Raw genomic sequence first — 57,671 nt, 5'->3', positions numbered from 1 at the left:
GCCCGCTTCAAGAGTGTTGGCCTTCTTCAGACCCTCGTAGCCACCGCGCTTCAGGTACGAAGCGAGAGTCCACGACTGGTCTTCACCCCAACCGTTCGTCACGATCGGTGTGAGGGGCCCAGGAGCTGCAAATGCTGTCATGCCTGTTCGCCTCCCTGCTCACCTTCGGTGCCAGCAACAGCAACCGGCTCGGTCCAGCCATTTTCCGCGGCGAGCTTGCGCCCCAGCAGGGATGGCTCACCGGCGGACGGGCCTTCGTTTTCATGGCCATCAAGGAAGCCTGCGAGTGTGTGCTCAACTTCCTTGAACGTCGGGACAACCGCAGCGCCACGCGTCGGGTGGACGGGACGACCGGCTTCGAGGTCATCGACCAGAGCAAGCGCCGATTCGGGCGTCTGATTGTCGAAGAACTCCCAGTTGACCATGACGACTGGCGCATAATCGCAGGCCGCGTTGCATTCGATGCGCTCAAGGGTGATGCGACCAGATTCGTTGGTTTCGTCGCTTCCCACACCAACGTGCTCGGAAACGGCATCCCAAATCGCGTCGCCACCCATAACTGCGCAGAGCGCGTTCGTGCACACACCAACCAAGTAGTCACCGTTAGGGTGACGCTTGTACTGCGTGTAGAACGTTGCAACGGCGCTGACCTCTGGACGCGACAAGCCCAGAATGTCGGCGATCAGGGCGATACCGTCGGGGCTGACGTAGCCGTCTTCGGACTGCACCAGGTGCAGCATCGGAAGAAGAGCCGAACGTGCGTGCCCAGTCGGGTAACGGCCAATAATTTCTGCGGATTCAGCCCTCAGGCGGGCTTCAACTTCCTGCGTGTAGCTCATCGGTCAACGCCTCCCAGCACCGGGTCGATGGCAGCAAGTGCAACGACGACGTCGGCCAGCTGGCCGCCTTCGGTCATCATTGCCATGGCTTGAAGGTTTGCGAACGAGGGGTCACGGAAGTGGGCGCGGAACGGGCGGGTGCCACCGTCAGAAACGAGGTGAACACCGATGATGCCCTTTGCGTGCTCGACCTGCTGGTACACCTGACCAGCGGGAACCGTGAAGCCTTCGGTCACAAGCTTGAAGTGGTGGATCAAGGATTCCATCGAGGAGCCCATAATCTCGGAGATGTGCTGCAACGAGTTGCCTTGTCCGTCGGTTGCCACCGACAGCTGTGCGGGCCATGCAATTGCCGGATCCGCGACCATCACGGGAGCACCTTCGCACTTCTCAAGACGATCGAGGACCTGGTAGATGATGCGCAGCGACTCGTAGCACTCGTCGAAACGAACCATGACACGGTTGTAGACGTCGGACTTGTCTCGGGTCGGAATGTCGAACTCGAACTGTTCGTAACCGCAGTAGGGCTGCGACTTACGAAGGTCGAGCGGCAAGCCCGCAGCGCGGACACCCGGGCCGGTCGTGCCAAGCGCCATCAGAGCGGACAGCGGCATGACAGCCACGTCGCACAGGCGCTTCTTGAAGATCGGGTTCTGCTTCGTCAGATCCTCGAGCTCGCCAATATCGCGACGAGCCTTCGGAAGAAGCTCACGGATGTAATCAACGGTGCCTTCGCCGATGTCCTGTGCGACACCACCGGGGCGGATGTACGCATTGTTCATACGCAGGCCGGTGATGCGTTCGAAGATGCGGAGGATCTCTTCACGACCGCGGAATGCGATCGTCATGATCGTCGTTGCACCCATTTCGTTACCGGTCGAACCGATAGCGACGAGGTGCGAGGCGATGCGGCAGAGCTCCATCATCAAGACGCGAATCAGGTTCGCGCGCTCCGGAATGTCATCCGTGATGCCCAGGAGCTTTTCAACGCCGAGGCAGTAGACGGCTTCCTGGAAGATTGGGGCAACGTAGTCCATACGGGTACAGAGCGTCACGCCCTGCGTCCACGTACGGTATTCCATCGTCTTCTCAATGCCGGTATGAAGGTAGCCGGTGTCAACGCGGGTTTCGCGAACGGTTTCGCCGTCGAGTTCGAGAATCAGACGCAGAACGCCATGGGTTGCCGGATGAACCGGGCCAAGGTTAACGACGATGCGCTCGGAGGAAATCTTTTCGATTTCGTTCAGAACGTCCTTCCAGTCACCACCCTGGGTCATGACCTCGGGAACTTCATCCATATTCAGCGGAGCTGAAGAAGCCGCCGCGTGGAAGTTTGGTGTGCTCATCAGTTGTATGACCTCCGCGTGTCTGCAGGCGGAACTGTTGCGCCCTTGTATTCAACGGGGACGCCACCAAGCGGGTAATCCTTGCGCTGGGGGTGTCCTACCCAGTCGTCAGGCAGTGCGGTACGAGTCAGCGACGGGTGACCGTCGAAGATGATGCCGATGAGGTCCCACGTTTCACGTTCTTGCCAGTCGTTTGCCGGGTAGACGGAAACGATGGAGGGAATGTGCGGGTCACCATCGGGGCACGTGACCTCAAGACGAATGTTGCGGTTGTAGGTGATCGACATCAGTGGGTAGATCGCGTGGAGTTCGCGACCTTCGTCTGACGGGTAGTGAACACCGTTCGTACCAAGGCAGAGCTCGAAACGAAGATCTGCATCATCACGCAGGTACTTTGCAACACGAGCAATATGATCGCGGACAATGAAGATCGTCAGTTCACCGCGGTCGACAACAACCTTTTCGATGACCTCTTCAACCTTCAGACCGTCGGCTTCGATCAGTTCTTCAAGAATGTCGACTGCGTTGTCGAACCAGCCACCGTAGGGGCGCGGCGTTTCGCCGGGAAGGAAAGATTCCTTCACCAGGCCGGAAAAGCCGGTCGTATCGGGGAACATGCCTTCGCGACGCGTCATCAGTTCGGGTGCACCGAACGCACGCTGCGGGGCTTTGGCTACGACTTGGGAGTCGTCCGGGGTGACGATTTCGTCACTCATGCGAGGAGTCCCTTCATCTGGTGGGTGGGCGTTGCAGCGAGAGCTGCCTGTTCAGCCTTGCGGGCAATTTCCTGACGGTGAACGCCGAGTGGTTCCTTACCAATCTGCTCACGCAGGGTCAGAACCGCGTGAATCAGGGCCTCGGGACGGGGCGGGCAACCAGGCAGGTAGACGTCGACGGGAACGATGTGATCGCATCCCTGAACGACGGCGTAGTTGTTGAACATGCCGCCCGATGATGCGCATGCACCCATCGAAATAACCCATTTAGGTTCCGGCATAGAGTCGTAAACACGACGAATAACGGGAGCCATCTTGTGGCTGACACGACCTGAAACGATCATCATGTCCGAGTGACGCGGCGACGCACGGAAAACTTCCAGACCGAAGCGGGACATATCGAATCGAGGTGTGCCGGCTGCCATCATTTCAATAGCGCAACATGCCAGACCCATGGTGACTGGCCACTGGCTGTACTTGCGTGCAAGGCCGAGAACCTTCTCGATGCTTGTCAGCGCAACGCCAGCGGGCAGGCTTTCTTCAAGACCCATTTATCTGCTCCTGTCCCTCAGTAATCCAGGCCACCGCGTCGCCACTCGTACACGTATGGCACGGTGATGAGCGCGATGAACGTCAGCATTGCAATAAGCCCGAACAGGCCGAGCTGGCTGAAGCTCACTGCCCACGGGTACATGAAGACGACTTCGATGTCGAAAATGATGAACGTCATGGCGACCAGGTAGTAACGAACCGGGAAGCGACCTTCGTGAAGGTGACCCGAGGTCGGTTCAATGCCGCATTCGTAGTTGTCAGCTTTGGTCTTAGACTTCTTCGTCGGTCCGAGAATCGCCGATGCGCCAAGGCCACCAAGTGCCAGCACGAGTGCAGCCGCAGCCATAATCAGCAACGGAAAATAGGGATTCGTCATTGTTCCTCCCAGGGTTGAAAGAAGTGAAGGGCGTTCATACGGACGGCACCATCTTTGTCAACATTGTGATGAGGCGGTCATCAAAGTCGCCGCCCTTACGTTCATAGCCGTCAGAAAGTAGCTTGTGAACGAAAGTCATAAGTCGCGGAATTGGCAGGCCCTTGTTAGTGCAGAGCTGCATGATTCGCGGATTTTCAATAAGAGCCACGAAGACTCGGCCCAGCTGGTAGTAGCCACCGTATTCTTCGCGGAGAAGTTCGGGGTATTCGCTCATGGCGCGGTCGATGCCTACCGACGTAGTGCGCGAGAAGGCTTGGGCGATGCACGAGGCCGCGAAGCGACCCGCCTTCAGAGCCGGTGCGATACCTTCGCCATTAAACGGAGACACCAGGCCACCTGCGTCACCAACGAGTACGAGACCCGACACGTAGTGTGGCTTGCGGTTGAAGCTCATCGGGAGCGCAGCTGAGCGGAGCGGACCGATCTGATTTTCAGGGGTGAATCCCCATTCCTCGGGCACGTTCGCGATCCACTGTTCGAAGACTTTCTTGTAGGGAAGCTGCGTCGCATTGGCTGTGGAGGCAACAGAGCCCAAACCAACGTTGACGATTCCGTCGCCCATGGGAAAGACCCAGCCGTAACCGGGAAGCAGGGCCGATTGCCCGGGCACGCCCGACCAGAGTTCCAGCTGGGATTCCATGTAGTCTTCGTTGCCACGAGGCGACTTGAAGTAGGCGCGCGCTGCAACACCCATGGGGCGCTTGGTCGCTTTTTCGATGCCGAGAGAGGTAGCGAGCCTGGCAGAAACACCACCGCAGTCGACAACCATCTTGGCGCGCATTTCCAAGGCTTCGGCATCTTTACCGCGCCCCTTCTTTGCCTTCACACCGCACACGCGACCCATTGGACTGGTCAGTGCGCCGGTGACGGTAATTCCCTCCATCAGACGGGCGCCAGCATTCACAGCATGTTGGATCAGATCGTGGTCCAGCTGCATGCGTGCGCGCGTCATTCCATAGCCCGGAAGCGACTTCTGATCAGGCCAATCAAGGGAAATCGTGTGTCCTCCGCCGACGACGGTCAGCCCTCGGTTTCGGTTCCACGTGGAGATGTCCATGCCCATCGCGATCAATTCGTGGACGGCCGCGGGAGTCAGGCCGTCACCGCAAATCTTGTCGCGCGGAAACTCTGCTTTTTCAAGGACGAGGACGTCAATCCCTAGCTTTGCCAGGTGATATGCGGTGGAGGAACCCGCAGGTCCGGCACCGACGATAATGACGTCGGCATCCGTTACGCCAGTAAGGTCGTTGACCACTGGTAGCCCTCCCAAGAGTGAGCGCAACTGTACGGGCTGCGCAGATGTGCAAGTCGGAGCGGTGTGCACTGCACCGCGATCCGAATTGCAAGCGTAGCCCGTTGCGCCAACGAGTGCGCCCGTTCTTCAGGAAAGGCGGATTTTCGGGAAAAGTGAAATGCGAGCGTTAACAAAGATGCATTCAATTCGGAAAAAGAAGGCGTGCCTAATTCGGCACGCCTTCCTCCTCATTGATCTTTGGCCCCCTTAGGGCAATGGCTTCACAGCCCGGTGTAGTGCCGCGATTCCGCCAGTAAGGTTTCGGTACTGAACATCGACCCAGCCGTTCGCGACGATCATTCGAGCAACATCTTGCTGATCCGGCCAATCACGAATCGACTCGATCAGATAGTCATAGGCGACATCATTCGACGACATTGCTTTCGCCATCACCGGCATCACGGTGGACTGATAGAAGTTGTAGAGCCTACGGAAAACCGCGTTCGGCGGGGTTGAAAACTCGCAGACAACCAAGCGACCTCGTGGACGAACAACTCGCGCCATCTCACGTAGCGCGCGAGCTGGATCTGGGATATTACGCAGACCCCACGAAATCGTCACCGCATCAAAGGACGCGTCTTCGAACTGCAGGTCAAGCGCGTCACCCTGGACGAACTCAATGTCGGGGTGACGCTGGCGACCAACTTCGATCATGCCTTCGGACAGGTCGCAAGCCACAACCTCCGCCCCGCCTTTCGCCAAGGCTGCCGACGACGCACCCGTGCCCGCAGCGAGGTCAAGGATCCTCTCCCCCGGCGCCGGCTTAACCGCGTTGCGCAACGCGACCATCCACACGTGGTCCATACCGCCTGTCATCAGCGCATCCATAAGGTCATAGCGCTCGGCAACATGGTCGAACATCGATGCGACGTCGGTGGTCGATTTCGTCAGGTCAGCGCGCAGTGCGCCCGAAGATTCATTCTCCATACCCCTATCTTCCCACGTCGGAGCCTCGTGTCATACCTGCGCCCATATCGCACTGCTCGTTCGCACTTCGTGCATCCCCGCTCCCACGCCTGCCCTCACCAGTAAAACACCCGCATTGATTCACCCACACACCCCCACTCAGGTGAGGCGCGCACAACCCAGCAAAGTTGCGCGAGTAATATTGACCCATGCCCACCGACCTTTCCGTTCCCACTTTGCGTGTGCGTGCAGCCTCACTTCAAGGCACCCGCTGGGAAAACACGCCACTGCTTGAACTAATCCCCGACGGCGTTTCACCTTTCGTGTGGTTCGGGTGGCGTCAATCAATGGTCGGCTGGGGCACCGCCGCCGAATGGTCCTCCAACACCCCGTCCGCTATTTCCGATTCGGCATCGTGGTGGGACCAGGTGCGCCGATCCGCAATCAGCGAGACCGACCACACTGGCCTCAGCCTTCCCCTTGCTTTTGGGTCCTACGGTTTCGTTTCCCCCTCTGTTTCATACCTGAGCGTCCCCGAATTCGTGATCGCGACGACCAACAAGGAACGCTGGGCTGTTTCAATGTCCTGCTCGGATACTGCTCGCGATCCACTTGAGGTGCTCACCCAGCTCCGCCCCAGTTTTAAGGACAGCGAACTGACCGGGCCGGGCGGCCTCGTGACCGATACCGGCAGGATGACGCAAGCCGAATGGGCGTCCAGCGTCGAAGAACTCGCGAGGCGCCTCCAGGCTGGGGATGCCGCGAAGGCCGTCATGGCGCGCGACATGCTCGTACGGGCTGAAACCGCGATTGACCAGCGCTATCTTCTTGCTCGACTCAATAGGCTCTACCCGCAGACCTGGCGTTTCGCCGTCCATGACCTTGTGGGCGCCACTCCTGAAATGCTCGCGTCCGTGCACGTTTCTCAACTGCGTTCGCGAGTCTTGGCTGGAACTGCACCCGCCGGCCATGCCGACGAATTGCTCGCATCCGCGAAGGATCGTCGCGAACACACTTTGGCGGTTGATTCCGTTGTTTCGGCGCTCGCTCCCCTAGTATCTGAAGTCAACGCGCCCGATACCCCCTTCATTTTGGAGCTCCCGAACGTCGTCCACTTTGCTTCCGACATTCACGCCACTTTGGCAGATTCGAACCTGTTGGATGCAGTCGCCGCTTTACATCCGACCGCAGCAGTCTGCGGGACACCGCGCCTCGAAGCGCTTGAACTGCTGAAAGTTCACGAGCAAACCGCGCGCGGACGCTATTCCGGACCAGTCGGTTGGATCGACGCCGACGGTGAGGGTGAATTCTGCATTGCCCTGCGCTGTGGCCTTGTTGAAGACGACGGACATACACTGCGCATTTTTGCTGGTGGCGGGATTATGCCGGATTCTGATCCTGAGATTGAGCTTGCAGAAACGCGCCAGAAGATGGCGCCACTGCTGGACGCACTCAGCTTGTGAGGGGCATCCTTGGCCGGCTGACTTTGTCGCTTGGCGGGTAGAGCGTCGCGTCAGGTGCAACCGGTGCCAGGGCCAGGGTCGTGGCGGGGGACCAACTACACCCAACGCGACAAATCCAAGCTTTTAGACACATATCCGTCGCCTCAGGTGCAACCGGGGCCAAGGTCAGGGTCGTGGCACGACACCAACTACACCCAACGCGACAAATCCAAGCTTTTAGACACACAACCGTCGCACCAAGTGCAGTCGGGAACAAAAAACCAACCCACACACGGCACCAACCACACCCAACGCGACAAAAACACGACTATCCAAGCAAAACCGTCGCGTCAGGTGCAACAGGCGCCTAGATCAAGGTCCTAACGTGACCCCAACTACACCCAACGCGACAAAAACACGACTATCCAAGCAAAACCGTCGCACCAAGTGCAGTCGGCGCACTTGCAGCAGAAGAGAAACCCCTAGACCGCTCCAAAAATCAACGGTTGATAGACAGTAAGGCCCTGGCTTCTACGGGCACATACTGTGTCCGCAGAAGCCAGGGTCTTGTTTCGTCTGACAGACGCTTCAGCTACTGGTACAGCACGCTATACCGAATAACGCTCTCCACGCCGATCAGTTGAACTCCTTGCGAGTACGTCGTTGGGATGCCACCATGACGCCACCTGCAACAAGGAAAGCTAGCGACATGTACACAGACAGCCCAAGGTGCGTAGCACCCGTCTTCGGGAGTTTTGCAAGCGATGGTGGCTTGACATCGATAACTGCAGGATCTTCCGTGACCTTCAAGGTGAGCTGAACTGCTGAGCTGTCAGTTCCCTCGAGGATCTTGTCACGTCCGCCTTCCTTCTGGACAGAAACCCATTCCATCGAGAACGATGCCGAACGACCACCTTCAACTGCAGCCAACGCCTTCATGTATCCAGAAACCTCGCTGCTCACGGTGATGTTCTGGTCGAGTGGCGCGGTGTCTGGCACCTTGAAGCCAGCCACTGTCAGACTCAAGCTCGGCTTCGTGTCATCATGAATTGCTTGACGCAAAGCCTTGTACGTCGGGTAGTCGCCCTTAAGCCTCATCGAAATAGTGACGACACCATCTGCATACGTCACATCCGAGATCTCAAAAGCATCCGTTCCGGTCAGCGCGTAGCTTGCCTTGTCCTTCGGCCAGACTGCTCGAAATTCTTCAGGAACACTAATGCGAGTCGTGAATTCACTCTCGATCTGCTTCACCAACACTCGATCGAAGTGCTCCGCGGGCACGTTGTTGCTCTCTTCGATCTCTTCCATCTTCTTCTGAATCCCGCTGACATCAAGGTCTGCCGAGAAGTTCAATTCACTTCCACGCTTGGTCATGTGGATAGCTGAATTCTCGGTATCACCATTGACCAGAATGTCGGCGGGCAACAGCGTCTGCTCCGGAGTGATGACCGTGAAACGAATGGACTTATCCGAAGCATCGGCCATGCCATCCCTGCCATCAGGCCACTGTTCCGCACTCCACAAGAAGTTGAATTCCTTAGCCGTTCCTGCTTCAGAGGTAGCTGTCGCTTCGAACGCGCCGGTGACTTCACCAAAGACCGTCAGTTGCTTACCAGCCGGAGCATCCGAATTAACCGTGACACCGGGGATAACCATCTTCATCCAGTGATCCTTCGCACCAGCATCCATAACAATCTTATTCAACTGTGCGTAGTTCGTGACGTCCTTATTCAGCGTCATCTTCACCGTAAGGGTTCGACCGTGAACTGATGTTTCCTCAACCTTGAAGCCTTCACCAAAGTCCAGAGCTTGTGGCGTGACTTCTGCCGGAAGCGAGAGGCCTTCCGGCATAGTGAAGGTTGCTTCGAAGCCAAAGTTGCGAACCTGAATCCCAAGTTTCTCGTAATCAGCAACCCCAGGATAAAGAGCCTCGATTGCTTTCATTTGTTCTTTAATAGGCTCAACATTCAGTGCGCCTACAAAGTCGAGCGATTCCCCACGACGCACCGGGTAAGCAGCATGATGCTGAGTTTCTTCACCAACCAGAATATCGGCGGGCAGAATCCCCTGATACGGCTTCACTACAACGAGCGTGTACTCAATTGCCTTGACGTTGCTCGAGTTCGGATCCCTTGTCGGAAGATCTTGCACCGCATTCCAAGCGAACTTGAAACGCTTTGAGGTACCACCGGGGCTTGTAGCAACTGCCGAGAATGAACCGGTAACCTTTCCGCTTAGCGTGAGCTTGTCACCGTTGGCAACCTTGTCACCATCGATACCCAAACCATTAACCGTCAGCGTTAAACCGCCATCAGCCATCGGGGTAACAGATTCTACAGCCGCCTTGAGTTTGGCGTAATCCGTCATTCCCGCTTTCAGGCTCAGGGTCACGGTGATGTCGCGATCATCAACCTTCACGTCCGTGACCTCGAAAGCATCACCCAAACCTGCCGGGGTCACCTGAGGAGACTCAGGGATAGTGACGCCCTCCGGCATGGTCAACGTTGCAGTGAACGTCGATGTCGGAGAAGTCAAAGCAATCTGTGAAAGCTTCGAGTTTTCGCTGTTAGCGCTTCGATCCATCATGACCGCAGAACGATCACTACCCGTAACCTCAGGGAACAACGATTCAATCATGTTCATCTGATCTTTGATGGAATCTGCGTTAATAACACCGGTCACGCTGAATGTGTCGCCAACGCGAACAAATTGTTCCTTGGAGCTTTCGGCGGGGCTGACACCCCAGATATCTCCGGGGATTTCACCATCCTGCTGGATCTTTTCAACCTTCGGATCTTCTTTCCATCCGAGGTAGAAGGTCACATCTTCCGTGATTTGTGGGTTATCTCCTGGTCTGGAGAACAACCACGACTTCCGGTCCTTGAAGTTATAGCTCTTTCCACCGGTGGGGGTTGCGTACCAACTCGTCGTGTCGCCGAGTATCCATCCGTTCTTCTGAGCCTTCTGATCCGGCACAAGCGTGTTGTAGTCGAGCGCACCAAGAAGAGAGCGGAACTCGTCGCCGTATTCTGCCTTCTTCTTCAGTACTGCGACGTCGCCACCGTTGGGATCGGTAATCACCGTGAACACGTCTGGGTTCGTCTTGAAAACGGAATCGTCTGAGAAGCGACCGCCATTTGCAGAGAATGCAACCTGATACAGGTTGACGTCGTACTGCGCATACAAGTCGATGCTTGATGCACCCGTCACGGGAAGAGTCTCGCCCGGAGCAATCGGCTTGCCATGCCCTGCAGGATCCGTCGTCCAATGCTTGAACGTCTTTCCTGGAACAGCAAATGTTGAATCTTGAGCGCTGATCGAGTCAAAGTCCAGAACAGTCGCTGACTGAGCCGAGGGAGCAACGGCACTGACGAAGTTCGTGCCACCGTTGTTGTTGTGGTAGATCACCGACGCTGCATTCCACTTAGCGTAAACCTCAAGGTTCGTATCCACGACAGATGAAGCTTCAAACGAGTGTTCCACACCAGCGGCATCCCTATAGAACCAGCCGAGGAACTCGACTCCATTCGCGTCAGTCGGAGTACCGGGATCCACATTTCCAGCAATCATGTCGAGGGCATACCCGCGAATTGTGGTGGCAGTCTTGGACTGTTGTGCCCCGTCTGCGAATGAGGCGTTGGAGTTGTTCAATACGTAGGTAACCTTGGCGCTTGGTACCCACACGTGTTTGAGACCATCATCTGAGGCACGCTCGACGTTATAGGTGTACCTGTCACCATTAATGTTCTTCGGATTCAACACGTTCGTGGAAGAATCGGCCAAGGTTAGCAGGCTCAGTCGCTCATTACCGTTCTCGGCACCGTTCGTCGGCGTGGTGACGTTATAGTTGTAGCTTGGATCATAAGCGATCTTGAACGAGCCACCGGTTACAACGTACTGCGCAGGAGGGTTCGCACCACCATTATCAGCTATTTTATCTACCGCAGCAGTGTTGATAACACTGTTGCCAACAAACTTAATGAACTGCTTTTCTGGCTTATTTAGACCAGCTCCGAATAGCGGGGTGTACCGCAGGTTTTCACCGACGAGAGTGGAGTTCGTAAACGTGGCGTTTGAATTTGCGTAGTTGACGTTTAAGCCACCCGCGGTGCTGTTTTTGAAGACCACCGTGGAGTCGGTGACTTCCATGGTTGAGTCTTGGCCATTAGTAATACGCGATCCGTCAGAGGTCAACGTAGAGCCGTTGATGATTCGACTCTGACCCTCAATTGCCATCGTCTGCTTGTAATGATAAGAACCAGTGGCTTTGTAGACATATAAGTCAGAGTTATTCAGATCAAGAATATACGTGTCTTTTACAGGGTTCAGGTAGAACCAGACTCCGCGCGTGGTGAGCGACGCATTGCTCATCACAAGCGGAGCGTACTGCTCGCTCGTTTCATTCTTCGCTTGCACATTCACCGTGCAGTTGTTGAAGCTAGAACCTGTCCCATAGGTGAAAGCTCGCCCAGTGCTCTCCATGGCAGATACGGTCAGCGCCTCTCGCGACGAACCATTGAATGTGCCTTTCAGGTGAAAAGCAATCGCATTCCGATCAAGGATGTAGATACCATCGTTGACTTCCGCGCCAGAAGCAATATCAAGAGCAGTTGCAAAACCGCTCATCGTGAGCCTAGCGCCATGAGAGGCACCCAGCTTCGCACCGGAAGAAAGAATGATGCCCTTTTGGCCGTTTGAACCGGTAAAGGTGGCATCTGAGTACACGTCAAGGTGTGCACCACTTGGGATAGTGAGTGGAGTGCCGGTTGTGAACGTGCCTGCAATATGCAAAGTTCCGCCGTCACCAAGTGCATTTAAACCAGCTTTCAGCGATGCAAGTGGCGCATCCGCAGAAGTGCCAGCATTATCATCAGTGCCAGAATCAGCATTCACCCAGACGTCAGACAGAGACTTGTTAGCCGGCGCCATACGAGGAAGCCTGCGTGGCTGAGCTATCTTATTTGAATCGGAGGGTGACGCTTGAGAAGGAAGCGATGACGAATCGGTTGGTTCAGCAGAGTCAGTCGACTGCTTGTCTTCCGTTGTAGCATTCTTAGAATCGCTCGAATTTGAAGCCGACGCTCCCGTCCCCTTGTTCGATGCATCTGCCTGGGATGACGAATCGGTCGGCGCAGTCTGAGACGCAGGAGTCTGCACCTGAGAAACCGCACTCTCTGAGCCTTCTATCTGTTCAGTAGCCCATGCGCTTGCTGGTACGCCTACTAGGACTACCGAGGCAGAGACGGCGAGCGCAAGTAGGCGCTCTACACGGCTCCCCCCCCGCCTTCCGCGGAGATCGATGATTCTTCATCACTCACCTCTTATTCTTAGAAACACCTTTGTTCTCAACGAGGAAAACTCCGGCTCGCATATACAATGGGACGCTTACATTATCTTCCTCGTCACCCAGAAAGCGCCACCCCCCCCGCACTCCCGCGAGACATGTCACATCTTTTTGGAGTAACTGTCCGCGCCAAGCGCAAATCGCGACATGCACATACACACAGGTGGGCCCACCCAAAGGGTGAGCCCACCGAGAGTTCGAATTAGCAGAGCTATCAGGACGCCTTGCCGAGCGTGACGGTCACATCCTGCTTCTCACCATTGCGGACGTAGGTGATCGTTACTTCCTGACCGCTACGGTAGCGACGAATGTACCCGGTCAACTGCTTCGACGAGGACACCGGCTCTCCATCAACGGCGGTGATCACGTCCCCTGCCTGCAACCCGGCCTGAGCGGCGGCACCGCCACGCGTCAACTCCTCAACCGAGGCGCCTGCAACGTTAGAACCGTCAACGGCAACAGCCTTCGTGGTCACCGAAACGCCCAGAACCGCATGGTCAACAGTGCCGGTTGCGATTAGCTGATCGGCCACGGAGGTCACCAAATCAACGGGGATAGCGAAGCCCAAGCCGATCGACCCGGCCTTGTCCGAGCTGGTGTTCGACGCAATCGACGAGTTGATTCCGATCACCCGACCGGTCGCATCAAACAGCGGGCCACCGGAATTACCAGGGTTAATGGATGCATCAACTTGGATGGCATTGGTGATCTGAGTATCCGTGGAGGCCTGAGCCCGAGCCTGATTTTCTTCTTGTCCGCCACCAAAACCAGGCAGTTGACCGAACGGATCGTTCGGGTCGAGCTCTTGAGAGTCTTCTTTGCTTCTCGAAACTTCAACTGGCCTGTTCAGAGCGGAAATAATACCGGTGGTTGCAGTGTTTGACAGGCCCAGCGGAGCGCCCACGGCCATGACTTCCTGGCCGACAGCCAAGTCTGACGACGAACCGAAGGCGGCGACCGTCAGGTCGGAAGGAGCGTTTTCCAGGCGAATAACAGCAAGGTCAGTTGTCGGGTCAGTTCCGACGACTGTCGCGTTGTACAAGCGACCATCGCTGAGAGTCACCTGGATCGTTGCATCGGCACCGGTCGCACCTGAAACGACGTGGTAGTTCGTGACAATGTCGCCTTGAGCGTTGTAGATGACACCGGATCCGACACCGGAGGACGAGCTGGACTGCACTGAAATCGTGACAACCGCGGGTTGGACAGCTGCCGCAACCGCCTGCCAGTCAGGGTCTTCACCGCTGGCATTAACAGGCTGGACGGTTGACGCGCTTGTCGCCGTGTTTGCTGACGAATCGGTTTCGCTTGCCTTTCCATGGCCGACATTGAGCATCACGAAGGCTCCCGACAGGGACACGGCAACGGTAGCCATCATGCCAAGGATCATTGCAAGCCAGCTAGGACCGCGACGCTTCGGACTCTGCGTTGCAACAGGTGCCGTCGGCGTATTTGTCGGTGCACTCAAAGGTGAGGGGTAGGCGTGAGTCTGCGTCGTCGGCCCATTCCCGCCCGCATACGAGGCTCCCTGCGAACGCGATCCTGGCTGATTCGGCTGGTGAAAGCCTGCTGATTGAGTGGCCCCCGCGCCCTGGTAAGCCTGAGAGCTCGACGGCTGGTAGGGCTGGCCACTCGTTGCAGATCGGTAGGTGCCACCGGAGGTCACGCCGGAGTACGCAGAACCTGTTCCGTATGACCCCTGCTGTTGCGCGGGAGTCGAACCGGTCGCGCTCGCCTGCTGAGCGGGTGAAGCTGGACGGGCAAACCTTGCGTGAGGCAACGACTCTGTCGGCCTAGTTGGAAACGACTCTGTTGGCGTGGTTGAACCAGAGACTTGAGCGGGACGCCCCGCCCAGCGGGAGAGCGGAGTCGATTCCGACGTCCCCGAAGCGCCCGCGTCACTGGCCTGCGTTTGGACACGTGGTGCTGGCTTAGCTGTGGGGGTAGTTTCTGCCTTCGTCGGTTCTGATGACAAGGCGCGCTGTTCGCCATTGTTGGGTGAGTCGCTCATTGCGGATCCTTCATTAGCTAGCGTGTTAAAACTGAGTGCTTCTTAGAAGCTGATGACATTAGTGTGCACCCGCTTCTTGCCGACTCACTGAATCTTTCCTGTACGTTTCCTGTGGTACTCAATCTGATCCGCCAGCTTCCTCACATCAGCAATTTGCGCAGGTCGAGCACATTTCACATGACAAATCCGGATCCCGTGTACGTCGGAATCAAGCTCGCGCATCACGTCCTGACGCGTCATACATTCCACATAATCCACGCCGTAGGCGTGAGCCAAATGCTCAAGAGACTGCGGTTGAGCAGTCGCAAACCATCTCTCGAACGTCGGAGCGTTTTCTGGGCGACCGTGTTCAAGGGTGGAGAAAATTGACCCGCCGCCATCGTCAGCAACAAAGATCAACAAATCGGGGACGGCCTCGTCCGCTGGGATAGCCAACGCACCCGCATCGTGGAAGAACGTCAGATCCCCCATCAGCGCAACAGTCGGCTCTTCGCGAACACATGCCAGACCAATCGCAGAAGCAATCGTGCCATCAATTCCCGCAAGCCCCCGGTGAGAAACAACGGAGCGCCCATGCCCATCAACACCAACCAGGTCAAGCGCACGGATCGAGTTAGATGCTCCCACCATCAGCGGACGCGAATCGTGACTCCACACCAAGTCAGCAAGAACAAGCACAGACATCGGGGATTCATCAAGAATCGTGCGAATCTGCTGGGAGACTCTTCGCCCAGCTTCCTTCCACTGCTCCAGCCACGCATCGTCCGTTGAAATCTGGCGTGGCGGAGCAAGCGACGCCACCACTTCACTGGCACGCCCCTGAACATCAACCCACTCATCATGCGGATCGACAACAATCAAACGAATGTCATTGCGCCCAAGTAACGCAGACACGGGACGCGACAGGGTCGGACGACCGGTAACGATCACCTGTTGAATCTGTTCTGCTAAGGGCGAGGCAAGGAGCACCTGCTGGTGAGCAATTCGATTCGGATCGCACGCAAGAACACTGGTCGGTTCAGCAAAAATCGGGATCTTCGCATAATCCGCCCAGGCTTGCCCACTCTGGTCATCGCCATCGCCCGCCACGATCACAGTTCGCAGTGACGAATCAACGACCTCTTCCCACGCCTGACCGAGACGACGAGGTAGGTAGATCGACGGCGATGAAACCTTGGCAAGAGACAAAGGCTCAAGTGTCGCTGAACCTGACTGAGGTGTCAGCGGATCACGGAACGCAACATTGATGTGAACGGGACCCGCAACACCTGACGGTCTACCACATGCGCGATGCACGGCTCGAGCCACTCGCGAGTCAACACGCTGATCGGGCTCGCTATCCGCTGGCAAATCAAGGACAGTTGGAGCGTGCGGACCGAAAATGCCGTGCTGAATCGTGGTTTGAGATGCCCCAACACCGCGCATTTCATCTGGACGATCCGCGCTGAGAACGATCAGAGGCCGGTGAGCGTGAGCGGCCTCTGCGACCGACGCATGTAACTCAGCCACCGCCCCGCCCGAAGTCGTCACAATCGCAACCGGCGACAGGTCCTCGACGTCTTGGCAGGTGGGCTCGCTTGCCCCTCTTCTGGTCAAGCCGAGTGCGAGGAATCCAGCTGAGCGCTCATCAAGACGAATATGGGCGCGGACAAGGTCGCCCCGCACTGCTGAGTCAAGAGCGTAGGCAAGGGGCGCGCTACGAGACCCAGGGCAGTACACGATGTCATTGACACCCGCAGCAATCAGCGCACCGACAATGCGCTGGGCAAGAACAATTGACTGGGATTCAGGCATGATGTCCTCCAGCGACAGATTCGAGATGCGCACACATGAGGTCAAGACGGTGAAGCCACCGGTCACGTATTTCAGCGTCAACGAGGTGGGCATCCACCAGACTCTGATCTGGTTCAACGTCGCACACCGGCAAAAACCCATCAACCGGAAGCAGGCTTTGCGGGACAACGTCACAAGCCAAGAAGTGCGATGTCGCCAATCCGCACGCGCGTACTGTTCCTGGCAGAAGCGAAGCGGCCCGCACACCGACTCCCAGGCCAACGCTGGATTCCAAGGCAGATGAAACCACCAGGTCCAAGCCGGTTTGCTCACCAATCTGTAGGGCTCGTTCGATTCCACCAAGCGGAGCAATTTTAATGATCGCAACATCCGCGGCCTGAGCGCGCGCAACTGCCTGAGGATCATCCGCCCTGCGAATTGATTCGTCTGCAGCAATGGGCACATCAATTGAACGACGCAAGGTTGCCAAATCTTCGACGCTGGCACACGGCTGTTCTGCGTATTCAAGACCGCCCACCTGCTTTGCTGCACGGTCTAGCTGGGGAATGGCTTTTCGCGCGTAGTCCACATCCCATGCGGCATTCACATCGACTCGAATACGACCGTGTTCGGCTCCGACCGTATCAACAAGCGCCTGAGCAACGGCTTCGACTCGAGCAATATCTTCACCCAGTTCAGTATTGGGATCCGCAACTTTCACCTTCGCCGTAGCGCAACCACCCGAACTGATGACTCTCTGGTAGGCATCGGATGCGCAGACAACCGGAATCGTGACATTCACGGGAACGCGATCTCGCAGTGAAGTTCTGCGCGGTCCAGTCGCTACCGAATGGGCGCCAGCCAGCCAGGTTGAGGATTCAACCGGGTCATAATCCCAAAATGGCGCTGCTTCTGCCCAGCCGGACGGCCCGTGTAATAGCAGTCCTTCCCTGCTGGTCACGCGCCTAAAACGCACGTTCATCGGCAGATGGTGAAGAAGCAGATCATCGACACCATCAAGAATGCGACGAACATGGCTCGGCAAAGATGCCATATCAATGCGCGTCAGTTCGCCATGGGATTCGCTCATACTTCCATTGTGCCCGAATTGGCGTCTCAACAAACTGTGAGGACGCCCAGTTGTAGATTGTCGTTATTCACAGGCGACACCTGTGGATAACTAGTTTCCACAAGGAATCCCGGCCTCGTGCGCTTCACGGAAGGCAAGAGGCTAGGCTGGTTGCATGAGCGCACTGCCTTTCATCTCCGATACTTTCGACCCTGCCCGCTGGCGCGAGGTCGAAGGATTCACGCTGACCGACATGACATACCACCGCGGTATTTCGCGTGGCGAAGCCGAAGACGGCCGCCCCAAGGGCGCCGACATGCCCGTCGTTCGAATTGCATTTGACCGCCCCGACATTAGAAACGCCTTCCGCCCCCACACCGTTGATGAGCTCTATCGTTGCCTCGACCACGCACGGATGACGGGCGATGTCGCAGCGGTGATCCTGACGGGCAATGGCCCCAGCTCCAAGGACGGTGGCTATTCCTTCTGTTCGGGCGGAGACCAACGCGTGCGAGGCAATGACGGCTACCGCTACGAAGTGGACGGAGCTGACTCTCAAGCCGACACTTTAGTTCGTCGCGAGCAAGTAGATCCTGCTCAGGCTGGACGCCTGCATATTCTTGAAGTTCAGCGTTTGATTCGTACCATGCCGAAAGTTGTCATCGCGGCAGTTCCTGGGTGGGCTGCCGGTGGCGGGCATTCTCTGAACGTGGTCTGTGACCTGTCCGTCGCGTCGAAAGAGCACGCTGCGTTCATGCAGACTGACGCGAATGTTGGGTCCTTTGACGCCGGATATGGGTCAGCTCTGCTGGCCCGCCAGGTCGGCGACAAGAGGGCACGCGAGATCTTCTTCCTCGCTAAGCGCTATGACGGCGATACTGCTGAAAAGTGGGGCGTCGTCAATGCGTCGGTTCCCCATGCGCAACTGGAGGAACGCGCGCTCGAGTGGGCTGCCACAATCGCTACCAAGAGCCCCCAGGCAGTCCGTATGCTCAAGTTCGCCTTCAATTTGGCAGATGACGGAATGGCAGGCCAGCAGGTGTTCGCGGGCGAGGCCACACGCATGGCGTATATGACCGCGGAAGCACAAGAGGGACGCGATGCATTCTTAGAGCATCGTCAGCCCGATTGGAGCGGGCACCCGTACTACTTCTAAACCGAGGAAGCCAGAACGCAGTGAAGGTTCAGCGACATACAACCGCTGAGCCTTCACTATAAAAACGTGCGGACAGACCTTGGTTGAAGCCCGTAGGTAAAAGCCTGTAGCAGGCCCAGTAAAAGCCTTGGTAAAAGCCCATAGCGGGCCCCAGTAAAAGCCTGGGCATACCTCAGTAGTGGGAAACCACCGTGGTGCCGTAGTCGGACCAGTCGTAGATGAACTTGGCCGCTTCAACCGGCATGTTCACACAACCGTGCGAACCACCGGGGCCGGACCAACCAAAAGATGAACGCCATGGTGCACCGTGGAACGCGTAGCTACCGGTGAAGTAGGTAACCCATGGGACGTTCGGAGTTTCGTACTTGGAACCGTCAACGTTTTCGCCACGCATTGTCTGCTTCGCGTACTTCAAGTAGACGTGGTAGGTGCCGGTGACAGTCGGGGTCGCGGGGGCGCCGGGAACCATGTAGTAGGGGCCGCCAACGACCGTGCCACCCTCATATGCAATGACGGTGCTTTCGCTGAGGTTGACGTCGATCCACTTTTCACCGTCAAGCGCCTGGTAGACCAGGTTTTCTGCGCCTTCAGCGACCTGACGGCTCTCGTAGGTGGGTTGAACCTCGTCATAGGTAAATTCGCCGCTGTACGCGGTCTGGGCGTTGACAGATTCAACCAGTGCCTGAGCGATCGCATCGACATTGTTGACGCTCTTGCCAGGTTGGCCTTCCTTGAAGACAGTCAGAACCTGACCTGCAGAGTTCACATTGTTCACACCGTTCACAACGGCGGTGTTTGATGCTTCAGCGGTTGCCTGAACCCACGCGGTGGCCTTTTCAAGGTTGACCGAAGGAGCCTTCAGCGAGCCGTCTTCGTTTGTGGTGACTTCAATCCACGATGCTTTTTCTGCCGGTGTTGCGCTCACGGTTTCTGTTCCGGTGTTGATCGAAACGTCAACGGCGACCAGAGCATTTGCTTCAGTGGCTTTCTCGGCGGCGTCTTCGGTTGTCGCCTTAGGCTCACGCTGAACCGGAGAAAGAGTAACGGATCCGGAGGTCAGTGTACTCGCCTGTGCCAGTACGCCGTCCTTCACGGTCTGTGTATCGATTAGCGCACCAGCGACAGCTTCGGTGCCTTCGAAAGTGACACCGTCGCTGCCAAGGACAACCGTGCCTTCCTTGGCGGCAGTGCCGGTCGATTCAGCCAGCGTGGTCGCGAACTCGGACAGGATCACGTCGTCGGTGACCAGAACCGGAGCAACGTCCTTCTTGACGAACAGAGCCTTCATTTCAGTGAAGAAATTCTTGTTGCCTTCGAATGCTTCGTCGACGGTCTTGTCAACGTCAACAGTAACGCCAGCATCGGCAAGAGTCGTCTGCGAGGTCGCACCGTCAACGTCGAACGTCACGATGGTGTCCTCAACTCGCTGGGCGATGGACTCTTTGACCTGGTCGCGCGTCATCCCCGTAACGGAAACACCAGCGATCTCGACTCCGGGCAGAGCCTTGTGAGCGAAATACGCGGCATATGCGCCGGAGGCACCCAGGGCGACAAGAACAGTCGCAACGATACCTGCGACCGTCCACTTCATCTTGGAATTCAGCGTGTTCAACATCGGCTCAACCTTATCGGTTGTACATTTTTCAAGCGACTTGAGTCCCACAAGGAGGACTGGGAAGTCTGCCACAATTCCACGATCATTCTTGGCTTAATTGAGCGCTTTTTATGCGTGCAACCTAGGCTGTACGCAGCATAGAAGAGACGCATTCTAGGGGGATCCGCATTGCCAACTCGAACGCTGGTTGTACCTGGAGGAACCTCGATCGGAGCTGTCGCTCTTGCAAATGCGGCTCTTCACAAGCTGGTGGAGCTTTACAAAGAACGCCAGGCTGACCCGAATCACCCCGCACCTCACACGGTGGTTGTGATGCGTGATCCGAAGGATGTTCCGCCATCAACTCTGCGCGGGGCCTTGGCAACTGTCGAAGACGCGTTTCCAGCCGAACGTTTCCCCTCACTCTATCCGGCGATCACCGAGCCTGATTTCTTTAGCGGTGTCGACCTAGTCATTCCCACGTCCGGTTCGTCCGCAGGCACACCTCATCTTGTGGGCTTGTCGATCGATGCGTTGATCGCGTCCGCGCAGGCAACGCACGAATCCCTTTCCGGGCCGGGAAAATGGATTCTAGCACTGCCGACCCACCACATTGCCGGAGCGATGGTTTTGCTTCGCGCGGCCGTTGCTGAAACGAATCCGCAAATCGTTGATACCTCTGCCAGCTTCGATCCGCGAGCACTTCTTCCTGCGACCGCTGGTGCTACGGCCGAGGATGAGGTTCCCGGTTATCTGTCGTTGGTTCCGACCCAGTTGGCCTCGTGCTTGGCTAACGGTGAGGTGATTGAGGCTCTTTCGCGACTGTCCGCAATTTTGGTTGGTGGCGCGCACACGCGTTCGGATCTACTGGATGTGGCACGAGGCCATGGTCTGAATATCGTCACGACGTATGGGATGACGGAAACGTGCGGAGGGTGCATCTATAACGGAGTGCCTCAGCCCGGTGTTGAGGTGCGAACTGTTGAGCGTGATTCTCAGGCGCGGATTGCTCTTTCAGGCCCGATGCTGATGACTCGTTATGTGGACGGGGATTCCCCTCTTTTTGTTGAAGGAGGCACAACCTGGATACTGACGGGCGATATCGGTGTGATCTCGAGTGAGTCAACCGTGGAAATTCAGGGGCGCGCGGATGATGTCATTGTTTCCGGTGGTCTTTCTGTTGCTCCTGCCCCGGTCTTAGAAGCTGTTCTATCTTGCGATGAGGTAGCTGACGCGTGGGTGACGTCGACTCCCGACGATAAGTGGGGCGAGTTAATCACGACGCTGGTTGTCCCGAAGAATCCTATTTCATCTGCGGACGAGGTCGATCAGTTTGCTCGGCGTCTGCGTTCTGACGTGGGCGAGGTTTTGGGGCGCGCGTACGCTCCTCGCCGCGTTGTTGTGGCCGGCGCACTCCCCTACCTGTCGGGGATGAAGATCGACCGCATGGCGGCCGCGAAACTGTTGAAGGACGCTGAAGACACAGTCTTTGACTGGCGTCGTTAGGGCGCGTTTCTTGGGTTATGCGCCCTACATGTACCCGAAGCAGAATGCTGTTTTCAGCTCAGACAGCGTAAACTCGTGAAGCATGCTTGTGACAAACGCTCGTGAGCCCGTCACTTTTTCAGACAATGGAAAGCAGGTACTGCCACTCATGGCAACGTTGAACGACTGGGTCGAAGGGGCGCGTCTTCGCACTCTGCCTGCTGCTATTGCTCCCGTGATTGTCGGGACCGCGTCAGCAATCCACATGGGTGCCGTTGCGCCAGTGCGCGCCGTTCTTGCTCTTGTCGTTGCCTTGGCGTTGCAGATCGGCGCGAACTATTCGAATGATTATTCGGACGGTATTCGAGGCACCGACGATTTCCGTCTGGGGCCCGCGCGCCTTACGGGCGGAAAGCTGACCGCTCCGAAGAATGTCCTGATTGCCGCGCTCGCTTGTTTCGGGATTGCTGGTGTGGCCGGGTTGGCCCTGCTTGCTTTGTCTGGCGCATGGATTCTGCTGATCCCGGGCATTTTGGCCGTGCTTGCCACATGGTTCTACACGGGTGGTCGTACTCCCTACGGCTACATGGGGATCGGCTTGTCCGAACTGTTTGTTTTCCTTTTCTTCGGTTTGATGGCGTGCGTGGGCACCACGTGGACTCAGATCCCTCAGGCACCAGGCTGGCTTTGGATGCTCGCGTCCACGCTGGGTTTCCTGTCAGTCGCACTGCTGATGGCGAATAACATTCGCGATATTCCAACGGATCGCGAGTCCGGTAAACGCACTCTTGCTGTTCGCCTGGGTGATACAACGTCACGCAACATGTTCACCGCCTGCTTTACTCTGTCCGTGGTGAGCCTTGCAGTATTGCTGTCCACCCTCACCTATTCGTGGCCACTGATTCTTGTTGCCCTCATCATCACCGGATTCATGACTGTTCCTGCAGTTCTACCGATCGCGCGTGGAGAAACTGGCGCCCGTCTGATTCCTGTTTTGCGCAACACCGGCCTGTACACGCTCGCCTGGGCAATCGAGGTCAGCGCTTTCCTGCTCCTCGCCTGATCCCCTAGCCACTCAGCTCAGACTTTCAGGCTGAGCCTCGTACACGATGGCGAGATTGAGCACCCCGCGCATTTCGCTCGCATCCGTTGACCGCGGGGTCCTCCCCGCGACGCTTCACCGCTCCTTGGATAGACTGGCGCAATGGTACGCATTCTCGGCATTGTCATTTGGGCCGCGGTCACGATTTACGCGATCACGGATTGGCTTCGCACGCCCGAAGATCAAGTGCCGGCGAAGTTGTCGAAGAACATCTGGCTACTGCTGATGATCCTGACGATCCCGTCGTTGTCGATCGGGTCGATCGCGTGGATCGCCTTGCGTTTCGTCGCCAAAGCGGAAGCCGGCGAGGCTCCCATCAGCTTCTCCGTCACCCGTGTCCCCTCGGAGAAACGAACGCCCGCACCCCTTGCTCCCGATGACGATCCGGAGTTTCTTTTCCGGCTCGAGCGCGACATTCAACGCCAACGCAAGAAGGCCAGCAAGGAAAGCGCGAACACGTCTAACGATTCCGCTCCCGATTCACCGTCCGCATTCGAAGAGGGCTCGGGTGCGTCAGATACGTCCGCGAACAATGACGACGAGGCCACAAACCGCAACGACCCCCAGGCGTGATCGGGTCGGCGCGATAAAGACTCAGCGTTTGAGGGCCGCTTCGGAATCCCCGGGAGTCATATCGTGTGCGTGAACAAGCAAGTCAGCGCTTGGCTCAACGTAGTCAATATCAACCAGTGTGCCGTCATCGAAAATAAACGTCGTGATCGACGCTAGGGAACAGTGCCTAGACCATGGGGCGTGTGCCAGCATCTGCTTGCGAGCAAAACGCGTGAGCAACGTAATCGGACTCTGGTGTGAAACAACAAGGGCCTCGTGACCATAGGCGCGTTTCAACGCGCCTGACAGTGCGGCACTCATGCGTGACGCAATCTGCGCATACGGTTCGCCCCACGATGGCTCAAATGGATTGCGATAGTACTTCAGCACATTCGGCTTGATTAAAACCCTGCGGTCAGCATTCACCGGCTGGCCTTCGAAGATGTTTCCAGCTTCGATCAGGCGAGGATCCGAGTGAATAGGAAGCTCGTAGGCGCGAGCAGTCGGGGTCGCGGTCTGCTGCGCACGAAGAAGAGGCGACGCAAAGACGGCCGTGATATCCGCGTCGGTTTCTTTCAGATAGTCGGCTCCACGCTGAGCCATCTGATGTCCGAGCTCTGTCAGACCAAAACCGGGAAGACGCCCATAGAGCAGGCCGCCTGGGTTATCGACTTCGCCGTGGCGCATCACGTGGATCTTCGTTGTCGTCATGGTGTAAGTCTGACACGAATCATGTGAGCGCGCGCAAAGCGGGCGCCGACCAAAGCGAGCTCCGACAGATAAAAGCGAAGGCCCGACCGAATCGGCCGGGCCTTGAAGCTCACTTCTTGTTGCGACGCTGGTGACGCGTCTTGCGTAGCAGCTTGCGGTGCTTCTTCTTTGCCATACGCTTGCGGCGCTTCTTGATGACGGAGCCCATGGGGTTCCTCCCTCTTGTTGAAACTAGCTCGCGGCAGAGGTTCCTACCGCCTGACGAATCATGCCCATTACAGGCATAGCGTTGCTATCTTACCCGTTAATGGCACTACTCACCGAAATGGAAGTCTCGGTGTGATCAGCAAGACCCGATTCGATGATCTGGCCAAGTGCTGCTTCCGGCACGCGGAAGCTCTTGCCGACGCGGATCGCAGGCAGGTCGCCAGAATGAATCAAACGGTAGACCGTCATTTTTGAGACGCGCATAATTTCCGCCACTTCAGCAACCGTTAGAAAACGGGGCGCGGAATGCGACACCATGAAAACTCCCAAAATAATCTTCGTGAGGCAACCAGTGGCGCCGGTCCTTTTGCGCGCGTAGCCTCAAGGTCAATACTAATGCCTAAAGACAGGTTGTGGATAATTCTGGAAGAATGCGTTCAGATATCTTTACTTCGCACTCGCGCACCGGCGAAAACCTAGAGTTTCTTTGGTGATAGCGGGGTGGTAGCGTGGCAAGAAATCAAGGAACGTCAAGCGATAGGGGGCGAGTGTTGTGTCGATAAGGCGAAAGAATTCCGCATCGTCTGAACGCTCATCGCACTCCGATGACTTCGCCGCTACCCCTCGTGTGCAATACGCAGACGAGGGTCTGGCGACACACTCAGCGTCCACACGCCCCTTAGCTCACGAAAAAGAAACCACTCGAATGGACACGTTCCGTGCTTGGTTTGTTTCTCAGGCCCGCTATTCACCGGCGCGTCTGGCTCTGGGCATTTTCGCTCTGATCATTGCGGTCATCACGGGGCTTCTCTGCTTACCTTTTGCGTCCGTGTCAACGCGTTCGGCATCGTTCGTTGACATTCTTTTCACCGCGGTTTCTGCCGTGTGTGTGACAGGTTTAACGACCGTTGATACGGCCACCCATTGGACAGTGTTCGGTCAGGTCGTCATTGCAATGGGCATCATGATCGGTGGCTTGGGCGTGATGACCCTGGCATCGATCCTCGGTTTTGCCGTTTCACGTCACCTGGGTTTGACGCAAAGAATGCTGGCCGCCCAAGAAACAAAGTCCGATGGCCTCGGCCAAATCACGGGGCTGTTGAAGGCTGTTATCGCAACCTCACTTGTGGGCGAGTTGCTTCTTTTCCTGGTTTTCCTGCCACGCTTCCTGACCATGGGTAAAGGCGTTCTTCACTCGTTATGGGAAGCGCTTTTCATGGCGATCTCAGTGTTCAATAACGCGGGATTCGTGATTCTAGTTGGCGGGCTTGCTCCCCATGTTTCCGACTGGTGGATGCTGGCTCCGATTGCTTTAGGTACCTTCACCGGCGCCATTGGTTTCCCCGTCATCCAGGATCTTGCTCGCCGTTGGCGCACCCCGCAAAAGTGGGCGCTCCACACGAAGCTGACCCTGTCGGTCTACGTGTCCTTGATCTTCATTGGCGCTGTCCTTTTCGCATTGACGGAGTGGACAAACCCGGAGACGCTGGGAGCCTTGCCTGTTCCCAGTCGTATCTTGAATGCGTTGTTATCCGGTGTGAATACACGTTCCTCGGGATTATCCGCGGTTGACGTTGGGGTGATGCGCCCGCAGACGCACTTCGTTCAAGACATCTTGATGATGATCGGTGGCGGCAGCGCATCGACGGCCGGTGGCGTGAAAGTGACGACTTTCGCCGTCTTGGTACTCGCCGTTATCGCCGAGGCTCGAGGTGACCAGGACATCGAAACATTTGGCCGTCGCATTGCTCCGTCGGTTGTCCGCCTTGCTGTTGCCGTCTCGCTGTTGGGGCTGGCAATGGTGGCCGTTTCCGTTGTTATTTTGCTGAGCCTGACGAACTATTCGCTGGACACGATTCTGTTCGAAACAATTTCTGCCTTCGCAACAGTTGGCTTGTCGACAGGCATTACGGCGACTTTGCCTCCATTAGCGAAGTATGTCTTGATTGCCCTGATGTTTGCCGGCCGAACGGGTTCGATGACAGTTGCGGCAGCTCTGGCTCTTCGTGAGCGTTCTCGCGTGATCCGCATGCCCGAGGAACGCCCAATTATCGGCTAACGTTGCCTGATCGGCTACCGGGAAAAGTAGAGGGCCACGAAGGTGTGGCCGGCCTCGTCGCTTGGTGCGAACGGCCAGCTATCTGCCCGCCAGCACCGTGACCTCCCTGCCCTATACCCACTGGAAACAAAAACAGGGCATAATTGCGCCATGGCATCAGATGACATCAAGGACCTTTCGTCCGGCACCCTGGTTATCGGATTGGGTCGTTTCGGGTCGGCAGTTGCGGTCACACTCGACAAGCTGGGATACGAGATTCTGGCAGTGGAAAAGAACCCCACTCGCGTTCAGGCGTTCGCCGGCAGGTTCCCACTGGTGGAGGCCGATGCAACGAGTATCGAGGCTCTTGAACAGCTAGGTGCTCGCGATTTCCGCGCTGCCGTGGTTGGCGTCGGCTCGTCCTTGGAAGCATCCGTGCTCATCACAGCAAACTTGGTTGACATGGGGATGCCGTCGATTTGGGCGAAGGCAACCTCGCGTGAACACGGTCGAATCCTGCGTCGTATTGGCGCTCATCACGTCATCTATCCCGAGTTTGATGCCGGCCAGCGCACGGCTCACCTCGTTGGCGGTCGCATGATCGACTACATCGAGATGGAGAAGGACGGCTTCGCGATTATGAAGTTGCGTCCACCAAAGGAAGTGCACGGTTTTACGTTGGCCGATCTGGATCTACGAGGCCGGTATGGCGTGAATATGCTCGGCTTGCTCAGGCCGGGAATGCCGTTCGAGTACGCCGATGCAACGACCCGCATTAACCCCGAAGACGTCATCATCGTATCGGGCGATGCGCGCCTTCTGGAGTACTTCGCGAACCGTCCATAAAGTCGCATCACTTCAGCGGATTGCACCACGTCATGTGGAATTGCAATCGGGTTTCTACACGGTGGGCTGTAGCGTTGTCCTATGGCTAAGGAAAAGATCAGCTACCGATGCACCGACTGCGGGTGGACTTCACCCAAATGGGTCGGCCAGTGTCGCGAGTGCCAGGCGTGGGGAACAGTGGAAGAGGCCAGCGCGGGTGGCGCCATCGCTGGCGTTGTCACGCCGGTTGTACCCAGGGTTGTTGCCCGACCTATTGCTGACATTGATTCTGCTCAAGCCCAGTCTCGTCCAACAGGGGTGGGGGAAGTTGACCGCGTCTTGGGTGGGGGCATTGTTCCCGGTGCGGTGATCCTTCTTGCCGGTGAACCGGGCGTTGGCAAATCAACACTTCTTTTAGACGTTGCCGCACGCGCCGCGCGGGATTCAGGGAAAAAGGGGCCGGTTCTTTACATCACAGGTGAAGAATCATCGTCGCAGGTGAAGGCTCGCGCAGAACGCATTGGAGCAATCCACGATGATCTTCTGCTCGCCGACGATAATTCTCTGCCGACCATTTTGGGGCACGTGGATGCGACTTCTCCTTCGCTTCTGGTGGTTGATTCGGTTCAGACCATTCAGTCTCCACAGGTTGATGGTGGCGCGGGTGGTGTCGCGCAGGTACGCGCTGTTGCCGCTGGGCTGATTCGCCTGGCTAAGGAACGAAACCTGCCGATTCTTCTGGTTGGGCACGTAACAAAAGACGGCGGGATCGCCGGCCCTCGCGTCCTTGAGCACCTTGTGGATGTGGTGTGTCAGTTTGAGGGCGAACGCCATTCGCGCCTACGCCTGTTGCGGGCAGTCAAGAACCGCTACGGACCGACTGACGAGGTCGGTTGTTTTGAACTGATCGATTCTGGGATCCGCGCTCTGGAGGATCCTTCCGGCTTGTTCTTGTCACAGACGTCGCGTGATGTCCCAGGATCATGCGCGACCGTGTCGCTTGAGGGCCGACGTCCCATGCCAATCGAGATTCAAGCTCTTCTTGCCCCCAGCGGGGGCGGATCTCCCCGGCGCACAACATCGGGGGTCGACCATTCGCGTGTTTCGATGATCTTGGCGGTGGCACAATCGCGATTGGGACTCGATTCGTCTTCCTTAGACGTGTATGCCTCAACCGTTGGTGGAGCCAAGACAACCGAGCCCGCCATTGACCTTGCTACCGCCATTGCAATCGTCTCAGCTTTTAAGGGCACTCCCCCACGGGAGTCTCTCGTTGCGATGGGTGAAATCGGTTTAACCGGAGAAATCCGAGCATGCACCGGACTTGGGCGTCGCCTCACGGAAGCCGCTCGTCTGGGGTTCACAACGGCTATCATTCCCGCACAGGGGAGTGAAGATTTACCACCAATCGAAGGAATGAACGTGTTCACCGTCTCTGATCTTTCAACAGCCATTCGTGTTGGGCTCCCGTAAAATTTCAATAGATGCTCGATAAAGGAAGGTCCGAGCGATGACTGACGATTCCGTGACTCTCCGCGAAGCCCTGCAAGCTGTTGCTCCAGGCACAGACCTCCGCGAGGGCCTTGAGCGCATTAAGCGTTCGCACACAGGGGCGTTAATCGTGCTCGGATACACGCCTGAAATTGAAGCCATGTGTTCAGGCGGCTTCGATCTGGATATTCCTTTCAGTGCCTCGCGTCTTCGCGAACTCTGCAAGATGGACGGCGCTGTCATCTTGGACAAAAACAACTGGCAGATCCGAAAGGCGAACGTCCAGCTACTTCCAGACCCGTCGATTCCGACGGAAGAATCCGGTATGCGCCACCGCACGGCTCAGCGTACCGCCCGCCAAACACACTTGCCTGTCCTGTCGCTCTCGGCGTCGATGCGCATGATTTCCATCTACGTTGGACCTCATCATCACTTGGTTGAAGAGCCTGAAGCTCTGCTGGCGCGCGCAAACCTGGCCGTCGACACATTGGATCGCTACTCACAGCGTCTTGACGAGGTCCTCCAGACTCTGACTGTTCTTGAGATGCGCGATTCTGCGACCGTTCGTGATGTCGCAACCGTTATGCAGCGCATGGAAATGATCCGCAGGATCGCATCCGAAATTAATGGCTATCTTGAAGAACTCGGTTCGGAAGGTCGACTACTTGCACTGCAGCTTGATGATCTGATCCGAGGCTCTGCATCCGAACGTGCGCTGGTGATGCGCGATTATATTCGGGATCAAGCACATGTTGCTTCGGTCGAAAAGCATCTGTCGGATATGCCCAGTGAAAAGCTCGTCGACCTGACAGTAATCGCTAACGTTCTTGGCCTGTCCGTCTTTGAGGTCGCTGACCTAGACCGTGAGATCCAACCTCGTGGTATTCGTTCATTGTCGTTGGTTCCGCATCTTCCGTGGAGCGTCATCAAAGAACTGACCACTCACTGGGATTCATTCGCATCTCTACGTGGAGCTTCTGTGGACGAACTCCAGAGCATCGAAGGAATCGGCCCCTACCGCGCACGCTTGATTCGCGACAGTTTGGAACACCAAGCCCAGGTTGCCGCAAACGGAATTGTCGGCTGGTAATTCTTCGACTTTAACTACTCCAGACTGCATAAGCCTTCTGGTGACGTAGCTGTTAACCAACAGACTTTTCAGCTTCAGTCATTCTGTGGGATTTTCTCAGGCTCGACGAACCTACTGAGCCCTACGCAGCAGGATCCGGTTCGGGGGCAATCACAACAAACGCACTCTTATCCGTTACCGAGCGAGCTCCCACATACAGCTGAGCGTTATAGGTTCCCGCACCGGCAACCGGTGCTGAACTGGTTTCTTCACCCTCAGCAAGCTCAACGCATCCGCCTAAGTGATGACGCCCATCCCACGTGATACTGGTAGCCCATTCAAGGTCAGGGGTCAATACCAGCTTCGTCGCCGTCTCATCGAACGCAGAACACTGCGCTGAATCATAAATCAGCTGGTCACCACTGGTGATCTTGAGTGAAACCTGCCCGAAGGTTGTCCAGCAGGAAATATTTCCCTCATTCCTCACGGTAACGCTGACTCCCTCGCCAGCGCCCTCATTCGTATCCGTCGTCGACGCCTGATACTTAATCGCGGCCGAAGTACAGCGAGGGATCGTCACCGAATCATCGGCAGCAATAATCCCATCCTCGGTGACCTTATCGGTTGAGCGAAGACGAATCTCACCATCACCAGATTGCACCGTCTCTTCGGTGTACACCGAAATCGACTGAGGTCCTTCCACCTGCTTCTTCGTTGCATCCGTTGCCATCATGACGAGCGAATAGATGCCCCACCCAAGCAGAGCAATAATCAGAAGAAGACCCGTGCCTGTGATGATACGTCGTGGCCAGAGGTTCACTTTTTTCACGCGCTTCTTCGCAGGCTGAGGCCGAGGTGCTTGAGAAGATGAGCCCATCGCCGAATTCCTCCTTATGAAGTAAAAGCAGGCAAAAACGTGTGGTTCATCGAATCAGGCGGGGCTGACATTCGGGCTGTGATGCTCCGGATCCTCGTCCGCATCGATGACGCACCAGCGTTCAACGATAACCGCACACACGCACCAAATGATTCCCGCAACGGCGCTCAACCCAGAAATCACAGCATTGGCAACCATTGCTGGAGCCCCAATACGTGCCATCGAAATGAGCATGAGAGCGATAAGCGTACCCGTGACGATTGATGAAACATACGCGCTGGCGCGGGCTGCCACGGCGATACGCAACGCATTGAGCGCGTTCACCCAGGTTTTACGGTGGGCACAATAGCGCTTCACATGAATACCCGACCAGATCAGCATGAGTGCAAGGAAAAGTTCAAGCACCATAATCATCGGAGTGACTTCAAGTGGAGTGCCACCCGTGATGACAACACCCATTCCGATCACGCCCACCACGAGCAACGCAATGATTGCGTACCCAATCAGACGAGGTAACGAAACGGGTTTCATTCACTCACCCTGATCTTTAGTCAGTGGAATGTGTCCAGTTGAAGAGGGACGAACCACAACCTTGCGGATGATCGATGTCTTCGTTGCTTCAGAGTCATCGATCGGACCGCGAAGCGCATCTGCCGGTAGCTGGGGATCAACGATTGAACGACGCTGAACGGCCCCAGATGCCGAAAGAGCATCGACGGGGCTTGGTTCGTCAACAATACGTACCTCGTGATGAGCAAAATCCCAACTCGGAAGAGCACGTGACGTCGGCCGAACCTCAACCTTCCGAGCATTTTCAGGCACACGATCTTCGGTTGGATTCAGTTCTTGGACTTCGTCACGCGGGAACAGTGGGAACCACTTCAGTGAGCGCCCAAACCCCTGCAGACGATGGGAAGACGTCGACTTGGAAACGGGTTCTGACTCCCGGCCAGCCTCTTCACCCGCTGATGCTTCTCCATCGTCATGAACGTCTGCATCATCATCTGCAACAGATTCTTCCTGGTACTGAGTGTCCGCTTCGTCCTGCTCAGCAACGGTTTCTGAGGCCTCGTCGGCACGGATCAGCGACCACTTGGCCCACAACGCGTTCCAGAGTTTGTCGTCTGCTCCCTTAGCCGGTTGCAGATTCACTCGAGAGATAGCCGGCATACGGTCAAGACGAGTCTCTTCACCTTCAAGAGTCGGAGGGGCGGCTAACGCGACCGACAGATCCGACAGATCCAAGTCAGACAAGCTCGGAACACGTGGCGTCTTAGACTCAGCATCAACGCCAACAGCAACATCAGAGTCCTGCCGAAGCTCAGACTCCGATTCAGGCATCGCGTCAACCGAACGTGTCTCTTCGGGGTACACAATCGAAGAGGCACGAGCAGACGAACCAGCATTCAGATACTCATCCGACTCAGCGATAACGGACGCCGGGTCCATCAGCCAATCTTCAACCGCGTCGATGATGCCATCTTTGTCAGAGGCATCGTTGAAAAGCTTTTCAACTTCCACCCCATCAAGCTGCGCCGAAGAATCAGCCATCAACCAAGGAGCGAGAACAAAAGCACGAGAATGCGCGCGAATATGCGGAAGAACAAGCACGCCATCGTCGTATGAAATACCCGCGTAATCGACAATGTCAATGTCCAGCGTGCGCGCACCCCAGTGCTCGCTACGTTCGCGCCCAGCTACGTCCTCAAGTGCGTGGGCAACGTCGAGGACCTCGCGCGGGGTCAAATCTGTATCAACCAGTACGACAGCATTCCAGTAGTCGCCCTGCGACTCCTGGTTCTCATCCAAAACAGGAAGTGTGCGTAGGATCGGCGATACGTTCACAACGTCGAAACGCACATCATCGATCAACGCTTCGATTGCCGAAGCGAAGGTTGACGGCACGTCACCAATATTTCCGCCCAATGCCAAGACCACTCGGACGGGCAATGCCGGACGATCCTCACCCTGATCGGATACCTCGTCTACCTCGGAATCAAGGGCAAGGACAGGAACCAAAGCTGACGGTGGCGGCGAAGAAGAATCCGTGTCCACGACTAACGCCGATTCGCCCAGGTTCGCGAGCCGATCATCATCGGCCATATCACCGCCAGTAGCGACTGAGCCGGTGTGGCCGGCCTCGTCGATAAGGGAACGATCCCGGGCAGAATCTGACGCGCCAGCTGACGCGGACACATCAGGAGACGAAGATGCAGATGACGGCACAGCAAGCGGAACCTGTCCGCGATGAACCGTCACCGACACATCTGCAAATGGCTGTTCAAGCGGAGCCTGGGGCTTGTGAACCGTCACTTCAACGCCGAGGACGTGAGCCAAGCGCAAAAGACGCATCGCAATCGCATTGCCGAGGGTCTCGATCAGCTTCACGGACGGACCTGAAACAATCGACATGATTTCATCCGCGACCAGCGCATACGACACGGTGTCGGCGATATCATCTGACGATGCGGAAGCGGACGTATCCACCCACAGGGCACAATCGACGATAAACGGCTGGGGCGCGTCACGCTCGAAGTCAAATACACCGTGAGCAGCCTCAACGTGCAGACCACGCAAAGTGATGACGTCAAGCGGCGAGCTCATCGCGTTTCCTCATTTCCTTCACGCATCATGGCAACATTCAAGCCAACGTTGTGAACGCGAACCGCCCACACACTGTTACGCATGCACGTCACACTGACTCGACCAGTTTCTTCGTCCACGTCCCGCCCAGTCGCTTTGATGAAACGCTTACGGGACGCACCGATAAGAATAGGGTAGCCCAGTGCGGTCAGTTCCCCTAGAGAACGCACAATCTGCCAGCATTGTTCGTTCGTCAGCGAGAATCCGAGACCGGGATCGATGACAATCGCATCGCCATTCACGCCGGCGTCCAGAGCCAGATCAACCTGGTGCATCAGACGCTCCGACAGTGTTGCCAACAGGTCGGGGCCGTAGTCGAAGTGTTCACCGGGCATTCCGGGAAGCGCACGATAGTGCTGAAGGATGAAACCTGCCTTCGTATCAGCAACAACCGAGAGCATCTGCGGATCCCAGCCGCCACCGGACACATCGTTAATGATCAGTGCCCCGGCTTCCATGGCACGCACAGCGCTCGCAGCGTGCAACGTATCAACCGAGCAGACAATCCCATCTTCAGCCAGCGACGAAACGACGGGACCAATGCGTTTCCACTCTTCGTCCGTATCGATCCGCGTTGACCCGGGAGCGGTGGACTCGCCACCAATGTCGACCAGTGCAGCCCCTTCGGCGATCATCTGGTGCGCATGTTCGATCGCGGTATCCACGTGCGCCCATTTCCCGCCGTCTGAAAAAGAGTCAGGAGTGACGTTGAGGATGCCCATGACCAGCGTGTTTTCTCCCCCAAGCGTGCGACCATCAGGCAGAAGCGGACCGCGGAGGTTCACGAACGATCCCCTCCAAGGACGAGAGCCATCATCTCAGCGCGCGTCGTTCCGTCATTCATGATTCCGCGCAGTGCACTGGTGACAGTGGAGGACCCGGGCTTCGTGATGCCACGCATGGACATGCACATGTGCTCTGCTTCCATAACGACGATGACTCCCTGGGGGTGAAGAACCTCGTCGATGGCGTCCGCGATCTGCGCGGTCAGGCGTTCTTGAACTTGGGGGCGACGCGCGTAGCCTTCGACGACACGTGCGAGCTTCGACAGGCCAGTGACCTTGCCACCGCAAGGAATATAACCGACGTGTGCACGACCGTAGAAGGGGAGCAGGTGGTGTTCGCAGATAGAGTGGAAGGTGATGTCGCGGACCAGGACAAGTTCGTCCGTTCCCGCCTCAAACTGAGTACGCAGGTAGTCGCGCGGGTCTTCTTCCAAGCCAGAGAGCATTTCACGCCATGCGCGTGCCATCCGGTCAGGAGTTCCCGCCAAACCTTCGCGCGTCGGGTCCTCGCCGATCGCAATCAGCAGGTCGCGCGACGCTTTTTCCACGCCGGCTGCGTCGTACGCCATCAGTTCTCCTCTGCCTGGCTTTCGTTCGTCGACGAGGCCGGGCTCTCTTCAACACGGTCAGCTTCCGGGACCGACGCAGTGGGAGTCTGAGCCGAGGGAATACCCACGGGGTTACCCAAGCGAGCACCTTCGATAGCGGCATCCGCGCCGTAGTTCCAAACGGGGCGCTCATCTTGCTTAACGACATCCTTGAAGATCTCAGCAAGCTGAGCTTCATCCAGGGTCTCTTCGTCCAGCAGGCGCTGGGCAAGAGTGTCCAAGACATCGCGGTTCTTGGTCAAAATCTCCCATGCTTCGCGCATAGCGCCATCCAAGAGCAGGCGAACTTCATCGTCGATGAGGCCAGCCATCTCGTTAGAGTAGGGGCGAGCTTCAGAGCCACCGCCGTGACCGAAAGCTTCGGTGTCGGTGGTGCCAAGCTTGACCAGACCTACGCGGTCAGACATACCGTAATCAGTAATCATGGCGCGTGCGGTCTTGGTGGCCTGCTGGATGTCGTTTGCCGGGCCCGTCGACGGATCGCGGAAGACGAGTTCTTCGGCTACGCGACCACCCATTGCGTACACCAGTTCATCGAGGAGCTGGTTGCGCGTGTGGTTGAAGCGGTCTTCGGTCGGCATGACCATGGTGTAGCCGAGCGCGCGGCCACGCGGCAGGATCGTCACCTTCGTGACTGGGTCGGTATAGCGCAACGCTGCGGCGCAGAGTGCGTGGCCACCCTCGTGGTAAGCGGTAACGGCCTTGTCATGGTCGTTCATCACGCGGGTGCGCTTCTGCGGGCCGGCAATCACGCGATCAATTGCTTCGTCAATCGCACGATTGTCGATCAGGTCCGCGTTCGAGCGCGCTGTCAATAGGGCTGCTTCGTTCAGAACGTTGGCCAAGTCAGCGCCGGTGAAACCAGGGGTGCGCTTCGCGATCTGACGCAGATCAACGTCGTTGGTCATGGGCTTGCCACCAGCGTGGACCTTCAGGATGGCTTCGCGGCCCTTCAAGTCGGGAGCTTCAACAGCGATCTGACGGTCAAAACGACCCGGGCGAAGAAGAGCCGGATCCAGAATGTCGGGGCGGTTCGTTGCGGCGATCATGATGATGTTCGCACGCTCGTCGAAGCCGTCCATTTCAACCAGCAACTGGTTCAGAGTCTGTTCACGTTCGTCGTTGCCACCGCCAATGCCGGAGCCACGGTGGCGACCAACTGCGTCGATTTCGTCGACGAAGATGATTGCGGGAGCCGCCTTCTTGGCGCGCTCGAACAGGTCGCGAACACGAGATGCACCGACGCCGACGTAGAGTTCCATGAACTCCGAACCGGAGATCGAGAAGAACGGGGCGTGCGCTTCACCTGCGACCGCCTTGGCCAGCAGGGTCTTGCCGGTTCCGGGAGGACCGTAGAGCAGAACACCACGCGGAATGCGTGCGCCAACCTTGTGGAACTTGTCAGGCGAAGCCAAGAACTCGCGGATTTCTTCGAGTTCTTCGACGGCCTCGTCTTCTCCGGCAACGTCAGCAAAAGAGATGTCGGGGCGTTCCTGGTTAAATTCCTTTACCTTGGATTGGGCGAATCCGCCCATCATCCGCGAGCCGGACAATCTGGACATCAAGAACCAGAAGGCGAGCATCAGGATCAGGATGGGAATGACCATCTGTAGGACGGCAGAAATGGCTGACCCCTGGGGACGAATGGCGTTCCATCCCCGTACGGGGCTCTTTTCAGTGACCGTGGTAAGAATCTCTTCGGTCTGGGTGTACGAGTACGTGAAGTAGACGTTCTTACCCAGATTGCGAGTCCTGTCCCCCAGGCCGGTGGCCTCGTGTGTATAGTCCTGCGTCAGCGTCAGGTTGACCTGCTGGGTGCCCTCGTTCAGGACAACGCGTGACACGGTTTCACCCTTGAGGATTTCGAGGCCCTCGGACGTGTCAACTGCGCGCGGTTGGAAGTACTGCCAGAGGAACCATCCACCGATCATGAGAATCATGAAAGGGACGATGATTCCAGTCCAGCGAACTCGCTTCTTCTTTGCCTTTTCAGCCACAAGTTTCCTTTGAAGTAATGCGATAGATCAGTGTGAGTACACGGACGGCTTGAGCGTTCCAACGAACGGCAGGTTCCTGTACTTTTCGGCGTAGTCGAGGCCATATCCAACGACGAATTCATCAGGAATGTCGAAACCGACGTAGGAAACTTCCACGTCAACCTTCGCTGCTTCCGGTTTGCGCAGGGCGGTGGCGATCTTCACACTCTTCGCGCCACGCGATTCAAGGTTGGTCTTCAACCACGCAAGGGTCAGGCCGGAGTCGATGATGTCTTCAACGATCAGCACGTCGCGACCATTCACATCGTGGTCTAGGTCCTTCAGGATCCGGACAACACCCGACGACTTGGTACCACTGCCGTACGAGGACACGGCCATCCAGTCCATTTCCAACGGAGTGTGCAGTTTGCGTGACAGGTCAGCCATCACCATGACAGCGCCACGAAGGACGCCAACGATGAGGATTTCTTTGCCCTGATAATCCGCGTCAATTTGCGCGGCCATTTCGTTCAGGCGCTGGTCAAGTTGCTCTGCCGTGACCAGAATTTCCTGCAGGTCGTCGCCCATATCCTGTGCGTCCACGTCATCTTCTTTCCGTGAATGCGCCCCCAATTCGAGAAGCGCCCTATCATCAAGATTGCCACATGTGTCCGCCTGATGCGATCCATCGCGTTCTTTGTCACCTTAGGGCGAACACGCCACCGGGGTTCGACGCTAGCGAGCGCGAAGAAGTGAGACGAGGCTGGCCCCATTTTCTTTGTCTTTTAGCCGAAAAATGGCCAGTGAGGGCACCTCGATTTCCTTCTGACCGTGCCAATTCACGACAAGGTTGTCGACGCGATCAATGTGGGTCATAGAGAGCTTTGATTCGTCAGCTCCGCATTCGATGAGGAAGCGTCGAATGATGCGGGTTCTGACGGCTTGCGGAAGTGATTTCAACGGTTCGACGCTAAGAGCCACCGTTTGAGTGTCCGTGGCGGGATACGTGTGGGTGGCCTCGTCGATGGGGGAAAGCGAAACGGGGCGCTCTAGCGTCACTTTCACGCGCGCCCACTCCCTATCAGCCCACTGGTTCAGGGCATCATCGTCGCGCGCCACAAGGGTCGCGGTGCGCGCTAGAGCAAGCGCAGGGTCACTACCGAGTGCCTCCCCCAGTAGCGGAATCGCACGGTGACGCAGAGCAGATCGGCGAAGAGGAGACCCGTCGGCGGTCTTCCAAGGACCATCGGGATAGTTTGTCGGATCATCAACAAAGCCAACTGCAAGCGCCTGACAGGTAGCGATCGTGTCGGCTCGACGCAGGTGTAGCAGGGGACGAATCCACCTGATCCCCTCGCGGTCGGTCGCATCTTGACGCATCGCGCGTAGCGAATGTGCTCCCGAGCCTCGCCCCAGGCGCAGGAGAACCGTTTCCGCCTGATCGTCCAACGTATGCCCCAGCAGAATCGGAGCATCGTAGGAACGCGCCACCCGCGCGAGTACCTCACGACGCGCCTCGCGCCCAGCACCTTCAGGACCGCCTTTATCCGCGAGCGCGACCCGCATAACGTGAGAGTCGGCTCCATAGGATCGGGCAAGGTCTCCGACGGCGCGTGCCTCGTCAGCTGATTCCGCGCGAACTCCGTGGTCGACAGTCACAGTGACAATGTCGAGCCCCAAGCGGGAGGCACAATCTAGGGCACACAAGGTGAGCGCCAACGAATCGGCGCCGCCGGACAAGCCGATAACAACAGCGGAGCCCGGCTGGAATTCCTTCAAACACGCCCAGACGGCACGCGATACTCTGCCGAGTCCGCCACCGGGGTTTGGGCCGATACGCGACGAAAGAGAGGGGGTTTCAGCCAACGCGCATAGTCCACAAGTCGGGGTGTGCGCATTCGTGAGCCGAAGGAACGTTCGCTTCGTCTTCAACTAGTCGTGGCAGATGCCCACCGTGGATGATGAATCGAGCAAATTCTTCAATACCGTCACGGCTGGGATTGTCAGGCACATGAGTGTTCTGGTTCTCGTCGGTTGGCTCGCCAACTCCGACGTAGTCAATCAGGGAACGAACAGAGACACGAGGCCCGTGACTGCGCAACCACTCCACCGAGGACAGGTTCTTTGCCGTCAGAGTGTCCATACATGCGTCGACAAGAGCGTCAGCAAGCAGGAGCCGTTCAATGAAAACGTCCAGCCCACCATCCGGTTTCCAGAGGAAGGGCGCGGCGCTCAAGATGACGCCATAGAGACCCGCATGCATATTGACCCACTTACACCATTGGGACTGATCCAAGGAATAGCGGTGGGTGCGTTCCAAAACGTTGGGAGCCAGCAGAACACGCGAGCTGGTTGTCGGATCCCACAGGGCGGTCGCGTGCATCGTGAGCGTGCGGGTAATCCTTGCCCCAGTGACAACATCCATCAGAGATTCGTTGGGCATCGACTGGTCATAGATCCTGGCGACCATTGAGGCGAAGGTATGACGATCAACCACATAGGTCGGTTGATTGACGACAAAATCGGTCGCTTCGTCTAGTCCGGTCAACTTGGCAAGCCTGCAATCTGCCCACCCGGTTGCTTTCTTCAGCATCGCAACACACGTATAGGCATTCGACGAGTGAGTCGCCGGGCCAGCATAGGACAAGGCGTTCATCACGGACGCCATAGCGGACGCGCCAAAAGGTACCTGCATGACCCCAGTCTAAAAGGAAAGTACCGTCCCGACCTCTTAGCCGGAGAAACGTGCACGGGTGAATAGAGGAAAGGTGGTGCGGGTGCACATCCAGCGTGTCTAAGAGCTACGCATCACTCCAGCGGGCCACACGACCCGGCACGTCAGAGAACTACGGCATCACTCCAGCGGGCCACACGACCCGGCACGTCAGAGAGCTGCAAGTGCGCCGACGAACTTATCCAACACGGGACGAGTGTTCGCACCTGCATCGTCAGGAACGTTCTCCGTGCCGATCACGTAGACCAGCAGTCGACCATTGGAAGTCGACACGATGCCAGCGAGGGACGAAACCGTCGACAGCGAACCCGTCTTGGCCTGTGCGTTTGCCCAGGCGGCAGAGTTGGACATACGACGTGCCATCGTCCCGTCAAGGCCGGCCCACGGCAGTGAACGGACCAGGTCAGCCGTACCCCCCGACCCCATAACGGACGATTGGATGACATGTGCCAGCGTGTAGGGGGCTATTCTGTCGTTGCTCGACAGGCCCGAGCAGTCGTCTAGGCGCAGCCCGTCAGTAGGGTGCCCCGCGTTCACGAGAGTGGTGGCAAGAGTGGCGGTCGCTCCTTGGTACGAGGTCTCTTGTCCTGCGGCGGATGCACTCAATCGACAGTATTGGTCGGCAAGCGTGTTGTCAGAGTGGTGAAGCATCCATCTGACCTGTTCAGCGACCGTTGCTGAGTCGACTTCTGCGATCTTCTGCGCCCCTTCGGGGGCAGTGGCAACAGAGCCTAGGGTTGTCGCAATTCCGGCCGAATACAGGGCGTTCGCGAACACCTGCGCGACTTGCGCTTCGGGGTCAGCAAAGAAGGAGTAGGCGCCGGGCCCTGTCCTGCCAGCATCGATGGCCATCGCCCCAACATGTCCCTCGAACTCACCAGCACCCTGAGAAATCCAGTCTGAGAAATAGTCGGGGCCGACAAACGGATCGGCTTGCCAGTAGAGGGTGGTTGCGCTCAACCCAGCTTCGGCCAGCCCCTTCGCGGTTTCGTTTGCCAGATCGACGAGGCCGGCTCGCCCATTGACCTCACTGCTGTTCGAGGGGCCGGTGCCAAGAAGTAGATCCCCATCGGAGGACAGGTAGATGTCTGAGCCTTGAAGCTGAACGCGCGTCTTCAACGTTGAGGAGGGATCAAGGGTGTTGAGTGCGGTAAATGCTGTCAGAACTTTTGTGATTGATGCGGGAGTGTGCCCTTGGTTTGCTCCAGCATCCAGCAGAACGGTGCCCGTTTGCGCGTCAAGGACGCTTCCCCATGTCGTGTACTGGCCTTCGGTGCCTGCTCGGGTGACAGATGCCCAGGCGGCTGCGACAGCGTCAGGAGATACTTCAGCGCCTTGCGAGAGCGTTGCCGGCGAGAGGGATTGGGGTTGTTCAGCGGGAAATCCGGGAATCGGAGTCGCTTGCACATCTGACGAGGCGTGTCCGGCCGACGAGGCACTATCACCAATATCGGCGCTGTTGCACGCAGCAAGACCCGCAACTAGGCCTACAGCGCATACAATCACACCAACAGTCCTGTGACGCATGGATCTCCTCGAGGTTAAATACACTGGTTTCAACAGTAGCGTTTCGGGTAGCAGGCAGGCGGTCCGACACCCATAGGGCCATCTCGATGATGAAGGAGCTCACCATGATGGAATTCGACGTGACCATCGAAATCCCCAAGGGGAATAGAAACAAGTACGAGATCGATCATGAGACCGGGCGTATCCGTCTGGATCGTATGCTCTTCACGTCGACGCGTTATCCGGACGATTACGGTTTTATCGATGACACCCTCGGCGAAGATGGCGACCCGCTTGATGCGCTGGTTCTGCTTGAAGAACCCACGTTCCCCGGTTGTGTGATTCGTTGCCGTGCTCTGGGTATGTTCCGTATGCGCGACGAAAAGGGCGGTGACGACAAGGTTCTGTGTGTCCCCGCATCTGACCAGCGCGCCTCATGGCGTACCGACATTGATGACGTGTCGGAGTTCCACCGCCTTGAAATCCAGCACTTCTTCGAGGTCTACAAGGATCTTGAGCCCGGCAAGAGCGTTGAAGGCGCTCACTGGGTAGGTCGTGAAGACGCCGAAGCTGAAATCCAGCGTTCCTATGATCGCTTCACGGAAGAAGAAGGCCACTGACCTTCCCTGAACCTCAAGAGGGGCGGGAATCGAGTTGAACTCGATTCCCACCCCTCCTTGTGGATGCTCTGAGCTTCCTTTCGATGCCTCGATCAGAATGACTCTGGTATCAGAAGCGCACGACGTACGGCATGAGCTGATTCCAACCCCAGATTGAGGTGATACGGACACTACTACCCGGAGCCGGCGCTTCGATCATGCTTCCACCGCCTAAGTAAATGGCAACATGATAAATTCCGGACTGCCAACCGTTGCTCGACCAGAACAGCAAATCACCGGGTTGAGCGTCATTGAAGGGCACTTTGGTTCCGTAGTCGTACTGCGACTTGGAATAGTGAGGAAGATAAACACCTGCAGATGCCCACGCAATCTGAGTAAGACCCGAACAGTCAACACCCCCTCGTGACGCACCACCCCATACGTAGGGGACGCCCAGGTAGCTCTTCGCTGTTGCGATAGCGGTCGATGCGCCACCGGAGCCGGGGTAGCTGACTGGCGGTTCGTCGTATGACGGTGCCGGTGCCGGAGTCCACGACGGTGACTCTGACGCCGCCGCATTAGCTTGGCGAGCTGCTTCACGTCGCGCAGCTTCCTCAGCCGCTGCACGCGCCGCAGCTTCGGCGGCGGCTGCGCGTTCTGCTTCAAGAGCCGCTTCGCGTTCTTGGATCAGTTCAACCGTGGTGTTCTGCTTGCGGGCGAGCTCAGCAAGGTAACCTTGGCGGGCTGCCTCGGTGGTTTCTTGAAGAGTGAGTGCCTTCTGGGCACTCGTCTGCGCAGCTTCAGTGCGTCGCTGTACTTCAGTCGTTGCTTCAGTTTGTGCAACAACTGCTTCGTCGGCAGCTTTCTGCATGACATTGGCAACCTGTTGAAGGGCAGCAACGCGTTGCATCTTTGCGTCAGCTGAAGCGGAGAAAGCTTCGATTGATGCCTGCTTGGTTTCAACGGTGCGCAGACCATCGGCGTTCACGTAGGGGGCAAGGGTATCGATTTCGGATCCGCCATCGCGGTACGCAGTCTGTACGATTGAGGCGATTTCTTTCTTGCCCGCTTCAAAGTTCGCTTTTGCTTCATCTGCATCAGTTTGCGCTGAGCTAGCAGTGTTCTTGGCTTCTGCGAGGGCTATATTGGCTGCGTTGAGCTCTTCTGCTGCGATCTGAGCGGCCCGAAGTGCTTGATCCGCTTCAGCCTTCACTGATGCAAGGCGAACCTCGATCTGAGCCACTGAAAGCTTGGTAGCTTCTTCTTCTGCCTGCGCGCGGGCGATGTCCGCTTCTGAGGGGGCAGCTTGCGCCATTTGTGGGGCGATCAGCGCCATGCTGGCAAGCAGAACCATTGCCCCTACACGGAAGCGGAGACGCTGCGAACGTCTTGACTGGTTGAACACTACTTCACCTGTCGTCGGGAACATATACGAGCATCGTCATCAGACAGTGCACCTGTGGTGAGAGTAGTCACTCTGAACAACAAAAGCAACACCTGCAACTATTTTCACATCTTTCCCATTTACAACATTGACAACATCAGCAACATGTTTTGGTCATCATCTCGCCCCGCGTTATATAAGTTCATGGACTGAATAGGGCCGCGACCAGCGCTTTTTCTCCTCTTAGGCTGGACACGTGATCTTACGAATGCCTCGCTGACTGCAGGTCAGCCACTTTCAGCACCAGCGCTCAAGCATGCCGAGCAAGTAGCAAAGCGCTTTGCCTTACGCCTCGACCGTCACGTCGACAATGCGCTCGCGGTCGCGAACGTCGTTCTCATCCAGCACGCACTGAGGGGTGACGCTCACGTTGTCGATCGAGCCACGCCGTCGAATCCCGTCGCGCGCCTCCGTTGTGCGCAGTAAGTCCCAAGAATGACGCACACCTACCCGCCCACCCAGGAAGTCCTGCCGGACTTGGGGGAACCTCGTAAGGTTGTCGTATGACTGACGAGGATCTCGAGACACGCACACTTCACACTCGTGAAGTGGCCACGGACAGTGAGCACCTAGAGGGTCTCGCCGCTTCGGATGGGGAACCCACCTATGACGTGATGAACCCCTGGGGTGAAGACGGGCCAGCTCCGGTTGGCCAGTGGCGCACCGACATCCTGGGGCCGGCTTATCAGTCACAGACGATCGAACTGATCGCAGATGCCGAGGGCGACAACGTGGCAACACTGGTGAAGTATCTTCCCCACCGCGACCCAGATGTCAGCGAAAATGCGAAAGCATTCCCGAAGAGCGTCACCCTGTACCTACACGGGCGCAACGACTATTTCTTCCAGACTGAGCTGGCGCAGACGTTCGCCGAAGCAGGTTCCGCTTTCTATGCGCTTGACCTACGCAAATACGGTCGCTCACTTCGCCCTTGGCAAACGATCGGCTACACGGACAACCTGAATGTCTACGACGAGGAGATCGGCGAAGCACTCGACATCATTGCCGAAGAGAATCCAAATCTGCCCCTGATCCTGTCGGGACATTCAACGGGCGGCTTGATCGCAACGTTGTGGGCGCATCGTCACCCTGGCGCGTTCGACGCATTAATTTTGAATTCAGCGTGGTTAGAGATGCACACGCTAGCAAATCTACGGACGACGGTTGCGCCTGTCCTAGAACGGATCGCGCAACGAAACCCTCGCTGGGAAGTTCCCGGTGGCGGTGGCCCCGGCTTCTACGGGCGTTCACTGACTCAAGGCTGGGCAACGTCCGGTCTGACTGTGCCACAAGCGTGCGCAGACAATCCCGACGATCCAGCGATGAAGGGCTGGGAGTATGCGCTGGCCTGGAAGCGCCCGGAGTCGTATCCGATTCCCGCCGCATGGTTGGACGCAATCTTGGATGGCCACAACACGGTCGAAAACGACGTGCACCTGTCATGCCCGGTTCTGTCAATGATGTCGACCTCGTCGTACACGGGCGAAGAATGGTCAGAACGCGTCTTTTCGTCTGACGTTGTCTTGGACGTCGAGGTTATTGCTGAACGCTCAATGAATCTTGCTGATTGCGTGACGATTGCTCGTTTCCCAGGTAAGCACGACCTATTCTTGTCCGACCCGGATGTGCGCACGAATGTACGTCACACGATGAAACGCTGGATCGGAGCGTTCGTCACGCCCGTTGAGTAAACCAACCGGCCACTAGGCCACGAGCGGTCAGATGCGGGTTCGCCCGTGTTTCCCCATGCCCGAAGAAGCGGGAACGATGCGGTATTCGCGGATCATTTCGCGATTGACCTCTATAAGGGCCTCGGCAAGTGTTGGCCCTGCAAGGTCAGCGATGTAGAGGTTATTCCAGGCGTCAGAAAAGTTGGGAAGAAGCTCTTCAAGCTCATCAACGTCGTTCCACTGTCCAAGCGCGCTTCGAATCACGCCATCGACACCAAGTCGAAGGTCGGACGGCACCTTGAACCTCGGGGGCGCAACAAGGGGAACTGCCTGGCCGATAATCGCTCCAAGAATAGGAAGAGTCGATGCGGTGGCATCTAGGATCGGCACTCCATCTTCACGAGCTTGGCGAATATCGTCAGGTTCAACGAAGCCACGTTCATCTTTCGTTGTCGGGGTATCCGTGGCGATGAAGTCGAAACCGTCCGCGTCGTCTGCCGATTCATCATCCTCAGGTGCCTGTTCCAATGCTGGTGCATCGTGGTCGGAGTCATCTAGGGAAGCCGTGATTTCACTGATGCCTTGGGAGCCTTGGGACAACAGGGCTGGCGAGTGCATGTACAGGCGCGAGCCAACGGGCACAACGTCAAGGAAAACGCGTCCATTGGACATCGCTCGAACCTGAACCTCGTGAACTTCCACGCCAGAATTCGCCAGAACGTCCAGAGCGGGACGAACCTGCGGATCAATTTCGCCGGTAACAACGATCAAGCGCGGGCCCGCACCCGGCGACGGGGGCATAGCGTCACGGAACTGCATCCACCCATGACGGAACGCGTCAAGACCCCCGTCGTATTCGCGCGCCAGGTCACTCCACGACAGGGCAGCAGTGTCCGCCAAACGCGACAGAGAGCTAATGAGGGTGTCTGAATCGAGGTGTGTAATCACTTCAACGCTGACGACTTGCCCCGTCGCATCGAGGGCAGTCAAGCGTTGAGAATCTTCGTCTTCTTCGTGACCGCGAACAATATCCCGCCAAGTAATTGGGAAAAGCGGGCGGGAAACAATCTCCAAGACCTGCCCACACACAGCGTCGATAACGTCGCCAGTCAAACCAGAATCCAATGGGCGCCCAAATTGCGCAGGAACCAGACGACCGTTGTCGAACTCGAAAAGAGCCACTGGCGTTTCCTCCCTGGATTGACCGGACATATCGCCTTGCCGAGAAAGGCGACAGTGTCCCCCTATTGTTTCACATCTGACAGGTGCATAACACTGCCCAAAAAACTAGGGGTTCAATAAGAATTACGGCCTATGCTCCCCCTCAAATTCAGGGTCTCATCACAGGCTGTTCCACGTGGCGAACACACTGATTCACGCATTGGCGCCAAAAAGTATGCGACAAGACTGTGAAAACGCTAGCTCATGCGAAGATTCACCTATGAGCGTCACGTGGGATCCAGCCCCTACAACCGGGCATTCATCAACCCCGATCGATCCTGCCCCGAAGAATGGGACGGCAACACGGCAAGCTGCGGTAAGCCAGATCGATCCGGAGTTTCTGCGGGCTCTGACCGAAGCAGTCGACGGCGATGTAGATACGTCGACGGGGTCTCGTGCACGCTTTTCCACGGATGCTGGCCTGTACCGCATTCCACCGTTGGCGATTGTGTTCCCGAAATCGATCGAGGATGTCGAGGCAACGCTTGCCGTGGCGCGCACCTTCGGTGTCCCGGTGACGACGCGCGGTGGTGGCACATCCTGCTCCGGCAATGCTGTTGGCCCGGGTCTCATTATCGAATTCACCCGCTATTTGAACCATGTGGTAAGCATTGATCCCGAGGCAAAGACCGCTGTCGTTGAGCCCGGATGCGTGCAGGCAACTTTGCAGGCCGCGGCGGCCCCTTTTGGGCTCCGTTTCGGTCCTGATCCGTCCAGCCAGAATCGCGCGACGATCGCGGGCATGGTTGGCAATAACGCGTGCGGCCCACATGCGACTGCTTGGGGGCGTACGGCTGACAACATCGTGTCCCTCGAATGCATCGACGGGCTGGGACATCGATTCACGGCAACCACCGAACATGCCCCCGATATTCCCGAAGTTCCGGGTCTGACAGAGCTTGTGGATGCGAACCTGGCATTGATCCGCACTGAGCTTGGCACCTTCGGCCGCCAAGTATCCGGCTATTCGCTGGAACACGCGACGCCGGAAGGTCACCGTAATCTTGCCGCGATGCTGGTGGGCACCGAAGGCACGCTGGTCACGATCCTATCGGTCACGGTTCGCCTTGTTGACCTGCCAACGTCTCCCGTTTTGGTTGTCCTCGGCTATCCGAACATGATCGAAGTTGCCGACGACGTGCCCGCACTTTTGGAGCACCATCCTCTGGCGGTTGAGGGTATGGATAAACGCCTCGTCGATGTTGTTCGCCAGCACCGAGGCCCGGGCGCTGTCCCCGACCTACCGCCGGGCGAGGCCTGGATGATGTGCGAGGTCGGCGGAAGCTCGCCGGAGGATTCTCTGGAACGCGCTCAGGCTTTGGCCACGAGTGCCAACACCGACTCGGTCGCGATTTATCCGCCGGGTGACGATGCGGGTCGCTTGTGGCGTATTCGTGCTGATGGTGCTGGTCTTGGTGGCCGTACGCCGTTTGATCCAGCGTCAGGAAAGGGCAATGAACAGGGGTGGCCCGGCTTCGAAGATGCCGCGGTTCCGCCCGCGAACTTGGGCGCATACCTGCGTGATTTCACTGCTCTGATGGATGAGTTCGACATTGACGGCCTGCTCTACGGTCACTTCGGTGACGGTTGCGTCCACGTTCGTCTTGATTACCCGTTGGACACTGACAAGGGTGTCGCCCACACTCGTCGCTTCTTGGAGCGCGCGGCGACCGTGTGCGCGAAGCACGGTGGGTCTGTGTCGGGTGAACACGGTGATGGTCGCGCTCGCACGGAGTTGTTGCGCTTCATGTATTCGCCGGCAATGCTGGACTTGTTTGCGCAGGTGAAGGCTCTGTTTGATCCGCACAACATGATGAATCCGGGTGTGCTGACTGCACCGATGAGTACGACCACCGCAACCGAACGTCGCCGCGCTTTAGGTGATGCCTATTCACTGAAGCCGGCCGCGATTGCTGGCTCGGCTTCGCACGTTGATCCACAGCCGGGCGTTGATCTGGTGGATCATTTCCTTCGTCGTCCCGCGGCGCGTTCGATGCCCGCCGATGGCGGCTTCGCGTTCCGCGAGGATCACGGCGATTTCACGAACGCAATTCACCGTTGCACGGGCGTGGGCAAGTGTCGCGCGGGTATTTCGGGGACGTTCATGTGTCCGTCGTGGAAGGCGACGAAGGACGAGAAGGACGTGACTCGAGGCCGCGCCCGCACCCTGCAGGATGCGGCGAACGGCCAGTTGATTCAGGCGATTGATTCTGCGGAAGTCCTCGATGCCCTCGACCTTTGCCTAGCATGCAAGGCATGTTCGTCGGACTGCCCGGCCGGGGTCGACATGTCGAAATACCGTTCAGAGACGCTGTTCCGCCATTACCGCGGGAAGGCTCGTCCGTTGTCGCATTACACGCTGGGCTGGTTGCCACGCTGGACGCGCCTGACGGCGTCGATCCCCGGTTTGGCAAAGGTCGGCAACGCGCTCCTCGGCGTGGATGTGCTACGCCGGCTGGCGTTCGGGCTGATCGGGTTGGATTCACGTCGTCCGATGCCACCTCTACAGTCGGGCACGTTCTTGCGCTGGGCACGTAAGCGCGGCACAACTTCGATGGTGTCGTCCGCTTTCTCCCCCATTGACGAGGCCATCTCCACGTCTGGCGACCAGCTGTCGCCGAGCGGAGGCCGACCGGCCTCGTCAATGAGCGAAACTGGGAAATCGGCGACGCCCGTTTCCCCCACGGACCCAACTGGCCGTCGATATGTGGTGGTATGGGCGGATTCCTTCTCGCAGACACTGGACGACACGGGAGCACGCGCTTTGACCGAGCTACTGGAAGCAAACGGCTTTGCCGTGATCGTCGCGCCGGATGTGTGTTGCGGCCTGACGTGGATTACGACGGGCCAGCTGAAGGGTGCAAAGAAGCATCTGGCAACTCTGTTGGACACGCTGGCGCCATTCGCCGCGAATGGGATTCCGATAGTGGGTGTGGAGCCGTCGTGTACCGCTGTTTTGCGTGATGACCTACTGGATCTGCTAGCAGATGACCCGCGTTCGACGATGGTCTCGAAGGATACTGTGACGCTTGCTGAGCTACTGGCGACCGTCCCGGATGAACAGCTGAACCTACCAGACCTGAGCGGTGTTGAAGTTGTGGCTCAGCCACACTGCCACCACTACTCGGTCATGGGATGGGACGCGGATCGCGCACTACTGGATCGCCTGGGCGCGACGGTTACTCAACTATCGGGCTGTTGCGGTTTGGCCGGCAACTTCGGCATGGAGAAGGGACACTACGAGGTCTCCGTCGCGGTCGCAGAGCAGTCGTTACTACCTGCGCTCAGCGAGCACCCAGATGCCGTGTACCTGGCGGATGGATTCTCCTGCAGGACGCAGGCCAGCCAGCTCGCCGAGCGCGGCGGCGTCCACCTCGCGACTCTCCTCGCGCGCGGCCCGAAGGCCGACTGACCCCTCCCGGCGGAGACACCGACGCGCTCCCGCCCGGGCCTGCTCGGCGAGGACGCCCTTCGGACGAATCGTGAGATCAGGGCGCGGATCCGCCCGTTCCTCGAACCCCTTTCGGCACCCACCCCGCCCCCTCGGAGAAGGCAATCCCGTCCCTGCGCGCGACGACGCTCTCCCACCGGGTCGAGAGCCCCCTCGCCCTCCCCCAGACGTCCAAACGGGCGCCGTCGACGTATCCCTCCCCGGCGACGAGGAGGGCCGTTGAAAGCGCCTCCGCCATGACTCCCGACGCGCAGATCACGCTCGCCTGGAGAACGCCCGATTCGCTCGGCCGTCCCGTCCTCGGATCGAAGGTCTCGTGGGCGAGCGCCTCCGGGAACGGACGACCGGCGTCAAATGATGCGGGCGCGTAGTCGCCCGAGGTCGACAGAGCCGATGAGGAGGAGAGCTCGACGCTACCCGTCCACTCGTTCTCCGCCGCGCCCGGCTCCCGCAGGCCGACCGTCCACGGCCTCCCGTCCCACCGGCGTCCGAAAGCGGCGATGGACGATGTGCCCAGGGAGACGAGAACACCCTCGGCGCCGGCCGCCACGACCGCGTCGCGCACCGCGTCGGCGGTCGCCCCTTTCGCGATGGCGCCGAGGTCGAGGGCCGGTCCCCTCGACGGGGCGGCTCCCCCGTTCACGGCCCGCGCGAGACGCCAGCGAGCGGCCTCGTCGCGTTCCAGGAGCGCCGGATCGCACGAGCGGAGCGCCCCGTCGATCTCCTCCTGGGACGGGGCCTCGGGCACACGCCCGCTCGCGAGGAAGGACCTTCGAGCGCCCTTAACGTCCCACAGGCGCGCGAGCGCCCCCGCCAGCGGGGTGAAGGCCCCGCCGGTCGCCTCCGACAGGGCCAGGGAATCGAGGAGCAGCGAATCCGTGCGCGGATCGACTTCGCACCACCCCTCGCCGGAGTTGATCCGCGAGACGTCCGAGTCCGGGCGGAAGACGGACCACAGCGCTTCGAGTTCGGCGACCAGTCGGCACACCCCGCGCGTGATGCGCGGAAGATCCCCGCCCGCACCGATGAGGTCGACGCGCGTGCCCATCGCCGGGAAGGAGACTCGCCAGGAACGCGCGCCCCCGCCCTCGCCGACCTCGAATTCGACGAGCGGACGCTCCCCCACCGCTAGCGGTCCGTCCCGCCGAGGTCCTTGTCGAGATCCGTGTCCCCGAGGCGGGTCGACTCCTCCAGCCCCGGGATCTCCACGCCGTTCGCCCCCGAGTCGTCGACCCCCTGGGCCGCGGAGATCGCCCGGATCGCGGCCTGGATGAACTGGCGGTGCGCGACGGTCGCGCCCGACACGACATCGACCTTCGCGGGATCGTCCTTCTCGGTGAGCTCCTGCGAGTAGCGCGCAAAGGATTCGACGGCCCTCTGCGCCTTCTCGTAGTAGTCCTCGTTGAAGACCTCCCCGGAGGAGCTCTTCCCGTAGTCGGCGTCCTTGTCCGCTCCGTTCGCCTGGAGGGTCTCGTAGCTCGTGCTCGTGATGTCGCCGCCCTCGACCGTGATCGTGATGACCCCGATCGCCCCCTGATCGTCCGCGTTCGAACGGCCCTTCCACTCCCCGTCCTTCATCGGCACGCTCATGTCGACGCCCGGCGAGGAAGCGCATGCGGCGAGCATCATCGCGCCGAGTCCCACGATCCCGGCCCTCAGGGCCCCGCGCTTCGCGTTCATCGCAGATCCACCTTGCTCTTCCCCGTTCCCGACTCGGGCCCCGCCTCGAGCGCGTCGTGATCGTGCCACGTCTCCTTGAAGATGCGCCCGTGATCGAGGGCGATCTCGCGCTGGCCCCGGCCGGCGACCAGAGCGTCGTGCGTGACGACCATGAGGGTCGTGCCCTCCTCGTGGAGTCGCCCGAACAGGTCGAGGACGATCCTCTCGTTCGTCTCATCAAGGTTGCCGGTCGGCTCATCGGCGAGGATGAGCTTCGGGTAGTTGATGAGCGCGCGCGCCACACACACCCTCTGCTGCTCGCCGCCGGAGAGCTGACGGGGCAAATGGGTGGCGCGATCGGCGAGGCCCACCCTGTCGAGGGCCTCCATCGCCTCCTTCTCATCGGGCATCGAGTGGTAGTACTGGGCGACCATGATGTTCTCCAGCGCAGTGAGATGCCCGATGAGGTGGAACTGCTGGAATACGAGCCCGATCGTGGAGCGGCGGATCTCCGTGAGCTCGTCCCCCGTGAGATCCGAGATGTCCTGGCCGTCGAGACGGACCCGCCCCTTGGACGCGGTGTCCATGCACCCGACGATGTTCATCAGGGTCGTCTTGCCCGATCCGGAGGGCCCGACGATGGAGACCCATTCCCCGCGCCCGATGGTCAAGGAAACGTCGTCGAGCGCGTGGAGGTCGCCGTAGATCTTCGAGACCCCCTCCAGATCGAGAAGGGGCGTAGGCATCGTGTCAGTCATGATTCTTCCTTCATTCTCCGCGTAGGACGAGGGCGGGGTCGACGGCGGCGGCTCGGCGCACCGGGGGCAGGCAGGCAAGGACGGCGACGGCCATGGATGCGAGGACCGTAATGAGAGCGATCAACGGAGGAAGGGCGATGCTCCGGTGGAACACGTTGTAGCTGATCCCCGAGGCGAGACCGTACCCGAGGACGACGCCGATCAGACCACCGATCAGACCGAGGAGCACGCCTTCGCCGATGAATTCGAGGGCGATGGAGCGCGAAGTTGCGCCCAGGGCCTTGCGCAGGCCGATCTCGTTGCGCCTCTCGGCGACGATGGCGACCATCGTCGTGGACACCCCGATCAGGGTGAGGACGAGGACGATGCCGGCGATGATGACGAGCAGGGAGCGCAGCATCGAGATGACGCCGGAGTCGGATTGCGCGAGGCGCTTGACGGCCTGCGCCGACACTCCGGGCACGGAGTCGTTGATGGCCGCGACGACGCTCTCCAGGACCGGGCCCTCGACGGCGATCGAGTACTCCGCAACCGTCGCGCGCGCCTCGACGCCGGTCAGGGCGGAGATCGCCTGCGAGGTCATGTACATGTAGGAGTCCTGCGTACCCCCGGTCTTGAGGACCCCGGATACGGTGAAGTCGACGCTCGTCTTCGCCTCGGCCCCGCCGGACTGGGCGTGCTCGTCCGCCTCCTCGAGGCGGACGACGGAGATCCTCTTCCCGGCCGAAGCGCCGATCGTGTCCGCGATCTCCTCGCCGATCAGCACTTCGTCGGGTCCTTGCGGCCACTCCCCCTCGACGTACCAGTACGGGTTCATCGCGCGCACCGACTCCAGATCGGCTCCTGCGGCGACGTAGGGCCGATCGTTGACGGTGATCGCCTCGTAGTCGAAGGCCGCCGAGCCGACGAGGGCCCCCTTCGGCACGAGGGACGGGATCGCCTCGAGGGACTCGGCGCTTATGGAGTCCTTCCCCGAAACGGGAGAGACGACGAGGTTCGCGCCGTAGGAGCGGATCTCGCGGGCGAGCTGAGCGGGGACCTCCAGGGCGATGGTCGCCAAGCCCGACAGGGTCGTGGCGCCGATGGCGACGGCCAGAACGGCGATGAGGACGCGGGAGCGCCTCCTCAGGATCGACGAGGAGACCATCCGCCAGAACATCGTGCGACGCTTCATCTCTCTCACCTTCCGTGGAGGACTTCCGCGGCGTTGAGCCGCAGCAGATAGCGGATGGCCGGGATCGACGCGCTGAGGACGACGAGCAGGACGAGGAGCGAGACGAGTACCAGGACGACCGGGGTGAAGGAGATCGAGGCACCGAACACGATCCGCCCGATGATCTGCGCGAGCCCGATCCCGCCCCCATAGCCGAGGGCCCCTCCGACGAGGCCGACCACTGCGATCTCGCTGAGGTGCAGGGCGATGATCGAGCGGTTCTTCGCCCCGATCGCCTTCATCAGACCGATCTCCCCGGAGCGCTCCATGACGTTCGCGGTGACGAGATTCGCGATGGCCAGCGCGGAGGCGATGAGGGCGAGGACGGTGACGAGGAGCATGAGGAGCTGCGTCTTCTCCAGGATGGTCCCCTCCGATTCGGCGACCTGCCGAACGGGCCTGGCCACGGAATCGGTCATGACCTCTTCGATCTGGTAGGCGATGGAGGAGACGTAGGCGGTGCAGTACCAGGTCTCGCGCTCGGACACGGACAAAGACTCCGGGTTCTTCGCCGCCTTTCGCGCCAGGTCGTTGTCCGGGGTCGTCAGGGCGGACACCTCGACGGAGCCGACGACTCCGGGCTCTCCGAGAAGGTCCTGGGCGACGGCCAGGTTCGCGTAGACGCCGGAATCGGCCTCGTCGCCCGATTCGAAGATCCCGCGCACCTTCAGCTCGACGGAGCGCCCGTCCCTGCTCAGGGTCAGGGGATCACCGAGGGCGAGGCCATGCGCTGCGGCGTAGCCTTCACCGACCATCGCACCCTCGGGGTCCTCGTCTGCGACCCACTGGCCGGTAACCGTCCACCAGGCCCGAAGTTTGTCGAGGCCGGTATCGAGCGTCTCCTCGGTCTCCAGGTCGAGGTGGTGATCGAACCAGGTCCCGGTGAGCGCGACGGGCTCCCCCGAGGGGCCGACCGCGTCAACGGACAGCAGCGGGGCGAAGTCGAGGATGTTGTACGTCCAGAAGATCGTCTTGATCCGGCCGAGCTCGTCCTCGCGGAGGAAGGTCTGCTCGGGGGACCGAGCGCCGTAGAGGTCCTGGAGGACCGCCGCGCCGCGCGGTCGCACGACGATGTTCGCGCCGTAGGACTTCAACTCCTGGTTGACCTTGTCCCCGACGTCGAACATCACCGAGAGCATAGACGTGGCCACGGCGGCGCCGAGGGCGACCGTCACGGCGATGAGGAGGTGACGCTCGCCCCTGCGGGCCAGAGCCCCCACCAGCATTCTCAGGAACATGGGATCAGATCCTCTCCCTCGTGGGGTCGGAGACGAGAAGGCTCATGCGAAGACGCTCGCATTCGCCTCGAGGACCGACAGCGGGACCGTCAGCGTCCCGTTGGAGACCTCGTACTCGATCGGAATGGGGTTGCAGCCGCCCTTGAATCCGATCGTCGCGATGTTCATCGCAACTTCGCAGAGCTTGCAGATGATCTTCCCGTCCTTCTCGTAGTAGCCGGTCGGCCCGCAGATCTCGCAGGCGTCGAGGCCGACGCCGAAGGAGGCGCCCGCCTTCTGGATGACGATGAAGCGGACCTCGACCCCCGAAGAGGTCGTGTAGGCGTAGCGGTGGAGGTGGCCGTCGGAGATGTCCGCGATGTCGATGACCGCGCGCTCCTCGACGACGGAGTAGGACTCCGGTTCGGAGAGCTCGACTTCGGCGGAGCCGACGACGACGCCGAGGGTGATCAGCAGCGCGCCACACAGGTAGCCGCCCGCCGCTACCCCGGCCATCGTCTTCCAGACGCGGACGCGGGCGCGGTAGAGGCGCCCCTCGGCGGGGTTGGAGCCGACTCGGGGCAGGGATCGTCCCTCACGGACGACAAGAGCGGCGACGAGGAGGAGGACGAACATCGCGGCGATCGGGAATACGGCTTCGTGGTTGATGAGCCAGGAGAGCGCGGTAAAGGCCTCGTTCGACATCGAGACGACCCTTTGTGCCTGAAGGATGCGCACGACGAGCATGACGTGAGTGAGGGCGAGGACGGCCACGACGAGGGCGGTCGGCCAGGTCCTGCGTCGACCGAGGGAGACGATCCTCCAGGAGAGGGCGCCGAGGGCGAGGGGGAGGAGCCAGCCGAGGACGTAGCCGACCAGGGCGAGCATCGTAGTCGTCGCGAAGACCTCGATTCCCCGAGGGAACATCATGACCGCCTGGGCCATCGCCGTGGGAGCCGCGCGGAAGAGGATGAGCGCCAGGTAGGCGCTCATCACGAGGAGGAGGGCGGAGTCGAGGGGCGCGCTCGGCGCCCGGCGCGCCCGCAGCGCCAAGAGCGAAACGAAGGCGATCGCGAGGAGGACGGCCAGGGGCAGGGTCCACAGGGCGACCGTTTGCCGATTGACGGCGCGAGGCGCGAGGGTGTTGACGAGGGTGAGGACGAAGGCGGAGACGAACCCGGCGACGACGCCGATGCCGATGGCCCATCTCCGGGCGGCTCTACCGGATCTGCCGCGCTCGCGCGCCGGTAGCGCGCCGATGGCCGCTCCCGCTGCGAGAGCGGTGAGGAGCAGCGCGAGAGTCGCCTGGCTCATCTGTTCGATCATCGTTCATCCTCATTCTCGTCGTCGCGACGCGCGGGCGCGTCGGCGTCATCCCGAGGGCACGACGACGGGCCGGAGTCCGCCTCCGGCCCGTCGTCACGGGGTCACCACTCTACAGCAGAGGGGTCCCACTTCCAATCCTTGAACTCCGCGGTGATCGGCTCGGTCCAGAAGCGCCCCTTGACGCCCGTGGTCTCGTCGGTGTGAAGGAGCCAGCCGTTCTCCTCGGGGGAGTGGACGATGAACTGAACCGTGTAGGTGCCGGCGTCGAGCTTCGGCAGGTTGAGGCCGTAGTGCGGGCCGTCGGAGGCGTTCATCGGCATGAAGGTGCCCTCGAGAACGGCGTTGCCGTCGGCGCCGAGGATCTTGTAGTCGACCTTGAGGCCCGGGATGAAGTCGCCGACGCCGTAGCCGAGATCATTGCCCTCGACGGCGGAGATGTCAGCCTCGATGTGCATCGAGGAGTCCTTGGCGGGGGTCTGGACCTGGGGCTCCATGTCGACCGGCTGGAAGTAGACGCCGGAGATCTTCAGAGGGCCGGAGAATACGTCGTCGCCGAGGGGGAACTCGTCGAAGCCGGCGTCCTCGCCGGGCGCGGCGGCCTCGCTGGACTGAGCGTCCATTTCCGCGGGCTTCGTGGTCTCCGCGGGCTGGGAAGAGCATGCCGAGAGGCCGGTCATCAGGGCGACGGCCGCGACGGCCACGCCGATAGTGCTGAGTGAGCGCTTCATGAATCAAACTCCATGTCAGTGTGGGATGGTTCGACGGTTCGTCACTTCTCGGGGATCGCGCGGCGCATGCGCCGCTTCCCCCAGAAGTACAGGCCGACGATGATGACGAGAACCGCTGCCTGTGCGGAGAGGTTCTCCACTCGGGGGTAGATCCCCAAGAGGTCGATGGTCGGGAGGCTATCGAGAGGCGTCAGGGGCAGGACGTCGGCCTCCTGGAGCTCCTTGACACCAGATCCGGTGAAGGTGACGGCCATGACCGCCAGGAGCAACGATGTGACAGCGAAGAAGGGGCGCAGCGGAATCCTCAGGGCGGCGAATTGGATGAGGAGGTAGACCACGACGAGGATGGCGAGGCCGACGCCCATGCCAATCCACACATGCCCAATGGCCGCGCCCGCGTGGGAGATGACCGGCACATAGAAGAGGATCGTCTCGGCGCCCTCGCGAAGGACCGCGAGGAACGCGATGGCGGCCAGGCCGAGGAGGGAGCCGCGAGTGAGCGAGGCGTCCGTCTGATCCTTAATGTAACGGTCCCAGGCTTCGTTGGAGGACTTCGAGACCATCCAGTTCGAGACCCAGATGAGCATGGCGACCGCGAAGAGGGCGGCGAGGCCTTCGAGGAGCTCCTGATTGGCTCCGGCGAGATTCGCGAACGAGGAGAAGAGGACGGCAAGGGCCGCGGAGGCGACGAGGGCGAGCGCGACCCCGATCCACACGATCTTCGACTTGTCCTTGTGCCCGGCCTTGCCGAGGTAGGCGAGGATCGCGGCGACGACGAGGATCGCCTCCATGCCCTCTCGGAGGATGACGAGGAGCGAGGGGAGGAAGCCCGAGAGCCAAGGGCTCGTGGGGGCGGCCGCCTCGCCGACGTAGCCGTCGAGGGTGTTGGCGTCCTCGCGCAGGTAGTTCTTGAGATTGGCGAGGTGCTGAGCGACCGCGGCGTCGTCATGATCGGTCATCGCCTTCTTGACGAGGGAGAACTCCATCTCGACGGTGGAGACCCGATTCCCCGAGATGCGCGCCATGACCTGCTTCTCGAAGCCGAGGGTCTCATAGCGCCGGTAGTAGGCGGTGTTCACCCCGTCCTTACCCGCCTCGACATCGCCCGCCAGATAGGCCTTCTCGGCCTGATCCAGAATCTCACCCATCTCCTTCGCGACGCGCCCCCAGGCCCCCGGGCTGTAGTCGTTCGAGACAGCCGAGTTTCCGACGCCGTCAAGGGTGTTGGCGTCCTCGCGCAGGTAGTTCTTGAGATTGGCGAGGTGCTGAGCGACCGCGGCGTCGTCATGATCGGT

Annotated in this window: 49 protein-coding genes (1 of these 49 running past the window's edge); 12 read left to right on the top strand and 37 right to left on the bottom strand. The window is 58.8% G+C overall.

The genetic code is table 11. The annotated features are described in order from the left end of the window. From nuoF to QP109_RS06775, 8 genes are all read right to left on the bottom strand, one after another. Positions 1 to 141, bottom strand: partial view of an NADH-quinone oxidoreductase subunit NuoF gene (gene nuoF / locus QP109_RS06810; protein WP_285024081.1) — the start only. It extends 1,161 nt beyond the left edge of the window; 141 of the gene's 1,302 nt are visible here — the first part of the coding sequence; the start codon lies at positions 139 to 141; its stop codon lies beyond the left edge, outside the window. Then, a complete protein-coding gene (gene nuoE, locus QP109_RS06805) occupies positions 138 to 839 on the bottom strand; it encodes an NADH-quinone oxidoreductase subunit NuoE (RefSeq protein WP_101628253.1) in 702 nt (233 codons plus the stop codon). Before nuoE ends, nuoF begins: the two co-directional genes overlap by 4 nt. Next, a complete protein-coding gene (locus tag QP109_RS06800) occupies positions 836 to 2,185 on the bottom strand; it encodes an NADH-quinone oxidoreductase subunit D (protein WP_285024080.1) in 1,350 nt (449 codons plus the stop codon). The genes nuoE and QP109_RS06800 overlap by 4 nt, the downstream gene beginning before the upstream one ends. After that, the gene (locus QP109_RS06795; RefSeq protein WP_101628255.1) at positions 2,185 to 2,901 is read right to left on the bottom strand and encodes an NADH-quinone oxidoreductase subunit C; all 717 of its coding nucleotides are present in this window, start codon (positions 2,899 to 2,901) and stop codon (positions 2,185 to 2,187) included. The genes QP109_RS06800 and QP109_RS06795 overlap by 1 nt, the downstream gene beginning before the upstream one ends. After that, positions 2,898 to 3,452 (bottom strand): NADH-quinone oxidoreductase subunit B, encoded by a 555-nt coding sequence (locus QP109_RS06790; protein WP_006680799.1) that lies wholly within the window; start codon positions 3,450 to 3,452, stop codon positions 2,898 to 2,900. Before QP109_RS06790 ends, QP109_RS06795 begins: the two co-directional genes overlap by 4 nt. A 17-nt stretch (positions 3,453 to 3,469) precedes the next feature. Then, a complete protein-coding gene (ndhC, locus tag QP109_RS06785) occupies positions 3,470 to 3,829 on the bottom strand; it encodes an NADH-quinone oxidoreductase subunit A (RefSeq protein ID WP_006680798.1) in 360 nt (119 codons plus the stop codon). A gap of 34 nt (positions 3,830 to 3,863) precedes the next feature. After that, positions 3,864 to 5,144, bottom strand: a complete 1,281-nt coding sequence (locus QP109_RS06780) for a geranylgeranyl reductase family protein (RefSeq protein WP_285024079.1) — start codon at positions 5,142 to 5,144, stop codon at positions 3,864 to 3,866. A 246-nt stretch (positions 5,145 to 5,390) separates the two neighbouring features. Continuing rightward, complete coding sequence (locus QP109_RS06775) at positions 5,391 to 6,110, bottom strand: class I SAM-dependent methyltransferase (RefSeq protein ID WP_285024078.1); 720 nt, start codon at positions 6,108 to 6,110, stop codon at positions 5,391 to 5,393. A 188-nt stretch (positions 6,111 to 6,298) separates the two neighbouring features. Here QP109_RS06775 and QP109_RS06770 point away from each other — a divergent pair, with 188 nt between their 5' ends. Then, positions 6,299 to 7,552 (top strand): isochorismate synthase, encoded by a 1,254-nt coding sequence (locus QP109_RS06770; RefSeq protein WP_285024077.1) that lies wholly within the window; start codon positions 6,299 to 6,301, stop codon positions 7,550 to 7,552. A gap of 615 nt (positions 7,553 to 8,167) precedes the next feature. On the opposite strand, the gene QP109_RS06765 is transcribed toward QP109_RS06770, so the two are convergent. From QP109_RS06765 to QP109_RS06750, 4 genes are all read right to left on the bottom strand, one after another. Continuing rightward, complete coding sequence (locus QP109_RS06765; RefSeq protein ID WP_285024076.1) at positions 8,168 to 12,463, bottom strand: InlB B-repeat-containing protein; 4,296 nt, start codon at positions 12,461 to 12,463, stop codon at positions 8,168 to 8,170. Positions 12,464 to 13,092: 629 nt separating this feature from the next. Then, positions 13,093 to 14,889 (bottom strand): S1C family serine protease, encoded by a 1,797-nt coding sequence (locus tag QP109_RS06760; RefSeq protein ID WP_285024075.1) that lies wholly within the window; start codon positions 14,887 to 14,889, stop codon positions 13,093 to 13,095. Positions 14,890 to 14,973: 84 nt separating this feature from the next. Next, complete coding sequence (gene menD / locus QP109_RS06755; protein WP_285024074.1) at positions 14,974 to 16,776, bottom strand: 2-succinyl-5-enolpyruvyl-6-hydroxy-3-cyclohexene-1-carboxylic-acid synthase; 1,803 nt, start codon at positions 16,774 to 16,776, stop codon at positions 14,974 to 14,976. Beyond that, positions 16,676 to 17,752: an o-succinylbenzoate synthase gene (locus QP109_RS06750; RefSeq protein ID WP_285024073.1), complete on the bottom strand. Its 1,077-nt coding sequence runs from the start codon at positions 17,750 to 17,752 to the stop codon at positions 16,676 to 16,678. Before QP109_RS06750 ends, menD begins: the two co-directional genes overlap by 101 nt. Positions 17,753 to 17,906: 154 nt before the next feature. Here QP109_RS06750 and QP109_RS06745 point away from each other — a divergent pair, with 154 nt between their 5' ends. Next, positions 17,907 to 18,887, top strand: coding sequence for a 1,4-dihydroxy-2-naphthoyl-CoA synthase (locus QP109_RS06745; protein ID WP_285024072.1), 981 nt, complete (start codon positions 17,907 to 17,909; stop codon positions 18,885 to 18,887). Positions 18,888 to 19,059: 172 nt separating this feature from the next. On the opposite strand, the gene QP109_RS06740 is transcribed toward QP109_RS06745, so the two are convergent. Continuing rightward, positions 19,060 to 20,574 (bottom strand): L,D-transpeptidase family protein, encoded by a 1,515-nt coding sequence (locus tag QP109_RS06740; protein ID WP_285024071.1) that lies wholly within the window; start codon positions 20,572 to 20,574, stop codon positions 19,060 to 19,062. Between the two features lie 96 nt (positions 20,575 to 20,670). On the opposite strand from QP109_RS06740, the gene QP109_RS06735 reads away from it, so the two are divergent. The 3 genes from QP109_RS06735 (at position 20,671) to QP109_RS06725 (ending at position 23,641) form a co-directional block, all read left to right on the top strand. Beyond that, entirely contained in the window at positions 20,671 to 21,987 is a 1,317-nt protein-coding gene (locus QP109_RS06735; protein ID WP_285024070.1) for an AMP-binding protein, read from the top strand. Positions 21,988 to 22,135: 148 nt separating this feature from the next. Further along, on the top strand, positions 22,136 to 23,029 hold the full coding sequence (locus tag QP109_RS06730; protein WP_285024093.1) for a 1,4-dihydroxy-2-naphthoate polyprenyltransferase: 894 nt from the start codon (positions 22,136 to 22,138) through the stop codon (positions 23,027 to 23,029). Positions 23,030 to 23,170: 141 nt separating this feature from the next. Then, positions 23,171 to 23,641, top strand: coding sequence for a hypothetical protein (locus tag QP109_RS06725; protein WP_285024069.1), 471 nt, complete (start codon positions 23,171 to 23,173; stop codon positions 23,639 to 23,641). A gap of 21 nt (positions 23,642 to 23,662) precedes the next feature. On the opposite strand, the gene QP109_RS06720 is transcribed toward QP109_RS06725, so the two are convergent. The 3 genes from QP109_RS06720 to QP109_RS06710 form a co-directional block, all read right to left on the bottom strand. After that, positions 23,663 to 24,331 carry a histidine phosphatase family protein gene (locus tag QP109_RS06720; RefSeq protein ID WP_285024068.1) on the bottom strand — a complete coding sequence of 223 codons (669 nt, stop codon included), beginning with the start codon at positions 24,329 to 24,331 and terminating at the stop codon, positions 23,663 to 23,665. Between the two features lie 109 nt (positions 24,332 to 24,440). Next, positions 24,441 to 24,539, bottom strand: coding sequence for a 30S ribosomal protein bS22 (locus QP109_RS06715; protein ID WP_003792170.1), 99 nt, complete (start codon positions 24,537 to 24,539; stop codon positions 24,441 to 24,443). 89 nt (positions 24,540 to 24,628) lie between these two features. Further along, the gene (locus QP109_RS06710) at positions 24,629 to 24,856 is read right to left on the bottom strand and encodes a helix-turn-helix domain-containing protein (RefSeq protein ID WP_006680784.1); all 228 of its coding nucleotides are present in this window, start codon (positions 24,854 to 24,856) and stop codon (positions 24,629 to 24,631) included. A gap of 388 nt (positions 24,857 to 25,244) precedes the next feature. Here QP109_RS06710 and QP109_RS06705 point away from each other — a divergent pair, with 388 nt between their 5' ends. From QP109_RS06705 to disA, 4 genes are all read left to right on the top strand, one after another. Beyond that, the gene (locus QP109_RS06705; protein ID WP_285024067.1) at positions 25,245 to 26,597 is read left to right on the top strand and encodes a TrkH family potassium uptake protein; all 1,353 of its coding nucleotides are present in this window, start codon (positions 25,245 to 25,247) and stop codon (positions 26,595 to 26,597) included. Positions 26,598 to 26,747: 150 nt separating this feature from the next. Next, entirely contained in the window at positions 26,748 to 27,422 is a 675-nt protein-coding gene (locus tag QP109_RS06700; RefSeq protein WP_285024066.1) for a potassium channel family protein, read from the top strand. Positions 27,423 to 27,503: 81 nt separating this feature from the next. Continuing rightward, positions 27,504 to 28,874, top strand: a complete 1,371-nt coding sequence (radA, locus tag QP109_RS06695; RefSeq protein WP_285024065.1) for a DNA repair protein RadA — start codon at positions 27,504 to 27,506, stop codon at positions 28,872 to 28,874. Between the two features lie 37 nt (positions 28,875 to 28,911). Continuing rightward, entirely contained in the window at positions 28,912 to 29,982 is a 1,071-nt protein-coding gene (gene disA / locus QP109_RS06690; protein WP_101628274.1) for a DNA integrity scanning diadenylate cyclase DisA, read from the top strand. A 121-nt stretch (positions 29,983 to 30,103) separates the two neighbouring features. Here disA and QP109_RS06685 read toward each other — a convergent pair whose 3' ends face one another. The 10 genes from QP109_RS06685 to QP109_RS06640 form a co-directional block, all read right to left on the bottom strand. Then, positions 30,104 to 30,838 (bottom strand): hypothetical protein, encoded by a 735-nt coding sequence (locus tag QP109_RS06685; protein WP_285024064.1) that lies wholly within the window; start codon positions 30,836 to 30,838, stop codon positions 30,104 to 30,106. Positions 30,839 to 30,892: 54 nt separating this feature from the next. Continuing rightward, the gene (locus QP109_RS06680) at positions 30,893 to 31,369 is read right to left on the bottom strand and encodes a DUF3180 domain-containing protein (RefSeq protein ID WP_195225784.1); all 477 of its coding nucleotides are present in this window, start codon (positions 31,367 to 31,369) and stop codon (positions 30,893 to 30,895) included. Then, positions 31,370 to 33,442: a dihydroneopterin aldolase gene (gene folB / locus QP109_RS06675; RefSeq protein ID WP_285024063.1), complete on the bottom strand. Its 2,073-nt coding sequence runs from the start codon at positions 33,440 to 33,442 to the stop codon at positions 31,370 to 31,372. Beyond that, positions 33,439 to 34,266: a dihydropteroate synthase gene (gene folP, locus QP109_RS06670; RefSeq protein WP_101628278.1), complete on the bottom strand. Its 828-nt coding sequence runs from the start codon at positions 34,264 to 34,266 to the stop codon at positions 33,439 to 33,441. Before folP ends, folB begins: the two co-directional genes overlap by 4 nt. After that, the gene (folE, locus tag QP109_RS06665; protein ID WP_101628279.1) at positions 34,263 to 34,835 is read right to left on the bottom strand and encodes a GTP cyclohydrolase I FolE; all 573 of its coding nucleotides are present in this window, start codon (positions 34,833 to 34,835) and stop codon (positions 34,263 to 34,265) included. The genes folP and folE overlap by 4 nt, the downstream gene beginning before the upstream one ends. Beyond that, entirely contained in the window at positions 34,835 to 36,871 is a 2,037-nt protein-coding gene (ftsH, locus tag QP109_RS06660; RefSeq protein WP_502929285.1) for an ATP-dependent zinc metalloprotease FtsH, read from the bottom strand. The genes folE and ftsH overlap by 1 nt, the downstream gene beginning before the upstream one ends. Positions 36,872 to 36,898: 27 nt before the next feature. Then, entirely contained in the window at positions 36,899 to 37,453 is a 555-nt protein-coding gene (gene hpt / locus QP109_RS06655; protein WP_101628281.1) for a hypoxanthine phosphoribosyltransferase, read from the bottom strand. 132 nt (positions 37,454 to 37,585) lie between these two features. Beyond that, a complete protein-coding gene (gene tilS, locus QP109_RS06650) occupies positions 37,586 to 38,716 on the bottom strand; it encodes a tRNA lysidine(34) synthetase TilS (RefSeq protein WP_285024062.1) in 1,131 nt (376 codons plus the stop codon). Beyond that, positions 38,709 to 39,545 (bottom strand): hypothetical protein, encoded by an 837-nt coding sequence (locus QP109_RS06645; protein WP_285024061.1) that lies wholly within the window; start codon positions 39,543 to 39,545, stop codon positions 38,709 to 38,711. Before QP109_RS06645 ends, tilS begins: the two co-directional genes overlap by 8 nt. A 189-nt stretch (positions 39,546 to 39,734) precedes the next feature. Beyond that, positions 39,735 to 41,111: a D-alanyl-D-alanine carboxypeptidase/D-alanyl-D-alanine-endopeptidase gene (locus QP109_RS06640; RefSeq protein ID WP_285024060.1), complete on the bottom strand. Its 1,377-nt coding sequence runs from the start codon at positions 41,109 to 41,111 to the stop codon at positions 39,735 to 39,737. A 107-nt stretch (positions 41,112 to 41,218) separates the two neighbouring features. On the opposite strand from QP109_RS06640, the gene QP109_RS06635 reads away from it, so the two are divergent. Continuing rightward, complete coding sequence (locus tag QP109_RS06635; RefSeq protein WP_285024091.1) at positions 41,219 to 41,710, top strand: inorganic diphosphatase; 492 nt, start codon at positions 41,219 to 41,221, stop codon at positions 41,708 to 41,710. A gap of 109 nt (positions 41,711 to 41,819) precedes the next feature. On the opposite strand, the gene QP109_RS06630 is transcribed toward QP109_RS06635, so the two are convergent. Further along, positions 41,820 to 43,118, bottom strand: coding sequence for a C40 family peptidase (locus QP109_RS06630; RefSeq protein ID WP_502929284.1), 1,299 nt, complete (start codon positions 43,116 to 43,118; stop codon positions 41,820 to 41,822). A gap of 300 nt (positions 43,119 to 43,418) precedes the next feature. Continuing rightward, on the bottom strand, positions 43,419 to 43,577 hold the full coding sequence (locus tag QP109_RS06625; RefSeq protein ID WP_285024058.1) for a hypothetical protein: 159 nt from the start codon (positions 43,575 to 43,577) through the stop codon (positions 43,419 to 43,421). 59 nt (positions 43,578 to 43,636) lie between these two features. On the opposite strand from QP109_RS06625, the gene QP109_RS06620 reads away from it, so the two are divergent. Next, complete coding sequence (locus tag QP109_RS06620; protein WP_285024057.1) at positions 43,637 to 44,824, top strand: alpha/beta fold hydrolase; 1,188 nt, start codon at positions 43,637 to 43,639, stop codon at positions 44,822 to 44,824. Between the two features lie 27 nt (positions 44,825 to 44,851). On the opposite strand, the gene QP109_RS06615 is transcribed toward QP109_RS06620, so the two are convergent. Next, positions 44,852 to 45,985 (bottom strand): hypothetical protein, encoded by a 1,134-nt coding sequence (locus tag QP109_RS06615; RefSeq protein WP_285024056.1) that lies wholly within the window; start codon positions 45,983 to 45,985, stop codon positions 44,852 to 44,854. Between the two features lie 259 nt (positions 45,986 to 46,244). On the opposite strand from QP109_RS06615, the gene QP109_RS06610 reads away from it, so the two are divergent. Next, entirely contained in the window at positions 46,245 to 49,436 is a 3,192-nt protein-coding gene (locus QP109_RS06610; RefSeq protein ID WP_285024055.1) for an FAD-binding and (Fe-S)-binding domain-containing protein, read from the top strand. Between the two features lie 76 nt (positions 49,437 to 49,512). On the opposite strand, the gene QP109_RS06605 is transcribed toward QP109_RS06610, so the two are convergent. The 8 genes from QP109_RS06605 to QP109_RS06570 form a co-directional block, all read right to left on the bottom strand. After that, a complete protein-coding gene (locus QP109_RS06605; protein ID WP_285024054.1) occupies positions 49,513 to 50,601 on the bottom strand; it encodes an FAD:protein FMN transferase in 1,089 nt (362 codons plus the stop codon). A gap of 2 nt (positions 50,602 to 50,603) precedes the next feature. After that, the gene (locus QP109_RS06600) at positions 50,604 to 51,155 is read right to left on the bottom strand and encodes an FMN-binding protein (RefSeq protein ID WP_101628290.1); all 552 of its coding nucleotides are present in this window, start codon (positions 51,153 to 51,155) and stop codon (positions 50,604 to 50,606) included. After that, positions 51,152 to 51,892, bottom strand: a complete 741-nt coding sequence (locus tag QP109_RS06595; protein ID WP_101628291.1) for an ABC transporter ATP-binding protein — start codon at positions 51,890 to 51,892, stop codon at positions 51,152 to 51,154. Before QP109_RS06595 ends, QP109_RS06600 begins: the two co-directional genes overlap by 4 nt. A gap of 10 nt (positions 51,893 to 51,902) precedes the next feature. Continuing rightward, complete coding sequence (locus QP109_RS06590) at positions 51,903 to 53,066, bottom strand: ABC transporter permease (RefSeq protein ID WP_285024053.1); 1,164 nt, start codon at positions 53,064 to 53,066, stop codon at positions 51,903 to 51,905. Positions 53,067 to 53,071: 5 nt separating this feature from the next. Then, on the bottom strand, positions 53,072 to 54,343 hold the full coding sequence (locus QP109_RS06585) for an ABC transporter permease (protein ID WP_285024052.1): 1,272 nt from the start codon (positions 54,341 to 54,343) through the stop codon (positions 53,072 to 53,074). 42 nt (positions 54,344 to 54,385) lie between these two features. Further along, a complete protein-coding gene (locus QP109_RS06580) occupies positions 54,386 to 55,648 on the bottom strand; it encodes a DUF2318 domain-containing protein (protein WP_285024051.1) in 1,263 nt (420 codons plus the stop codon). A 101-nt stretch (positions 55,649 to 55,749) separates the two neighbouring features. After that, positions 55,750 to 56,376 carry an iron transporter gene (locus QP109_RS06575; RefSeq protein ID WP_285024050.1) on the bottom strand — a complete coding sequence of 209 codons (627 nt, stop codon included), beginning with the start codon at positions 56,374 to 56,376 and terminating at the stop codon, positions 55,750 to 55,752. A gap of 41 nt (positions 56,377 to 56,417) precedes the next feature. Beyond that, the coding region (locus QP109_RS06570; protein ID WP_285024049.1) for an FTR1 family iron permease at positions 56,418 to 57,671 on the bottom strand (1,254 nt) is incomplete at its 5' end.

It is taken from the genome of Pauljensenia sp. UMB9872, from assembly GCF_030212665.1.
Classification (GTDB): Bacteria; Actinomycetota; Actinomycetes; order Actinomycetales; family Actinomycetaceae; genus Pauljensenia; species Pauljensenia turicensis_B.
Note: the sequence above shows the minus strand (reverse complement) of the source record. Positions and strands in the feature narration are given on the sequence as shown.

Bases quoted from the DNA above. Each gene is read 5' to 3' on its own strand.
- nuoE (WP_101628253.1), bottom strand. From the start codon at position 839: ATGAGCTACACGCAGGAAGTTGAAGCCCGCCTGAGGGCTGAATCCGCA.
- QP109_RS06800 (WP_285024080.1), bottom strand. From the start codon at position 2,185: ATGAGCACACCAAACTTCCACGCGGCGGCTTCTTCAGCTCCGCTGAAT.
- QP109_RS06795 (WP_101628255.1), bottom strand. From the start codon at position 2,901: ATGAGTGACGAAATCGTCACCCCGGACGACTCCCAAGTCGTAGCCAAA.
- QP109_RS06790 (WP_006680799.1), bottom strand. From the start codon at position 3,452: ATGGGTCTTGAAGAAAGCCTGCCCGCTGGCGTTGCGCTGACAAGCATC.
- ndhC (WP_006680798.1), bottom strand. From the start codon at position 3,829: ATGACGAATCCCTATTTTCCGTTGCTGATTATGGCTGCGGCTGCACTC.
- QP109_RS06775 (WP_285024078.1), bottom strand. From the start codon at position 6,110: ATGGAGAATGAATCTTCGGGCGCACTGCGCGCTGACCTGACGAAATCG.
- QP109_RS06770 (WP_285024077.1), top strand. From the start codon at position 6,299: ATGCCCACCGACCTTTCCGTTCCCACTTTGCGTGTGCGTGCAGCCTCA.
- QP109_RS06765 (WP_285024076.1), bottom strand. From the start codon at position 12,463: ATGGCGCCGGCTAACAAGTCTCTGTCTGACGTCTGGGTGAATGCTGAT.
- QP109_RS06760 (WP_285024075.1), bottom strand. From the start codon at position 14,889: ATGAGCGACTCACCCAACAATGGCGAACAGCGCGCCTTGTCATCAGAA.
- menD (WP_285024074.1), bottom strand. From the start codon at position 16,776: ATGCCCACCTCGTTGACGCTGAAATACGTGACCGGTGGCTTCACCGTC.
- QP109_RS06750 (WP_285024073.1), bottom strand. From the start codon at position 17,752: ATGAGCGAATCCCATGGCGAACTGACGCGCATTGATATGGCATCTTTG.
- QP109_RS06745 (WP_285024072.1), top strand. From the start codon at position 17,907: ATGAGCGCACTGCCTTTCATCTCCGATACTTTCGACCCTGCCCGCTGG.
- QP109_RS06730 (WP_285024093.1), top strand. From the start codon at position 22,136: ATGGCAACGTTGAACGACTGGGTCGAAGGGGCGCGTCTTCGCACTCTG.
- QP109_RS06725 (WP_285024069.1), top strand. From the start codon at position 23,171: ATGGTACGCATTCTCGGCATTGTCATTTGGGCCGCGGTCACGATTTAC.
- QP109_RS06720 (WP_285024068.1), bottom strand. From the start codon at position 24,331: ATGACGACAACGAAGATCCACGTGATGCGCCACGGCGAAGTCGATAAC.
- QP109_RS06715 (WP_003792170.1), bottom strand. From the start codon at position 24,539: ATGGGCTCCGTCATCAAGAAGCGCCGCAAGCGTATGGCAAAGAAGAAG.
- QP109_RS06710 (WP_006680784.1), bottom strand. From the start codon at position 24,856: ATGGTGTCGCATTCCGCGCCCCGTTTTCTAACGGTTGCTGAAGTGGCG.
- QP109_RS06705 (WP_285024067.1), top strand. From the start codon at position 25,245: ATGGACACGTTCCGTGCTTGGTTTGTTTCTCAGGCCCGCTATTCACCG.
- QP109_RS06700 (WP_285024066.1), top strand. From the start codon at position 26,748: ATGGCATCAGATGACATCAAGGACCTTTCGTCCGGCACCCTGGTTATC.
- radA (WP_285024065.1), top strand. From the start codon at position 27,504: ATGGCTAAGGAAAAGATCAGCTACCGATGCACCGACTGCGGGTGGACT.
- disA (WP_101628274.1), top strand. From the start codon at position 28,912: ATGACTGACGATTCCGTGACTCTCCGCGAAGCCCTGCAAGCTGTTGCT.
- QP109_RS06685 (WP_285024064.1), bottom strand. From the start codon at position 30,838: ATGGGCTCATCTTCTCAAGCACCTCGGCCTCAGCCTGCGAAGAAGCGC.
- QP109_RS06680 (WP_195225784.1), bottom strand. From the start codon at position 31,369: ATGAAACCCGTTTCGTTACCTCGTCTGATTGGGTACGCAATCATTGCG.
- folB (WP_285024063.1), bottom strand. From the start codon at position 33,442: ATGAGCTCGCCGCTTGACGTCATCACTTTGCGTGGTCTGCACGTTGAG.
- folE (WP_101628279.1), bottom strand. From the start codon at position 34,835: ATGGCGTACGACGCAGCCGGCGTGGAAAAAGCGTCGCGCGACCTGCTG.
- QP109_RS06645 (WP_285024061.1), bottom strand. From the start codon at position 39,545: ATGCAGGTACCTTTTGGCGCGTCCGCTATGGCGTCCGTGATGAACGCC.
- QP109_RS06640 (WP_285024060.1), bottom strand. From the start codon at position 41,111: ATGCGTCACAGGACTGTTGGTGTGATTGTATGCGCTGTAGGCCTAGTT.
- QP109_RS06635 (WP_285024091.1), top strand. From the start codon at position 41,219: ATGGAATTCGACGTGACCATCGAAATCCCCAAGGGGAATAGAAACAAG.
- QP109_RS06630 (WP_502929284.1), bottom strand. From the start codon at position 43,118: ATGTTCCCGACGACAGGTGAAGTAGTGTTCAACCAGTCAAGACGTTCG.
- QP109_RS06620 (WP_285024057.1), top strand. From the start codon at position 43,637: ATGACTGACGAGGATCTCGAGACACGCACACTTCACACTCGTGAAGTG.
- QP109_RS06610 (WP_285024055.1), top strand. From the start codon at position 46,245: ATGAGCGTCACGTGGGATCCAGCCCCTACAACCGGGCATTCATCAACC.
- QP109_RS06600 (WP_101628290.1), bottom strand. From the start codon at position 51,155: ATGAACGCGAAGCGCGGGGCCCTGAGGGCCGGGATCGTGGGACTCGGC.
- QP109_RS06595 (WP_101628291.1), bottom strand. From the start codon at position 51,892: ATGACTGACACGATGCCTACGCCCCTTCTCGATCTGGAGGGGGTCTCG.
- QP109_RS06590 (WP_285024053.1), bottom strand. From the start codon at position 53,066: ATGAAGCGTCGCACGATGTTCTGGCGGATGGTCTCCTCGTCGATCCTG.
- QP109_RS06585 (WP_285024052.1), bottom strand. From the start codon at position 54,343: ATGTTCCTGAGAATGCTGGTGGGGGCTCTGGCCCGCAGGGGCGAGCGT.
- QP109_RS06580 (WP_285024051.1), bottom strand. From the start codon at position 55,648: ATGATCGAACAGATGAGCCAGGCGACTCTCGCGCTGCTCCTCACCGCT.
- QP109_RS06575 (WP_285024050.1), bottom strand. From the start codon at position 56,376: ATGAAGCGCTCACTCAGCACTATCGGCGTGGCCGTCGCGGCCGTCGCC.